The organism is Pseudobacteroides cellulosolvens ATCC 35603 = DSM 2933 (assembly GCF_001262605.1).
In the GTDB taxonomy this organism is placed as follows: domain Bacteria; phylum Bacillota; class Clostridia; order Acetivibrionales; family DSM-2933; genus Pseudobacteroides; species Pseudobacteroides cellulosolvens.
The window spans coordinates 980,414-1,038,084 of record NZ_LGTC01000001.1; the positions used below are offsets into that span (position 1 = coordinate 980,414).

General features: G+C 35.9%; 42 protein-coding genes and 2 pseudogenes (1 of these 44 cut by a window edge). 36 read left to right on the forward strand and 8 right to left on the reverse strand.

All coding sequences use genetic code 11. The features are described 5' to 3' along the window. The 7 genes from Bccel_RS04120 to Bccel_RS28685 form a co-directional block, all read left to right on the forward strand. On the forward strand, window positions 1-420 hold the final stretch of the coding sequence (locus Bccel_RS04120; RefSeq protein ID WP_050753083.1) for a SpvB/TcaC N-terminal domain-containing protein. Its footprint begins 7,080 nt before the window's first position; 420 of the gene's 7,500 nt are visible here — the last part of the coding sequence; its start codon lies off the left edge, out of view; the stop codon is at window positions 418-420. A 27-nt stretch (window positions 421-447) separates the two neighbouring features. Further along, the gene (locus Bccel_RS04125; protein WP_050753084.1) at window positions 448-2,703 is read left to right on the forward strand and encodes a Tc toxin subunit A; all 2,256 of its coding nucleotides are present in this window, start codon (window positions 448-450) and stop codon (window positions 2,701-2,703) included. Then, window positions 2,622-6,479 carry a neuraminidase-like domain-containing protein gene (locus tag Bccel_RS04130; RefSeq protein WP_152965917.1) on the forward strand — a complete coding sequence of 1,286 codons (3,858 nt, stop codon included), beginning with the start codon at window positions 2,622-2,624 and terminating at the stop codon, window positions 6,477-6,479. Before Bccel_RS04125 ends, Bccel_RS04130 begins: the two co-directional genes overlap by 82 nt. Beyond that, on the forward strand, window positions 6,476-7,678 hold the full coding sequence (locus tag Bccel_RS04135; RefSeq protein ID WP_050753086.1) for a hypothetical protein: 1,203 nt from the start codon (window positions 6,476-6,478) through the stop codon (window positions 7,676-7,678). Before Bccel_RS04130 ends, Bccel_RS04135 begins: the two co-directional genes overlap by 4 nt. After that, window positions 7,627-8,025, forward strand: a complete 399-nt coding sequence (locus Bccel_RS04140; RefSeq protein WP_050753087.1) for a hypothetical protein — start codon at window positions 7,627-7,629, stop codon at window positions 8,023-8,025. Before Bccel_RS04135 ends, Bccel_RS04140 begins: the two co-directional genes overlap by 52 nt. After that, a complete protein-coding gene (locus tag Bccel_RS04145) occupies window positions 7,980-9,338 on the forward strand; it encodes a Tc toxin subunit A-related protein (protein WP_050753088.1) in 1,359 nt (452 codons plus the stop codon). Before Bccel_RS04140 ends, Bccel_RS04145 begins: the two co-directional genes overlap by 46 nt. Before the next feature lie 206 nt (window positions 9,339-9,544). Beyond that, entirely contained in the window at window positions 9,545-9,895 is a 351-nt protein-coding gene (locus tag Bccel_RS28685) for a M64 family metallopeptidase (RefSeq protein WP_160317689.1), read from the forward strand. On the opposite strand, the gene Bccel_RS04150 is transcribed toward Bccel_RS28685, so the two are convergent. Continuing rightward, on the reverse strand, window positions 9,827-10,483 hold the full coding sequence (locus Bccel_RS04150) for an alpha-amylase family glycosyl hydrolase (protein WP_036940884.1): 657 nt from the start codon (window positions 10,481-10,483) through the stop codon (window positions 9,827-9,829). The two genes, Bccel_RS28685 and Bccel_RS04150, sit on opposite strands and share 69 nt — an antisense overlap. Before the next feature lie 348 nt (window positions 10,484-10,831). Between Bccel_RS04150 and Bccel_RS04155 the strand changes: the two genes are divergently transcribed. Then, on the forward strand, window positions 10,832-11,554 hold the full coding sequence (locus tag Bccel_RS04155; RefSeq protein WP_050753089.1) for a peptidyl-prolyl cis-trans isomerase: 723 nt from the start codon (window positions 10,832-10,834) through the stop codon (window positions 11,552-11,554). A gap of 29 nt (window positions 11,555-11,583) precedes the next feature. After that, the gene (locus Bccel_RS30075) at window positions 11,584-11,751 is read left to right on the forward strand and encodes a hypothetical protein (RefSeq protein WP_160317690.1); all 168 of its coding nucleotides are present in this window, start codon (window positions 11,584-11,586) and stop codon (window positions 11,749-11,751) included. A 35-nt stretch (window positions 11,752-11,786) separates the two neighbouring features. Here Bccel_RS30075 and Bccel_RS04160 read toward each other — a convergent pair whose 3' ends face one another. After that, complete coding sequence (locus tag Bccel_RS04160; RefSeq protein ID WP_050753090.1) at window positions 11,787-14,192, reverse strand: bifunctional diguanylate cyclase/phosphodiesterase; 2,406 nt, start codon at window positions 14,190-14,192, stop codon at window positions 11,787-11,789. Between the two features lie 557 nt (window positions 14,193-14,749). Here Bccel_RS04160 and Bccel_RS31250 point away from each other — a divergent pair. The 3 genes and pseudogenes from Bccel_RS31250 to Bccel_RS31260 all read left to right on the forward strand — a co-directional run. Next, window positions 14,750-15,993, forward strand: a pseudogene (locus tag Bccel_RS31250) (glycoside hydrolase family 9 protein); the annotation flags it as partial. Window positions 15,994-16,059: 66 nt separating this feature from the next. Continuing rightward, window positions 16,060-17,154, forward strand: a complete 1,095-nt coding sequence (locus Bccel_RS31255; protein WP_152965920.1) for a cellulose binding domain-containing protein — start codon at window positions 16,060-16,062, stop codon at window positions 17,152-17,154. A 92-nt stretch (window positions 17,155-17,246) separates the two neighbouring features. Next, a complete protein-coding gene (locus Bccel_RS31260) occupies window positions 17,247-18,062 on the forward strand; it encodes a stalk domain-containing protein (protein ID WP_050753091.1) in 816 nt (271 codons plus the stop codon). A 149-nt stretch (window positions 18,063-18,211) separates the two neighbouring features. Here Bccel_RS31260 and Bccel_RS04175 read toward each other — a convergent pair whose 3' ends face one another. Further along, the gene (locus tag Bccel_RS04175) at window positions 18,212-19,207 is read right to left on the reverse strand and encodes an aldolase catalytic domain-containing protein (protein WP_036940876.1); all 996 of its coding nucleotides are present in this window, start codon (window positions 19,205-19,207) and stop codon (window positions 18,212-18,214) included. Between the two features lie 540 nt (window positions 19,208-19,747). Here Bccel_RS04175 and Bccel_RS04180 point away from each other — a divergent pair. The 13 genes from Bccel_RS04180 to Bccel_RS04245 all read left to right on the forward strand — a co-directional run bounded on the left by Bccel_RS04180 (window position 19,748) and on the right by Bccel_RS04245 (window position 33,092). Continuing rightward, the gene (locus Bccel_RS04180) at window positions 19,748-20,389 is read left to right on the forward strand and encodes a bifunctional 2-keto-4-hydroxyglutarate aldolase/2-keto-3-deoxy-6-phosphogluconate aldolase (protein WP_081926888.1); all 642 of its coding nucleotides are present in this window, start codon (window positions 19,748-19,750) and stop codon (window positions 20,387-20,389) included. 505 nt (window positions 20,390-20,894) lie between these two features. Then, on the forward strand, window positions 20,895-21,767 hold the full coding sequence (locus tag Bccel_RS04190; RefSeq protein ID WP_082225121.1) for an efflux RND transporter periplasmic adaptor subunit: 873 nt from the start codon (window positions 20,895-20,897) through the stop codon (window positions 21,765-21,767). Between the two features lie 14 nt (window positions 21,768-21,781). After that, complete coding sequence (locus Bccel_RS04195; protein ID WP_050753094.1) at window positions 21,782-23,128, forward strand: FtsX-like permease family protein; 1,347 nt, start codon at window positions 21,782-21,784, stop codon at window positions 23,126-23,128. After that, the gene (locus Bccel_RS29555) at window positions 23,104-23,937 is read left to right on the forward strand and encodes a hypothetical protein (RefSeq protein WP_050753095.1); all 834 of its coding nucleotides are present in this window, start codon (window positions 23,104-23,106) and stop codon (window positions 23,935-23,937) included. The genes Bccel_RS04195 and Bccel_RS29555 overlap by 25 nt, the downstream gene beginning before the upstream one ends. Then, window positions 23,907-24,626, forward strand: coding sequence for an ABC transporter permease (locus tag Bccel_RS28695; RefSeq protein ID WP_082225122.1), 720 nt, complete (start codon window positions 23,907-23,909; stop codon window positions 24,624-24,626). The genes Bccel_RS29555 and Bccel_RS28695 overlap by 31 nt, the downstream gene beginning before the upstream one ends. A gap of 107 nt (window positions 24,627-24,733) precedes the next feature. After that, on the forward strand, window positions 24,734-25,408 hold the full coding sequence (locus Bccel_RS04210) for an ABC transporter ATP-binding protein (RefSeq protein WP_036940869.1): 675 nt from the start codon (window positions 24,734-24,736) through the stop codon (window positions 25,406-25,408). Further along, window positions 25,401-26,309: an ABC transporter ATP-binding protein gene (locus Bccel_RS04215; RefSeq protein ID WP_036940865.1), complete on the forward strand. Its 909-nt coding sequence runs from the start codon at window positions 25,401-25,403 to the stop codon at window positions 26,307-26,309. The genes Bccel_RS04210 and Bccel_RS04215 overlap by 8 nt, the downstream gene beginning before the upstream one ends. Before the next feature lie 118 nt (window positions 26,310-26,427). Next, the gene (locus tag Bccel_RS04220; RefSeq protein WP_050753097.1) at window positions 26,428-27,564 is read left to right on the forward strand and encodes a type 2 periplasmic-binding domain-containing protein; all 1,137 of its coding nucleotides are present in this window, start codon (window positions 26,428-26,430) and stop codon (window positions 27,562-27,564) included. Further along, on the forward strand, window positions 27,531-27,947 hold the full coding sequence (locus tag Bccel_RS04225) for a hypothetical protein (protein ID WP_050753098.1): 417 nt from the start codon (window positions 27,531-27,533) through the stop codon (window positions 27,945-27,947). The genes Bccel_RS04220 and Bccel_RS04225 overlap by 34 nt, the downstream gene beginning before the upstream one ends. Before the next feature lie 179 nt (window positions 27,948-28,126). Beyond that, window positions 28,127-30,385 carry a glycoside hydrolase family 48 protein gene (locus tag Bccel_RS04230; RefSeq protein WP_050753099.1) on the forward strand — a complete coding sequence of 753 codons (2,259 nt, stop codon included), beginning with the start codon at window positions 28,127-28,129 and terminating at the stop codon, window positions 30,383-30,385. 160 nt (window positions 30,386-30,545) lie between these two features. Next, entirely contained in the window at window positions 30,546-31,028 is a 483-nt protein-coding gene (locus tag Bccel_RS04235) for a hypothetical protein (protein WP_036940860.1), read from the forward strand. A 211-nt stretch (window positions 31,029-31,239) separates the two neighbouring features. After that, window positions 31,240-31,962, forward strand: a complete 723-nt coding sequence (locus Bccel_RS04240) for a YetF domain-containing protein (RefSeq protein ID WP_036940857.1) — start codon at window positions 31,240-31,242, stop codon at window positions 31,960-31,962. Between the two features lie 161 nt (window positions 31,963-32,123). Beyond that, window positions 32,124-33,092 (forward strand): multicopper oxidase family protein, encoded by a 969-nt coding sequence (locus Bccel_RS04245; RefSeq protein ID WP_050753100.1) that lies wholly within the window; start codon window positions 32,124-32,126, stop codon window positions 33,090-33,092. 55 nt (window positions 33,093-33,147) lie between these two features. On the opposite strand, the gene Bccel_RS04250 is transcribed toward Bccel_RS04245, so the two are convergent. Further along, entirely contained in the window at window positions 33,148-33,579 is a 432-nt protein-coding gene (locus tag Bccel_RS04250; protein WP_201781944.1) for a four-helix bundle copper-binding protein, read from the reverse strand. 158 nt (window positions 33,580-33,737) lie between these two features. Between Bccel_RS04250 and Bccel_RS04255 the strand changes: the two genes are divergently transcribed. From Bccel_RS04255 to Bccel_RS04280, 7 genes are all read left to right on the forward strand, one after another. After that, window positions 33,738-35,138 (forward strand): Na+/H+ antiporter NhaC family protein, encoded by a 1,401-nt coding sequence (locus Bccel_RS04255; RefSeq protein WP_036940854.1) that lies wholly within the window; start codon window positions 33,738-33,740, stop codon window positions 35,136-35,138. Between the two features lie 121 nt (window positions 35,139-35,259). Next, complete coding sequence (locus Bccel_RS30080) at window positions 35,260-35,400, forward strand: hypothetical protein (RefSeq protein ID WP_154673463.1); 141 nt, start codon at window positions 35,260-35,262, stop codon at window positions 35,398-35,400. 197 nt (window positions 35,401-35,597) lie between these two features. Continuing rightward, window positions 35,598-36,155: a zinc ribbon domain-containing protein gene (locus Bccel_RS04260; protein WP_050753101.1), complete on the forward strand. Its 558-nt coding sequence runs from the start codon at window positions 35,598-35,600 to the stop codon at window positions 36,153-36,155. Window positions 36,156-36,172: 17 nt separating this feature from the next. Further along, window positions 36,173-37,162 (forward strand): hypothetical protein, encoded by a 990-nt coding sequence (locus tag Bccel_RS04265; protein ID WP_050753102.1) that lies wholly within the window; start codon window positions 36,173-36,175, stop codon window positions 37,160-37,162. Between the two features lie 359 nt (window positions 37,163-37,521). After that, a complete protein-coding gene (locus tag Bccel_RS04270) occupies window positions 37,522-39,876 on the forward strand; it encodes a glycoside hydrolase family 94 protein (protein WP_036940850.1) in 2,355 nt (784 codons plus the stop codon). Window positions 39,877-39,884: 8 nt separating this feature from the next. After that, complete coding sequence (locus tag Bccel_RS04275; RefSeq protein ID WP_050753103.1) at window positions 39,885-41,369, forward strand: glycoside hydrolase family 3 protein; 1,485 nt, start codon at window positions 39,885-39,887, stop codon at window positions 41,367-41,369. Further along, window positions 41,354-41,581: a hypothetical protein gene (locus tag Bccel_RS04280; RefSeq protein WP_050753104.1), complete on the forward strand. Its 228-nt coding sequence runs from the start codon at window positions 41,354-41,356 to the stop codon at window positions 41,579-41,581. Before Bccel_RS04275 ends, Bccel_RS04280 begins: the two co-directional genes overlap by 16 nt. Window positions 41,582-41,728: 147 nt before the next feature. Here Bccel_RS04280 and Bccel_RS04285 read toward each other — a convergent pair whose 3' ends face one another. Then, window positions 41,729-42,703, reverse strand: coding sequence for a tyrosine recombinase XerC (locus tag Bccel_RS04285; RefSeq protein ID WP_050753105.1), 975 nt, complete (start codon window positions 42,701-42,703; stop codon window positions 41,729-41,731). Between the two features lie 198 nt (window positions 42,704-42,901). Here Bccel_RS04285 and Bccel_RS30855 point away from each other — a divergent pair, with 198 nt between their 5' ends. The 3 genes from Bccel_RS30855 (at window position 42,902) to Bccel_RS04300 (ending at window position 48,330) form a co-directional block, all read left to right on the forward strand. Beyond that, window positions 42,902-45,109, forward strand: a complete 2,208-nt coding sequence (locus Bccel_RS30855) for an S-layer homology domain-containing protein (protein ID WP_050753106.1) — start codon at window positions 42,902-42,904, stop codon at window positions 45,107-45,109. 34 nt (window positions 45,110-45,143) lie between these two features. Next, window positions 45,144-47,600, forward strand: coding sequence for a glycoside hydrolase family 9 protein (locus tag Bccel_RS04295; RefSeq protein ID WP_050753107.1), 2,457 nt, complete (start codon window positions 45,144-45,146; stop codon window positions 47,598-47,600). A 151-nt stretch (window positions 47,601-47,751) separates the two neighbouring features. Next, window positions 47,752-48,330, forward strand: coding sequence for a hypothetical protein (locus Bccel_RS04300; RefSeq protein WP_036940841.1), 579 nt, complete (start codon window positions 47,752-47,754; stop codon window positions 48,328-48,330). A 146-nt stretch (window positions 48,331-48,476) separates the two neighbouring features. Here the strand turns inward: Bccel_RS04300 and Bccel_RS04305 are convergent. After that, window positions 48,477-50,119: pseudogene (locus tag Bccel_RS04305) on the reverse strand (L-lactate permease). Between the two features lie 612 nt (window positions 50,120-50,731). Continuing rightward, window positions 50,732-54,619: a PKD domain-containing protein gene (locus tag Bccel_RS30860; protein ID WP_050753108.1), complete on the reverse strand. Its 3,888-nt coding sequence runs from the start codon at window positions 54,617-54,619 to the stop codon at window positions 50,732-50,734. A gap of 262 nt (window positions 54,620-54,881) precedes the next feature. Between Bccel_RS30860 and Bccel_RS04315 the strand changes: the two genes are divergently transcribed. Beyond that, window positions 54,882-56,375, forward strand: a complete 1,494-nt coding sequence (locus Bccel_RS04315) for a SpoIID/LytB domain-containing protein (protein ID WP_036940836.1) — start codon at window positions 54,882-54,884, stop codon at window positions 56,373-56,375. 105 nt (window positions 56,376-56,480) lie between these two features. Here the strand turns inward: Bccel_RS04315 and Bccel_RS04320 are convergent, their stop codons facing one another. Continuing rightward, entirely contained in the window at window positions 56,481-57,659 is a 1,179-nt protein-coding gene (locus Bccel_RS04320) for a DUF6612 family protein (protein WP_036940833.1), read from the reverse strand. Window positions 57,660-57,671: the final 12 nt, after the last annotated feature.

A 57,671-nucleotide genomic window follows, 5' to 3' on the forward strand; every position in this document is an offset into this window, starting at 1 on the left:
GAAAGATGGGCAGAACAGCATTCAGTTAGATTGGGAGCTAGATTCACATTCAAAACAGGTGTTAAAGTTGGTGCTTTTGCTGGATTCATGCTGCTAGACGCATTTCTGATGTATCGTGATGAAAAAATATCCAAATACGTAATGTCACCTTATGTTTTAGAAGACGAGCAGGGAATCTTTACATTACAGGTAAAAGACAGAGGAATTTTTCGCTCTGATTATTATTTTAAGAATTATAAAACCGGAAGTCTTGTAGGTCAAAGTGTACAGATCTCAAAGGAAGAATTTCTTGAGCTACAAGAAGAGGCTGAATTACTTTGGGGAAAGTTGGATTGGAAGGGCGATTGGGTACCGGGATTACTCAGACAGGAATTGCCTGAGATAGACTATTGCACTGCACATCCGGATTCATGTGCATAAAACTTTGAAGAAAAGGTGAGTAAATATATGGAAGACCGAACCAATTACGAAAATAAAAATAATTTTGAATTTTTTCATCGGCTAGACGAGTGTTGCAAAAAAAAACAAGACCCTATATCATTTTTAAAACAAGACGAACAAATCAACTCAAGGCGAGATATTGCACAGAAGTTTACTAAATCAGCATTTATTGAGAAAGTAAAGGATATTGTCCCTGCACAATCTGATGAAGACAAAAAGGCTTATGCTTTAAGCCTTCATAGAGAGCTTTTTCGCTTAGAACCCACCTCCATGATTATAAACATGATCAAAGACCCTAAGGTACCTATGCTAAACGATGCAATAGGTGCCAATGTAGCGGCAGTTTTATCAAAACAACCCGATTTCAATATAAAAACTACATCTATATATGAGGTTATCAAAAATAAAGAGGCCTTGAAGGAAATAGCTCCTGAAAACCATGAATCAGTTATAAATCAGCTTAAAACTCTGCAGCGTATCACGGCGGTCAGCCCGGACACTGATGCATTGCAGGTGCTGTACAACGCCAATTTGCATTCAGCCATGCAAATTTCATCAATACCCAAAACTCAATTTGTCTCTGCTATGAGTAAGAGCGGTTTGGATGTTGAAACCATCACTAAGATTCATAGCAATGCACAGAAGCTGCGTGTTCGTAATGAACAGACAATAATGGCCTTAAGGGATGCATATAAGGGAACAGGCGTAGCCATGATCGATAAGAGCTTAAAAAATAACAACACAGATTTCTCCATCATGGAAGAAGTAGAATCAAAGCATGGCCTTTCCTGGGATTTGCTTTTTGGTGATGCAGATTTCTGCCAGTGCGACGAATGCAATTCTGTATATAGTGCGGCAGCATACTTTGTAGAACTTCTGCAATACCTACGAAACAACAATCTTGATCCTGATCCTAATAACCCTATTCCCATTAAATCCAATCCCAAAGACATAAAGAACACACCTTTGGAAAAACTCTTTAAAAGAAGGCCTGATTTGGGCTGCCTGGAACTAACATGCGAAAACACAAACACATTGCTGCCTTATATCGATTTGGTAAATGAGGTCATGGAAAATCATGTGGCTTTTAAGCATCTCAAATCATTTAACGTTGAGGATGAAACCAGTAGTGAACTTTTAGCTGAACCTCAGCATACAGAATACCAGGCATACTGCATTCTGAAAAAACAGGTTTATCCATTCACATTACCTTATCACCAGCCCATTGACGCTCAGAGAATTTACTTAAAGCATTTGGATACCAGCCGCTATGAACTATTAAAAACCTTTAGAAAAAATAATTCATCCAGTGATGCTGAGCTCACCCGTTTAAAGGACGAAGCACTTACAAGAGCCTCTGATGCGGAATTTTTAGGATTAACAATGGAGGAATATGTGATTCTTACCAAAGAGTGCTTTGAAAGCAAAGGCTTAATGGATAAGCTTAAAGACAAGATCCACACCGATGATGAGTATCAGCAATTGATTGGCGTAAAACCTGTCTGCAAGTATTATGGATATGATGATGACAGCACCATGCTTGGTGAAAAAGGACTTACACTTATTAAAAAAGAGTTTTTACGTCGTACAGGTATAGAGTACGTAAATCTGGTGGACCTTTTAAAAACCGAGTATATCAACCCATGCATGCCCAAAGGTAAGTCAAAAACAATTATGGAAAGCCTGCACTTTAGCTATAGGTTTTTACAGAACTACGCAAGGATTCATGGCATTGATAAAATGGCTGAAGACCTGGTTACGGCTGAAAAACTGGCTGAAATTGCACCTTTACTCAAAGAGCGGGTTGATTTACTTAACCAAAAAGAATCTCTAAGCTGTCCCAGTTCAAACCGGAATGAAATTGAGATATGTGATAAAGACATCGTTCACTGGGTAAAATGCAACTTTGAAAAAGTTGGCAGGATAATAGTTGTTGAGAGTGGAAAGGCTTGTATAAACGGCAAGATTTTTTATGTAAACCGTGAATATGCTGTTGTTGAGGATTGCAGGATTTTTATTATATATGATGATGGAAAAAAAGAAATAGGAAGAATCGATAAAGAAACCGGGGAAGTATTTCTGAATGATTCAGATGGCCCAATAGATGAAAGTTCTTTGAAGGATTTTTCGTTTATTAGTGATAAAGGTGAAAAAAGTTCATTTTTTCTAAAAGTGGTAAGGTGTATCTCTCCATTTCACAGCAAAAGGAGAGCTGCAATCTTGATACAGCATTACTGCAGCATTTGGATGGTTCGCCTGTGACATTGGAAGAGTATGACAGAATTCACCGTTTCATCCGCTTATGGCGAAAGCTTGGCTGGACCATTGATGAAACCGATCGGGCTATTGCCGGACTTGGAAACCTCCTAAAAGAGGAAAGTACCCTGCCAGAAAGTATATGCATCAGTTGTGTTGAAGATGATTGTGATAGTGCGGATTGCGATGATTGTGATGGAGAAAATTGCACCACTAAGGCTCTCGATATCAACCCTAATCTCATTCACCAGCTTGCAGCAGTAAAGGAGCTTTTGGATAAGACAGGTCTTGAACTCATAAAGCTTCTGTCTTTTTGGAATAATATAAGTACATTTGGGGAAAAGTCACTTTATCATACGCTATTTTTAACCCACAATGTACTTAAAATGGACAAAATATTTAGGCCTGACGACAAAGGAAATGTTCTTACTACTGATACCAAATTACTTGAACATGTGACCGCAGTAATGGCTGCCCTAAACCTGACTTCCGATGATATACAATCGATAATGAATACTGCCGGTTTGGAAGATAAGCTTACATTAAGTAACTTGTCCATGCTTTATCGTTATCGCCTGTTATCAAAAGTGCTTGGTATAAGGGTCTCCGACTTTGCAATTATTTTACCTTTGTTCGGAAATATCTTTCAGAATGCCCATGTTACCTTGGAATTTATGAGTCGTTGGGATAAAATGGAGGAGGCAGGATTTACTCACCAGCAACTAAATTATATTATCAGGGATGTGGATGATGAAAAGAGACCGTTTTCTCCCACAAAGAAGGACATTTTGAAGCTATCCAAAACATTATATGACGGCTTAAATGCAATTGATGACGAGCATAAGGACTTGAAGGCCGACATCACAATCACTGATCCTGCATTGCAAAAAATAAACATACAGCATAAAGCTACAGGTGAATTGGTACGTACAAAAGCAAGCTTGCTTTATGAAACCGGCACTGTAGAAAAAATTATCGGTATACTGGAAGGCACAAACGTATTTACCACCAACGGACCCCAAAATTTGGACTTTACTTTGCCTGATACCAGTACACTTAAAAATAAGCTAAAATATGACAAAGCTCAAGGAATAGTTCAGATTACTGGTATTTTGACCGAGTCGGAATCCATACAGTATAAAGCCATAAACAGCAGCACTGACTGGCTTAAGTCACTTACACGTATTGAAAAGCAGCAGGACAAATTATTTAAAGAACTTTTGTCAGGAGTATTTGAAAACGAAAAAACAAAAACAGAAGTTGAAAAAACACAGCTGGAAGAGATTTTAAAATTGGGAGACATAATTATTACTTTGGATAAAATCCCAGAAGGGGAGGAAGACATAAATACTGCCCCCAAAAAGCGAGCAGCCTTTCTTGAAATATTTTTACCTTATTTACGCAAGGAGCTATCCTATCGTTTTGTGATAGACAACTTATCCAATTATGTGGGTCTCGATGCAAAAACCATCGATGTTTTGGTTTCGGAAGTTTTAAAACTAGGTTCTCCAGCTGCACCAATTTACAACATTTTTGAAAGCATAAAGGAAAGCACTAAGCCGGTTGAAAATAATTGGAGCGGGTATCTTATACCTTCTGCTGATACGATCTATACATTTGTTGTTAAAAAAAGCGACACTAAGCCTAGTGTAAGTGTAGATGGAGAAACTATTGATTTTACAGCCCAGGATGATCCGACTAATGAATGGTGGAGCATATCTATACCATTGCTTGGTGGAAAACTATATAAACTCACTACAACAGATGTAGAGTTTAAAAATATTTTCTGGAAAACGCCTGCTTCATTAATTTCACCGATACCTTCATCAGCCTTGATACCTGATTTTGCTTCCACGCTATGCGAACCTGCCTTAATTTCCTTGAAAAAGGCTGCAATGCTTGTATCAACCTTTGATTTAAGTGCTGATGAAGTAAAGTTTTTAGTCCTTCACAAAACCGAATTTGACAATCTGGATTTTAATGCACTAACACCTATGCAATTGTTGCGTTTAGGAGCTTATGTCACGCTAAGAAACTCATTGCCTCAAGGTAAAATTAATATCCTGGACTTTTTGAACTGGGTATATAAAGCTTCAGATGAGACTATGCTTATCCAGAAGATTACCGATCTAACCACTTGGAAAATAGAACATATTGAGAAACTGATAGCTCCAAATCATTATAATATCACTAAATTAGAAGATTACCACAACGAAAAAAAACTTCTTAAACTACAGGAGGCCTTAAGCGTTGCCGACAAAATCGGCATAGACATTGACTTGCTTTTCGATTGGGCAGTGCCTGGTTCAAAGTTTAGTACCTGCCGCAAAATAGCGGACAGCATCAAAAACGCCATTCGGGCTAAGTACAACCAAACTGATTGGGAGCAAGTAATTAAGCCTCTTCACGATCAGCTTAGAAATAATCAGAAGAATGCTTTAATCGATTACCTGCTGCAGCAAAAGGAACTTATAGACTGGAACGTAACCGATTCTAACGGACTATTTGAATATTTTCTGATAGATGTTGAAATGGATGCCTGTATGGAAACTTCCCGTATAAAGCAAGCCATATCATCTGTTCAGCTATTTATTCAACGCTGCTTTTTAGGACTGGAGGAGGAGCCAAGCGGCATAAAACCCGATATCCTAGATAGACTGCGTTGGGATTGGATGCAGCGTTACAGAGTTTGGGAAGCCAACCGCAAAGTATTTCTGTATCCTGAAAACTGGATTGAAAGCAATCTCCGGGATGATAAAAGTCCGTTTTTCAAGGAACTTGAAAGTGAACTGCTTCAAAAGGACATAAATAAACAAAATGTTACTGATGCTCTTAAGTCCTATCTTTATAAAGTTGATGAAGTAGCCAATATGGAAGTGGTTGGTTTATATATCCATGGGACAAAGGGTGAGAGTGGGTGGAGTAAAGACTCAAAGCTTCATGTTTTCTCTCGCACACGCAATGCACCCTATGTCTTTTATTACCGTTACCTGGCTCTGGATGAGATGAACTGGTATCCCTGGGAGAAGATGCAGGTTGATATACCGGGCTATGATGTGGAAGATGCTGGTACACATGAAGTAAAGGATAATGGATGTTACCTTACGCCGGTAGTTTGGAACGAACGCTTATTGGTATTCTTTCCACAGATAATGAAGAAAACCAAACCTAATCCTGCATCGAGCACCGGAAGCTTTAATTCCCTTGGAAATGATAGCACTGGAATCAGCAAATCAAAGCCCATAGATTACTATGAAATCAAAATGGCTTGGAGTGAGCATAGAAATGGTAAATGGACCCAGAAGCAATTAAGTAAAAGTGCGGTTTTCTCGTATTCGGCAAACCTGCAATATTTTAAGTTTGTCCCAATAGTATATGAAAACAAGGTATTGATAGACTTTGATGATAACCTCGATAGTGATGGAAGATTCAAAGAAGCCTTCGAGTTTAATGGAACTGCTTTAAATGTTGTTGGAGCAGTACATTTGAACTCAATTCCTATTGACTATTTCAGCGAAGATAATGGGAATCTTTATTCATGGCAAATAGATTCTTCCAGTTTGGAGAGAGAAAACACAGATATTTATTTTTATGAATACAATAAAAGAGAGCAAATTAAAGGCATTGATACAGTTCAAACTGAATTTAATCATCCCGATACCGGAAATCTGTTGGGTAAAATAAATCTTGGTCAATTGGAGCTTTTCTTCAAAGAAAATTTGTCTATGCCGAAAACTATTTCGGTCCATTCGATCATGATGACAATTCCGCTACCCCTATGATTTTTCATGAACTTAAACAGCCTTACTCACTTTATAACTGGGAGCTGTTTTTCCATACACCGGTACTACTGGCGGATACACTGAGCAAAGCCCAGCAATTTGAAGATGCCATGAAGTGGTTTCACTTTGTGTTTAACCCCATTGCAGATGGAAATGAGGACAATAGATTTTGGCAATTTACTCCCTTTAAAAATATAAACAGCAAAAGGATTCTGGACAGCATATTTAACAATCTAAAGCCAAATGCGGCGGATAAGACCATCAACGAATGGCGAAACAAACCTTTTATGCCGCATGTGATAGCACGAAGTAGGCCTGTTGCTTATATGAAATGGGTTGTTATGAAGTATATTGATAACCTTCTTTCATGGGGTGACTATCTTTTCCGTCAAGACACCATTGAAACCATCAACCAGGCAACTCAAATCTATGTTTTGGCTGGACATATATTAGGCCCAAGGCCGATGATGATACCAAAACGAGGTGAAATCAAACCCCAGACTTATCTTGGTTTACTGGATAAATGGGATGCCTTTGGAAACGCCATGGTTGAGTTGGAATTGGAGGCACCATTTAGCAATCAAACGGATTTGCCTTATGGAACAGCGAATAATGAGATTGCTTTTGCCAATATCTTCGGTTTGGCCTCGACTCCATATTTCTGCATTCCAAATAACCCTAAACTTATGGGTTACTGGGATACCCTGGCAGACAGGTTATACAAGATACGTAATTGTCAAAACATTGAAGGAATCTTTAGAAAACTTCCATTATTTGAACTGCCTATTGATCCAGCTTTGCTGGTTAGAGCCGCAGCACAGGGCTTAAGCATAGCCGCTGTATTAAATGAGCTTAATACCCCAATGCCTAATTATCGCTTTTACTATTTACTGCAGAAGGCTCTTGAATTATGTAACGAATTAAAATCATTGGGTGGAGCCATGCTTTCAGCTATTGAGAAAAAAGATAATGAGGCCATCTCCCTTATTCGTGCAAAGCATGAGGGAGTTATGCAGAACCTTTTGATGGAAATCAAGAAGAAACAAGTTGAGGAAGCAGAAAAAAATATTGATAGTCTTATGCAAAACCGAAAGACAATGGAAGATCGTATGAGATATTATCTTAAGCTCAGCGGCCTCGATAACAAATGGTGCCTAAGGTTTCAGATGATTTTAACGGTATACCCAATGATATTGTAAACGTAGAAGGTGAAAGCGGACTAAAATTAATAAGATTTGAAAAAGAAGATCTGGAAAAGTCAAGTGAGGCTGCAGATTGGCAAATAGCTATAGGAGTTACTGAAACAATTGCAAGCGTATTCAATATAATTCCTGCCCTGGGAGGTTACGTGACACCAATCGGAGTAGGAGCAACCGTTACATGGGGAGGATCCAATTTGGGGTCAGCTGCTTCCGCTGTTGCCAGGGAATGCAAACTCATTCCAATAACCTATCCTTTCAATCTTCTCAAGCCGGCAAAAAAGGTGTATTTACCCATGCCTTGCAAGAACGAGTTTTTCAGGCTAATGCTGCCGGTTTCGAAATAAAACAGATAGATAAGCAGATTACCTCACAGCAAATACGAATGGAAATTGCCAACCAGGAAATAACAAACCAACAAAAGATGATTGACAATGCAAATGAAGTTGAAGAATTTATAAAAAACAAGTACACCAACGAAGAGTTATACACATGGATGAGGGGAAGCTTAAAAACCTTATATCATCAGGTTTACAGCCTTGCTTATGAACTTGCAAAAAAAGCTGAGAAAACATATTGCTTTGAAAGAGGAATAAGCAGCAGTAATTTTATTCATTCGGGTTATTTTGATGCAGGAAGAGATGGATTATTGGCTGGGGAGAAACTCTATGTAGGACTAAAGCAGTTAGAATCAGCTTATCAAAATGAACAGGGATATGAATACGAGATAGTAAAGCAGATATCTCTCCATCAACTTAATCCTTTGGCAATAATAAAGTTAAGAGAAATTGGCAAGTGTGAATTTGTAATACCGGAGGTATTATTTGAGATGGATTATCCAGGTCATTACAAACGCCGCATAAAATCGGTGTCTGTTTCAATACCATGTATTGCAGGCCCTTATACAGGCGTAAATGCCACGCTCAGTCTATTGGAAAATAAATTCAGAAATACTGCTATAGGCGGTAAAACATATGAAGAAAATACTGAAGAAACTGATGAGAGGTTCAGCTCTTATAATATACCCATAAATGTAATAGCGGCAAGTACCTCTCTTAATGACAGCGGTATGTTTGAACTTAACTTCAAGGACGAGCGATATTTGCCCTTTGAAGGAGCTGGTGTAATAAGTAAGTGGCGTCTGGAATTACCTACATTCAGACAATTTGACTATCATACCATTACAGATGTGATAATTCAATTAAGATACACAGCATGTGAAGGCGGTGAACGGCTAAAATCCGCTGCAACCAAGTCGTTATTAAAGAGGCTTGAAAGTATACAACATGAACTAAATGAAAAAGGGCTTCACCAAGCTTTTAGTATAAAGCATGACATGCCCAATGAGTGGCACTTACTTAATAAGATTGGTGCTGTTGATTTAAAGATTGACAAATCAAGGCTGCCTTATATGGCTCAAATCATAGATGCTGATATAGAAAATGTAATGTTTATTGCAAAGGTTTTGGATAATCCTGTATCATTTTCAGTCAAGGTTGACGGTAGTACTACAGCTCTCGACAGGATAGATGAATGGAAGCTTTGCAAGGGAAGCAGCTCAGATATAAAACTGGGTAAGGTATTTACATTATCAGTTGATCCTGCTGAACTTGATAAGCTTGAGGAATTGGTGATGGTAGTGAAGTATAGTATTAAATAGTTTCTACCAAAACGCACCTTGCTGCTATAGAAAACACATCGGATATCGGTGTGTTTTCTTATTTTTAACTTTTGGCAAGATTGAGGTTTCTTGAATAAACATTTTTTCTAAAAAATAAGAGATACTAAAAGCTGTATTTATTACAACAATTATTAAATAAGGTTTATGTGATGATCTTGTATCTGCACAATACTCTTGACGATCTGATGCCTAATCTATGGCAAGTGGGAGGAGTAGTAGTCAATTCCAAGGTCTATTCAGCGTTTGCCCAAGGCGATATATTTTGGATAGGGATTTCATCCGGTTGGACAGATATTGCACTACACGAACTTGGTCATGCCGCTTTTAAGCTTGGCGATGAATACGAATCTTGGATGGGCTGTAAAAGTTCAGAAACAAGTCAAAATTATGCTCCAACCGATGAGCCAGATTGGTGGTCAAATGTCACAACAAAGACTGACAAAAGAATACTTAAATGGCGACACTTGTTAACCCCTGGCGTTGAAGTTCCTACCATGATTAATAAAAACTGCAATGAATGTGATCCTAGACCCTGAAGTTATTTGAAGGTTACATAAAATATCTCTCAGTGCATTCCATCCATTGGGTTTATTAATAATCTCAGTTGTAACATCAAAACGAAGTCCGTCAAAGTGTAACTCAGAGAGGTAATACCTGCAGGTATCCTCAACATATCTTATGACTTCATTTCTTTCCCAATTTGGATCAGGTCCCCATGGGGTTTGATAGCCGCTTAAATAGATTCCGCCTTTTCCATAAAAATCATCACCATTGTAGGCCCAAATAAATTTAACAACACCTGTTCTATCTGTAAAATGGTTGAACACCACATCAACTATAACAGTAAGCTCCTTTTTATGGGCAGCATTGACAAACTCTTTCAATTCATCGTAGGATTTTCCTACATCTGAGCCATATGACGATTCAACGGGAAAAAACGAAGCTGGGGCATAACCTAAGTAACTGTCCCCAGCATATTCATGTATCGGTAAAATTTCTATGGCATTAAAGCCAAGGCTTTTAATATAGTCTAATTTGGTAAGCAAGCTTTTAAAGTTGCCGGGATATTTTTGTCCATCATTTTTTCCTATGAAAGTAGGAACATGTAGTTCATATATTACCATCTGGGCGTTCCAAGTCTACAGGATTCCATTCCGGGCCTTTTATAAAAAACTTATACATCTGGTATTGCAGCATTTTACGACATCAATATTTTTACATTACGGATAAATTTTAGTAATAGTTTGCTTTCTGTTTAATGTCAGGAGTGACCAATGTAGCGATTTAAAATCCCACTGACCGTTTGCAACGTGAGGCCTGTTAGCTTCAGATCATTTTTAATTGGAGCCTAAAAAACCTGTAACAATCCAGTAATAAAACATGTCTTTACAAGTCGAATACTGATAGTATAAAATGAATCTATGAATTAAATAAAGAATTTTGCCTTAAATGAAGCAAGGGGGAACATACAAATGACAGGTTGGACAAAAAATGCACTGAAGATAAGACTGCTGTTTTTGGCAATAGGTTTTGTTTTAGGTATTGGATTGCTTTTACTTATAAACAGTTTAACAGCACCAAAGGAAAATATTGTAGCTGTTGTTGACGGAAAAAACATAATGGAGTCGGAAATTAATGATTTGTTAGTTAAAAAATCAGGTATTTATACCCTGGAAAGATATATTGACAATATGGTAATTGAAAATGCCGCAAAAAGTTATGGTATTTCTGTAACAACTGATGAGGTTGATAGAGAGTTAAAAAGAAAAATTTCAATGGAGTATAATTCTGAAAGTGCATACTTAGAAAGCCTTTCTCTTTTAAAAAAGACTATTGAAGAGGCAAAGGAAGATTTAAGGCTTTCCATGCTTTTTGATAAGATTGCTTCAAAAGATGTAAAAGTAAGCAGTGATGAAATTAATAAATACTATAAAGCCAATAAGGATAAATTCACTGTGCCTGAAAAAAGAAGATTCAGCGAGATAGTGCTTAAAACTGAATCAGATGCAACTATGGTAAGGGAGCAATTATTAAACGGTGCAGACTTCAAAAGTCTTGCTATGGAGAAGTCAGTTGGTGCAGGCAAGGAAAAAGGCGGTGACAAGGGATTTATAATAAAGGGTACATTAAATTCCATACAACCTGATGTTGAAAAGGTGGTTTTTCAGTCAAATCAAGGTGATATAAGCCGGTAATAAAAGCATCCGATGGATTTCATATTTTAATGGTAAATGAGGTCGTTCCAAAGTACGAACCTGATTTTGAGACAATAAAAGATGCCGTTACTTTAAAAACAAAGCTTGAAAAATGCAAACCTTTTTCAGAAATATTAAGCGACTTGAGAAAAGCAGGAAAGATTGAAATTAAAGATCAAAGGTTTAATAAAAAGTGATTTTAGGTTTAAAATGTATAACTAAAATGGTGCCTTTAGTAATGATAGGCACCATAATCTTTGTAATTGGAATTTGAGTTTCTAAAGGATTTATAACCCTTATGTTTTAGATAGTCATCCAGATCCGATTCACTTATTGGTTCGCTGAAATGGAAACCTTGAGCAAAATCACAATTGAACTTTCTAACGCTAAACAGCTGGTCTCTCGTCTCGACACCCTCTGCAATTACATCAAGACCAAGCTTGTGGGCTAAAATTATAATAGATTCAAGCATTGTTTCCTTAAAAATTCCCTTGGAAACATCACTAACAAATGTTCTGTCAATTTTTAATGAGTCAATGGGCAGGTTATTTAAATATGAAAGAGAAGAGTAGCCGGTACCGAAATCATCTAGGGAAATTTTAATTCCCATTTTCTTTATTTTCTCAAGATTTATACGTGCCTGATCATATGACTCTATAAAAACACTTTCTGTAATTTCAAACTCCAACATTTCAGGCAATATACTGTACTGGGAGATTATTGACTCTATCAAATCGATAAAATTATGCTGCATAAGCTGAATTGGAGATATATTAACTGAAATAATAAAATCGTCAAAATAATTGTTCCATAGATATTCTAATTTCTTGCAAGCCGACCTTATTACCCATTCGCCGATTTCGTTAATGAATCCGCTATTTTCAGCAACCCTTATAAATTCAACAGGCTCAACGTTTCCACCCAATTCGTCATTATCCCACCTCAATAAAACCTCAAAACCTCTCATCTTGTTTGTAATTGTATGAAATTGAGGCTGATATGACAGTGAAAACTCATTGCGATCGATTGCCTTTCTTAAATATCTCTCAACGTTGAGATTCCTTTCAACAATTTCTTTCATTTTTGAATCGAATATTTGCCATTTGTTTTTTCCATTTTCCTTGGCAAAGTACATAGCCATATCTGCACATTTTAATAGTTCCTCGACAGTCTGGGCATCCTTGGGATATGCAGATATTCCTATACTTGCACCTATAAAAAGTTGATTGTCTTCAAATACAAACGGTTCTTCCAAAGCTTTAAGTATTCTGTTAGAAAAATCCGCCATTTCCCATATATCAACCATACAGGAATTTATTACAACAAATTCATCTCCGCCAATCCTCGCAATAATATAAGAATCATTATTTATAGCAATTAACCTTTTGGATACTTCGCTTAGAAGCATGTCACCATAACTATGCCCGTAAGTGTCGTTTATTGTTTTAAAATTGTCAAGATCAAAGTAAATTATTCCCACACTTTTATTTCCATTGTTTTTATCTAGTAAGACCTCCAAATGATTCAACAAAAAGCTTCTATTTTTAAGGCCGGTTAATGTATCGTTATAGGCAATCCACTTAAGCTTTTCTTCTCGTGATTGAAGTTTTTCTATCATCAAATTGAACTTCTCTTCTAGGTTACTGAATTCAGAAAAACTGTCAATTTTTATTTTTTCGCTGGAGTTTCCACTGGCAATTGCTTGAGTCTGTATGTCAAACTTTTCGAATAACCTTGACATACTGTTCGCTCTTAATAAAGATACTATAAAAAACAGCACAATAGAAACTATGGCACTGATTATAAATATCATGTTTGCCTTGCTTTTAGCTTCAAAAGCAGAATCATATGATTGATAAACAAGAACATACCATCCTGTTACAGGAATTAATGATGTACTTACAATTTTCTTTTCATTATTGCTATATACTATATCAATTGGGTTCTTTGATGATACTAAAGTTTTAATCTTTTGAAAGTTAGGATCGATTTCTCGCTTAAACAGCTGTTTAAGGCTGCTATTTGATACATATGTTCCATTTTCATCGAGTACGACTACATCAATATCCTTTCCATAGGCTTCGATTATATTATATGATGTATTGCTGAAGTTTTTTAGGTTAAGATAAGCGGTAATTAAATATTTATATCCTGAAACAGCTGTGTTTACTGTCAATTGCCCGGTTTTTTTGCTAATATAGGGAAGGGACCAATAAGTTTTCATGGCCTTTACTTCTTTAAAATATTCTTCTTTTGACACATCTTTTCCAATTAAACTTCTATCACGTGGATATGTACTTATCACCTTTCCATCTATGCTTATAAGTTCAACATTATCAAACAGATCATATTGCTTTAAAAGTAGTGAAATCTGTGCATTAAAGTCATAATTTTCATCGTGCTCAGCTTCAGCTATAACATGCTTTAAAATATTTGACGGTGCAATGAGTAACTGATTCAACTGATTTGATATGGTTGAAGCAATTATATGATTTTTCTTGGTTATCTCATTTTCCAGATATCCGTTTATTATGTTATTGATTATAAATCCGGTTAAGCACACAGGCAATAGTATTGTAAATATATTAGTAACAACAATATAAATACGAAGACTTTTCTTGGCAAACTTTGCAAGCATAGTTGGTTTCCTTTGTGATTTTTTATTGGATTTCAAATAATTAATAATTATAATAACAATATATAAAAATTAATAATTAACTTAGAGTAGAAAATTCTATATATTAAATATAATAATACATTAGTAGCAAAAAGTCGATATTAATGAATATTATTCCATTTTATATTATTCTACAGAAATTTAAAAATTCCTTTACAATAAAATAAATAATACCAGTAATTTTAATATTATACAATAGTGTCTTATAGATACCAAACTTTAAAGTTATAGATAAGATCGATATATAATAATACTTTTAATTTAACTGCTGATATTATAGAATGATTATATAAAACTTATGTGTTATATAGAGAATGGAAAGCAATAATCTTTAATGCTTTTCAAATGAATTAGGAGGATATAAGTGTATGAAGCAGATCAAAATGAAAGCAAAAAGACTATTTTCATTACTCCTTGTTTTAGTGATGACATCTGGAGTTATTCCTATTCATCAATCTGCAGCCTTAGTTTCGGCTGCAGGGAGCTACAATTATGGAGAGGCTTTACAAAAGGCAATCATGTTCTATGAATTCCAACTGGCTGGAAAGCAGCCTGATTGGATAAGAAACAACTGGAGGGGAGACGCTGTTTTAAACGACGGCAAAGATGTTGGTGCGGATTTAAGTAAAGGCTGGTTTGATGCAGGTGATCATGTCAAGTTCAACCTGCCAATGTCTTATTCGGTTGCAATGCTGGCTTGGTCAATATACGAATATAAGGATGCATTCAAAAAAAGCGGTCAGCTGGATTATTTGCTAAGGGAAATGAAATGGGCAACAGACTATTTCATTAACTGCCATCCCGAGCCCAATGTTTACTACTTTGAGGTGGGGCATGGAGGAGGCATGTATGATCACAAGTATTGGGGAGCTGCCGAGACTGTTGAGCAGGCTATGAAAGACCTCAAGCTTGAAAGAGTTACATACAAGGCAGATCTAAACAAAACAGCAACAACTTGCGTTGCTTCAACTTCAGCAGCTATGGCTGCAGCATCAATAGTATTTAAAGAAAGTGATCCCCAATATGCAGCTACACTTCTAGAGCATGCAAAGGAACTATTAGATTTTGCAGATCAGACAAAGAGCACTGATCAAACAAAATCAGAATCTGCGTATGCTCCTGTGGCCAATGATTTTTATAAATCATGGAGCGGCTGTTATGATCAGCTTTCATGGGCAGCGACCTGGTTATACTTGGCTACGGGTGATCAGAGTTACATAGAAAAGGCCGAGTCATATGTACCTAACTGGGAAAAAACCCAGGACGGGACAATAGCATATAAATGGGGACATAACTGGGATAACGTTCTTTTCGGAACCCAGATCCTGCTTGCAAGAATAACAAATAAAGCTATTTATAAAGAGTCCACAGAAAGAAACCTTGATTGGTGGACTGTAGGTTATAAGGGAGAAAGAATACAATATACCCCAAAGGTCTGGCATGGCTTGATACATGGGGGTGTCTAAGGTACGCTACAACTACAGCCTTCCTTGCAGAGGTATATTCAGACTGGGCTGAGTGTTCTTCCGAAAAAGCCGGCATATACAGAGAATTTGCTAAAGCACAGGTTGATTATTGTCTTGGAAGCTCCGGAAGAAGCTATGTAATAGGCTATGGCACAGGTTATCCGGAACACCCGCACCACAGAACAGCACAGGGTTCATGGTCCGATGACAAGACTGTTCCCGGATATACACGTCACACAATTGTAGGTGCCCTTATTGGAGGACCTGACAAGACAGATAAGTTTACAGATGACGCGGGCAAATATGAGTTTACAGAGGTTGCTTGCGATTATAACGCAGGATTTGTCGGTGTTCTGGCAAAGATGTACCAGAAGTATGGTGGAGATCCGATACCCAATTTTAATGCCATAGAAGAAGTAAGGGAAGATGAGTATTTTGTTGAAGCTTCTGTAAGTTCAGGATCGAATTTTGCAGCAGTCAAGTCAACTTTGAGAAATCGCAGTGCATGGCCTGCAAAGGTATTGTATGATGCTTCCTTCAGGTATTTTGTGGACCTTACTGAGCTTGTTGAAAAGGGCATAAAACCTGAAGATATTAAAGTAACATTAGGCTATAGTGAGGGTGCGCAGATATCAGGATTATTGCCATGGGATTCATCCAAAAATATTTATTATGCCAACATAACATTTGTACCGGGTTCGGCAGTATATCCAGGAGGTCAGTCGGCACACAGGAGAGAGGTACAGTTTAGGATTGAAGCCCCAATCGGCACTACTGGATGGGATAATACAAACGATTTTTCGTTCAATGGAATTTCATCTTCCGGTACAACACTTTCAAAAGCACCTAATATTCCTGTCTATAACGAAGGTAAGCTTTTGGCAGGTAATGAGCCTAAAGGGAACTCAACAGCTACACCTACTCCAAAAGTTACGATTCCACCAGTATCCGGGTATATTGATGCAGATTTTTCCTATTTAGCTGCAAACTCATCTAAAATAAAGTCCGGATTTAAAGTTGAGATAAAAGGAAGTGATTTATCTGCTATAACCGATGAAAATGGATATTTTAAAATAAATAATATACCATTGGAAGTTTATAATAAAGGAACTTACGAACTTGTCATAAGTAAAAAGAATTATTTAACTAGAACGTATAGACTACCAATAGTTGATTTGCCTCTTGGTTCTGATAATGATCTAGAAAGAATATTTGATGCAATAGCACCAGAGAATCCCATAAAAATTTGGGTAGGTGATATGGAAAAGAATGGGATACAGGACGGAGCTATAAATATGTCTGATATTATAGAAATTGCAAAGGTTTTCAATTCGATATCAGGGGATAGTAAATATGATGGGGATAGTGATTTTACAAAGGATGGTTCAATCAATATGGCTGATGTCATAGTTGTAGCAAAGCACTTTAATGCAACTAATTCAAGCTACCCTCAGTAATTTTTCATTCATGCCTTAGTACAAATTGCAAACTATAGAAAATTACCATAATATAATTATGGTAATTTTCTTTTCGAAGTGAGTGAGCGTTTATGGCACTAAAAGTTGTTTTTGACTACATACCATTAGGCCACCCAAACAGGCCTGGAAAAAAACTTATATCACAGGATGCTAGAATATGGCATGGAACTGCAAACACTTCGCCTACTGCTACTGATGAGATGCATAGAAAATATGCCGGAAGGCCCTATGTCAAGAAATGGAATCCTCAAAAGAATAGATATTCATTCTATGAAATAGATGGAGTGACTCCTTTTGTATATGGTGCAACCCACAATTACATTGATAAGGATTCAGTTACAATTATTATACCCCATGATGAATATGCACCTGGGGCAGGAGACAAGGGACTTGATATTAATAATGGATACAACGGACAGACAAAGTTAGCGAAAGAAGTGTTCAACCACCAGCAAAACTATAGAACCATCCAGACTGAACTTTGTATGAATGATATGAAATCCTGGGATAAGGTATTAGCAAATGCAGTTGAATTTACAAAGCTATATATGCCCCAAATAAAGACGGATTACAGGCATTTTGATCTTACTGGGAAGCCTTGCCCTATGCCCTTGGTTAACACAAGTATTAAAGAAGTTGACCCAAGATGGCTTGATTTCGTGAAAAGGATTAATGATGCCATAGCATCACTTAATTATCCTGTCAACACGCCCAAGATACGTATAAATGGGGAGATTGTAAATGGGAAAATGGATGTACAGCCATTTATTAAGGATGGAAGAACATTAGCCCCGGTTAGATTTATAGCTGAGACACTAGGGAAAAAAGTTGTATGGATACCCGAGGAAAATATGGTAGATATTTTTAGCATTTCTATTGCAAAATAAATAACCACCTGAATATTGACTTAGTTATACTCAGGTGGTTGTTAAGGCATGATTAAAAAAATACTTACGCTTTTGAGCGGGTGTTGACGAGTAAAGTCAACACATAAGCGAAATTTATAGCGGAAGTTATTTTTTGATTATGACAATAATTAATCTCCATTTACTATAGAGTCATAAAAATTGGTATAATCCGAGCGGTTGTTTGATAAAAAGCTTATTGCAGTCCTTGGATGCTGATTAAGTTGGCCTGTCAGCATATATGGTATATCAAATCCCCAGTTGCAGGACTTCCTTAACTCGGGAAAACTATTTTGAATACACTCAAGTATTGGTCTTAAATGAAACTTGGGATTCTTTAAAAAGCCAAGAATCAATTCCATGGGACAATTACCTGCACCACGACCAAGTCCGGCTATCGTGGCATCTACGAAACTCGTACCTCTTATGATAGCTTCAATTGTGTTTGCATATGCTAATTGCTGATTGTTATGTGCGTGTATTCCTACCTTTTTTCCGACTGCCTCAGCATAGCCGAGATATTTGGCTGTCAAGTCCTGTATATCTTCAGAGTACATTGAACCAAAGCTATCCACTACATATATAACATCAACCTCAGTTTGTGAAAGAATCTCTAATGCTTCATCCAAATCGCTTTCCTTAAGCTGGGATGCTGCCATTATGTTGATGGTTGTTTCATAACCCTTATCATGAGCATCCTTGATCATATCAACAGCTGTAGGAATCTGGTGAACATAGGTTGCAACGCGTACCATATCAATAACACTCTGGTTTCTTGGAAGAATATCTACATGATAATCTGTTCTTTCAGCATCAGCCATAACTGATATTTTCAATTCGGTATCATTATCGCCGATAATTTTTCTTATATCCTCTTCATCACAAAATTTCCATACACCTAATCCATCTCTTGCAAATATCTTTTTAGAAGCCTTATAGCCCATTTCCATATAATCGACACCTGCTTCAACACAAGCATTATAAACAGCTTTTACAAATCTGTCTTCAAAATTAAAATTGTTAACCAGGCCTCCATCTCTAATTGTACAGTCCAACACCTTGACGTCAGGACGATAAGTCATCCAAGTTCCTTTTTTTCCTTCCGTTCTAATTCTTTCCTCAATCATTTAAAAACACCCTTTCCATTTTCGTAAGTAATAATGATTTTTACATTTTTCTATCGCAAATCCCAATGATGCGTTCGTTATTTGCTCAGCCAAATGTAAAATTAATAATGATTTTTATATAGGTATAACAATTAGAGCTTTAGGAATGGCATAAACATCCCTTAAAGCATGCATAAAACAATAATGCAAATTAAAAGCTATACCAATAAAAATTTTGGTTTGTATCGTTGGAAACGGAGAATTGTAATTAAAAGAATAAGGTTTTTTCCTTTTGAATCTGCCGTCCCTACCATACTTCCATTCTACAATTTAAATAATAACAAATTTTTTACCAAATTTCAAATAAAAATTTGTATTGAATTTTTTACCAGATTTCTATATATGTTATGAAAAAAATTGCATATTCATAAAAGGTTCCATAAGAAATGGATATTGCAAAACATTTTTTTTAATATATAATCCTTAATATGACAAGATTAGGATTTGTTAAACTTTTAATCCAAATTAACGATATACATTTATAGAAGAAGGAGAATTTTTATGTTTAGAGATAAACTTGAAGCACTGGATATGATAAAAAGGAACAAGATAATTTCCATAATCAGAACCGATAATTTTGAAAAAGCACTGAAGTCAGCCGTCGCAATTATTGAGGGGGGAATAAGAGTATTGGAATTTTCATATACCATGAGCTTTGCAGGAGAACTTATAAAAGAGCTTACAGAAAGGTATAAAAACACTGATGTGCTTATAGGTGCAGGAACAGTTCTCGACCCTGAGACAGCTAAAATAGCCTTTTCACTGGGTTCCCAATTCATAATAAGTCCCTGCCTTAATATTGAAACAGCAAAAATGTGCCTTCGTTATCAAATACCCTACATACCTGGAGCAATGACGGTAAAGGAGACTGTTGAATGCATTGAGGCAGGTGCCGATATAGTAAAGATATTTCCGTCAGAACTGTTTGGGCCTTCAATTATCAGAGCAATTAAAGGTCCGCTTCCACAGGCCTCATTGATGCCTACAGGAGGTGTTAATGTTGATAACATACATACATGGTTTGAAGCCGGATCAATAGCTGTTGGAATTGGGAAGAATCTATATGCAGCAGCAGATTACGATGATTATGAATCGGTGACATCATTAGCAAAAAGTTATGTAAACAAAATTACCTGCATATAATTGAGGTTTTATAATTTGACATAATAATTTTGTTTTCTATTTGTATAATCTTGTTACCAAACTTCAATATTCAATATAAAATTAACATAATATAACTTATTATACTTAGAAAGATAAGTTTATAATAAATTTGTATACATATTTTAATCCTATGTTCAAAATTATGTCACAATTCAATAAGACAAAAAAAATCCCTTGATATAAAGGATTCAAAGGAATAACATTTTAATATAATATCATTTATTCAGCTTATTGAAATACCCCATTGACCAGCTAATTATTTGTTAATATCTAATTATTTGTTAATATTTAATTATTTATGATTGGAGGAATACCTTTTGAAAAATTTATTAAAAGGACATATTAATTCCGTAATTCGAAAGGGGATTTGCCTGGGCAGTATTATAATAGTTATCTTGTCTTTTTCAGGATGCTTTCTTATTCCTAAAGAAGAAGTAGTAATAGCCCGCCTCTCAAGGAGCCTCCAAAGGTCAAATATGATTATATTGAGGCTAAAAAAGGTACAATTGAAAGGAAAATTACATGTACGGGATACTTTGTTTCGATTAAACAAAGTGATTTAAGTTTTAAAGCAAAAGGCGGATATTTGAAAAAAGTTTATGTTAAGTCCGGTGATATTGTTAAAAAGGGTGATCTTTTGGCAGAAATAGATCCCGGTGAGATTGAGAACCAGATAAAATTACAGGAAATAAATCTTAAGAAAGCTCAAATAGTCTATAATGAAAAATTAAAATCAGAAGGAAATGCAGTACAAAACAATAAAAATGGGAAACAAATGGCAGCACTTGATCTTGAAGCAGAACGGTTGAAGCTCAATGGCTTGCGATCGGACTATGAAAAGACAAAATTATATGCACCTATCGATGGAACTGTAGATTATGTGCTTTCTCTTAACGAGGGGCAGTTTATAGATGCATATAAGACACTAATACGTATAGCCGATACAACAAATCTTCAATTACAGTATTCTGAAGACAAAATATTCAGCTTTCAATCAGGAATGAAAGTGGAAGTAACCATAGGCATAAAAACTTATGACGGTGAAGTTGTGCGTACACCTTCGGACTTACCTGCTGATGCAGATGAAGATTCTAAGAAAAGTATAAGGATAAGTGTTAAAAATATGCCACAAGACGTTAAAATTGGAGAAAAAGCATTAATTACACTTAGATTGGATAAAAAGGAAAACGCTATTGTTTTACCTAAGAATTTGATTCATAATCTTGGCTCAAGAAATTTTGTGCAGGTGTTAGCAAATGGTATTAGAGAAGAATGCGATGTTGAACTGGGGTTGGAAACCGATACTGAAGTTGAGATAGTAAAGGGACTTGCTGAGGGTGATAAGATTATAAAATAAATGGGGTGTTTACTGTGTTTCAAGTTGTTATTAGAAAAATGCTCAAAAATAAATGGATGATCTTATGCCTTCTATTAGGTTTAATTTTAACGGTAGCACTAGTCAGCTGTATTCCGGTTTATACCGATGGTGTTCTTCAAAGAATGTTAATAAAAGATATGGAAGCATATCACGAATCATCTGGAGTCTTTCCGGGAAAATACTTTGTTGGAGCTAATTTCACTTATGACGATGCAGCAGATATTCAGAAGAAGTATGAGGCAATTGATAAGAAAGTAACTAAAACATTGATTCCAAGTGTTTACTTGCCTGTTTTAACACAAACACAGCACCTAAGTACCATACCATTACCCATTATAAACTCAGGTGAAAAAAACAAACAACCAACAGCTCAATTAGAGGCATTTTCTGATTTTCAGAACCATACAAAAATTACCCATGGAAAAGCTTTTACAAGCGGTATGGATGGTGATACATATGAGGCTGTTGTATCGGAAGAAGCTTTTAAAACCCTAAATTTGATACTGGATCGTACTTACCTTATTTCAGATACTTTAATTTATAAAGAAAATGACAATCCCAAATTAAAGGTCAAAGTTGTTGGAATTTTTGCACCTAAAGACTTAAATGACCCTTATTGGTTTATAAATATGGACTCACTAAAAAATAGTGTGATTATCAATTTTGATCTTCTTAAAAATAACTTTGTTAAAAACGGTATGAATGTCATTAATAAAGCAGAGTGGTATTATGCATTTGATTATCATATAATGAGATTGGATAAAAACTCATTGCTAACACACACTTTTAATTCTCATATAGAATGGATCAATAAAAACAGTAGATTATTAAAAATTGACTTACCAATTATTTCAATCAGCAAACAATACTCTCAAAGGGAAAGCCAGCTGAAAACCACATTATTAGTGCTGCAAGTGCCTGTTTTACTTATGTTGGCTTTATATACCTTTATGATATCCAAATTAAAAATTGATTATGAAAGCAATGAAATTGCTGTTTTGAAAAGCCGTGGTGCAAGCATGAAACAAGTTTTTCGCGGATACCTTATTGAAAGTTGTATGCTTGCATTTATTGCTTTATTGCTGGGCCCTCCGTTAGGTTTGATACTATGTAAAGTAATAGGGGCTTCAAACGGTTTTCTTGAATTTGTCAATCGTGGATCACTGCCGGCTTATTTAAATATAAAAACATATTTATATGCATTAGGTACCGTTGCTTTTTTCATGATAACCATGTTGGTGCCGTCTTTTCTGGCATCCCGTATCAGTATTGTTATATACAAACATGAAAAATCGAGAATTAACAAGAAAGTCTTTTGGAAAAATTCTTTCTGGATGTAATACTGGTCGCTGTATCTATATACGGTATCTATGGCTATTATAAGCATCAAAAAGTTTTATTTTTAAGTGGTGCTAAGGGAACGGATATTTCAATTGATCCTTTATTATTTATTGTATCTTTTACATTCATTTTAGGATTTGGACTATTCTTTCTAAGGTTATATCCATATTTTGTAAAATTCCTGTTTTGGCTTGGTAAAAACAAATGGTCTCCTGTTTTTTATTCCACATTTATTCAAGTTGGGAGAACTGCAGGGCAGCAGCAATTTTTGATGATTTTTTTAATTCTGACATTGTCAATTGGTATTTTTAGTGCTAATACCGCACGTACAATAAATAAAAACGTTGAGGAAAAAATACTATACGCTACAGGTGCTGATATTGTTGTTAAAGAACATTGGGAAAGCAATAAACTCTATCTCAATAAGCCAAGTATGTTAGCAGGGAATGCATCGAAAATCGGCGGCAACAAGGAACTTATTTATTACGAGCCCTCCTTCGAAACTTATAAAAAGCTTACGGGAGTAAAAGCAGCCACCAAAGTATTCAGGCAGGATGATGCAGGTGCTTCAATAAATAATCAATGGCTTAATGACGTATCCGTTATGGGGATTATACCTTATGAGTTTGGGAAAGTTGCATGGTTTAGGGATGATCTTTTAAAAGCACATTGGTATAATTATCTCAATCTAATATCGGATACTCCCAATGCGGTACTTATGTCGCGATCAGTCAAAGATAAGTACAATATCAAAGAGGGGGATACCATCTACATTAAATGGGAACTCATAACTATTTTGAGGCTGTAGTTTATGCTTTTATTGATTATTGGCCAACATATAATCCAAATATAAAAAACAAAAGCGGGACTACATCATATTTCATAGTTGCCAATTTAGACTATATTCATGCAAGATATTCGGTTGAGCCCTATGAGGTTTGGCTAAAGAAAAAAAATAATGCTACCAGCAATCAAATCTATAACGATTTAGCCGGAAAAAATATTAATATAGAAGAAAGAAAAGATTCAACGGAGCAGATAATCAATATGAAAAATGATCCTATATTTCAAGGAACAAATGGTGCATTAACCCTTGATTTTCTTGTAACACTTATAGTATGCATTATTGGATTTTTGATTTACTGGATTATGTCAATTCAAAAGAGAATATTGCAATTCGGAATATTCAGGGCAATGGGCCTAACCTTAAAAAAGGTATTAGGCATGCTCCTTTGTGAACAAATTCTTATTACAGGTTCTTCAGTATTATTCGGAATTATTTTGGGAAATTTTGTGAGCAAAATTTTTATTCCAATGCTGCAATTAGTGTATAGCTCAGAAGAACAGCTTCCTCCTTTTAAAGTGATCTTTGATCAATCAGATTATATAAGGCTTTATATTTTTGTAGGTATTATGATAAGTATCGGATTTATTGTTTTAGGAGCAATAATTTCAAAAATTAAGATCAACCAAGCTTTAAAACTTGGTGAAGACTAAAAGATTCTGTTGTTTTGGAACATTATACGAGTTCAGCTATATTAAAAGTGTTAACAGGCAAATGTACTAGATTTATCACTTTTAATATATTAGGGAGGTGGGGGACAATGCCAATTATCAGAACAGAGCATTTAGGACGGGATTTTCGTATAGGAGAAGAGGTTATAAGCATCATTAAACAAGTAAATTTATCAATTGAAAAAGGTAAACTTACAATTTTAAGAGGGCGTTCCGGATCAGGTAAAACCACACTTATGAATTTGCTCGGAACACTTGATAAACCCAGTAGGGGAAAGATTTTCTTTGATAATGAGGACATGACGGCAATACCGGAAAAAAAGCTTGATAATTTGCGTCGATTAAACATGGGGTTTGTATTTCAATCAGTAGCACTTATTTCATTAATGTCTGCATATGAAAATGTTGAATTCGGCTTAAGAATTGCAGGATATGAAGCAAGCCAGAGGAAGAATAGGGCAGAAGAATGTTTGAACATTGTAGGGCTTGGAAAAAGAATGCACCATATGCCTGCCCAATTGTCAGGGGGGGAGCAGCAGCGTGTAGCCATTGCAAGAGCAATTGCTCATAAACCAAAGATAATATTTGCCGATGAACCAACCGCTGAATTGGATACCAATACCGGTTTACAGGTTGTAAAATTATTTAAAGAGCTGGTTGAACATGAAGGTATTACAATATTAATGACAACCCATGATCCCAATATTATAGAAGTTGCCGACAATGTTATAACCATTGAGGATGGTGAGGTAGTTTATGAATAATTCAGGAGAAGAAATAATTTCATGTGAAAATCTGGTCAAAATATACAAAACAAATGATATAGAGGTACTGGCACTTCAGGGGTTGGATCTGACAATTATGGAAGGTGAATTAACTGCAATTATAGGAAACAGCGGGAGCGGCAAATCAACCTTTTTAAATATGCTTGGCGGTCTTGACAGGCCTACTGCGGGTAGATTAGTGGTTTGCGGAAAAGATCTTCTAAAATTGACAGAGAGCCAATTGGAAAAGTATAAGTTGGAAACAGTAGGTTTTGTTTGGCAAAATAATGCAAGAAACCTTATTCCATATCTGACGGCTTTGGAAAATATTGAGCTGCCAATGATATTAAGCAAAAGATCTCAAAGAAAAGACCATGCATTGGAAATACTTGAGCTCATGGGTATGTCCCACAGAAAGAACAATAAATTACACCAGCTTTCAGGTGGAGAACAGCAAAGAATAGCTATTGGCATAGCTCTGGCTAATAATCCAAAGCTTTTACTTGCAGATGAACCGACAGGTTCGGTGGATAGTAGGACAGCTGATAAAATCCTGGATATATTTCGTGAAATTAATAAGAACTTAGGTATTACCATAGTTATTGTGACTCATGATAGACAGCTATCCCGTAAGGTAGAACGTGTTATAGCAATAAGAGACGGCAGAACCAGCAGCGAATTTATAAAAATGAAATCTTATACCGAAGAATTTGCCAACTTAAAAGGAGAGATAGGGGGAGACGGTAAAAGGGATGAACAGGTTGAGCTGGCTGTTGTTGATAGGGCAGGCAGGCTGCAGATTCCAAAAGAATATCTGGAAGCTATAGGAGTTTTAGGCAAAGGTAAAGTAAGGGTAGAATTGGAAAATGATAAAATTACCATATACTCCCCAGAAAATTAAGAGAAATTTCAGCACCAATAGCCAGTAAAACTCCAAATCTTAAAATAACTTTTATCCATTTGATGGTGCCATGCTAGTGATATGAAGGTCTAGACATAAAGAAAGTGTGGATTGGATTATGAGAAAAAAATTTTTTCTAATTGCCTCAGTATTTTTATTTATAGCTCTAATAGTGGGCGGTGTTATATATTTTTCGAAATACAAAGGAGTTATGAATATCGGGGATGATATAATAAGTCCAAGCCTTGATGAGAAAACTCTTACTTTTTACTTTCCCAGTAATGGCGGCCTTGAGCCCCCAGGTATGAATGCAGTTTTAGAAGAAATACAAAAGAGAACTAAAAGCGAGTTGAATGTAAAACTTGTATTTAAGTTTCTGGATTCATATACATCAGAGTATGCTTATGGTATTAAAGATATTGCTGCTGCCGATGACTGCGATGCGTTCTTCTATACAAACCAGTTTAATATCAGTTTGGCTGATTTGGAAAGAGAAGGGGTTATTATGGACTTATCTGAGGTTTTCCCACGGTATGCTCCGAAATATTTCAGTAAATTTAGCAAAGAGGAATTAAAAGCTGTAAGTATAAATGATAAGCTTTTAGCCGTACCGAACCGTCTACCTACGGCTCAAAGAAAGCATGCACTGGTACGTGAAGATTTAATGAAAAAATACAACATATCGGATATTAAAAGCTACTCGGATTATGAATCATATTTAAAAACTGTAAAAAGCATTGAAACCGATGTCATTCCAGGGATGTTTTTTGATACAAGTATAGGATTATTTGCAGAAGCAAATGGATATGCCATATTGAACAAGAATTTAGGGTTGGTATATAAATGGAATGACCCTAATATGAAAATTATGCCATGGGAGCAAACCCTGGAATTCAAAAATTCAATTAATACTATTATTAACTGGTTTGGCAAAGGATATGTTCAGCCGGGAGATTTTGTAGATATATCAGCTCCCATTGGAGAAGGCAGGTTTTCATCAATTATAGGTGCTACAGGATCGGATATTACGTATAATAGACTTTTACAATCTAAAGGTATTAACTTAAGATACAAACCTTATTCTTTATATAAAGACAAACCCTCCGAAAGATCATCGCCATTAACAAATGCACTTGTACTGAACTCTCGAACTAAAAATGCCGGCGTATTTTTAAGTTTATTGAATGGCTGGAATCCAGTCAAGAAAACTATGATCTATTTATGTATGGGATTGAAGGTAAAGATTATGTATTAAATACAGATGAAGAACCTGTAGGTATAAATTCAGCTAATGCTTATGAGAATTGGACAGGTCAAAGTGTATTTAGCAATATGGAATATGAACGTACAATTCAAAATTCTTCTGATCATTCAATGAATTATTATATGAATGAAATTGAAAAAACAACGAAATATCCGCCTCATACTGGTTTTTTTCCCAGTTATCAAGCATTATATTCTGAGGTTGGGTTCAGACAGTTTTCATATGCAGATTTTGAAATGAAAATGTTAAAAGGTGAATTGAAAAGTGATGATGTGGATGATTTTGTTAATTTACAAAAACAAAATGCTATTGATAAAATCGTGAATGATTTACAGAGTCAGTTAAATAATTGGAAATCATCAAATACAAAATAGATGCTATTATATGAATTATCTGATATAATTATAATTAACAAATGTTGTTATAGATGCCGAAAAGTAAAGCTAGATTTACTATATATCCGAAAAAGAGATTTTCATGGCGGACTGAAGTATAACTTTACAGCTTGGTATCTATATTTTATACCATTATTTTATAAGGAGGGGAAGTACTAATGTTTAAAAAGACAAGAAAGTATGTATCAATTGCTTTGTGTACATTTATGACAGTAAGTACCCTAGCAGCTCCTATCCTAGGGAGCAATTCATATGCAACTTCTTTTAGTTCAGGTATGACATATGAAGATGCGTTCATTGATTTGCATGAAAAATTAAATGATCCAGCAAATGGATACTTTAGTCAGGAAGGCGTTCCATACCATTCTATTGAAACGATGATGGTTGAAGCACCTGATTATGGGCATGAAACTGCTTCAGAAACTGCCAGCTATTATGTATGGTTTGAAGCCATGTATGGGAAACTTACTGGGGACTGGTCAGGATACAACAAGGCTTGGGACATAACTGAAAAGTATTATATTCCTTCAGATAAGGATCAGCCAAATTTGGGTGATTATGATCAAAGCAAGTGTGCTTCATTTGTTCCTGGTGGTGCCGAGCCTAGCGATTATCCCGGGCAGTTGAACCTCAATGCTCCAACAGGTAAGGATAATCTTCATGCTGCACTAAAATCTGCATACGGAAAAGACTCAATGTACCTCATGCACTGGATTTTGGACGTTGATAACTGGTATAAATACGGCAACCATGGTGATGGAACCAGTAGAGTATCTCAGATAAATACCTACCAGAGAGGTGAACAGGAGTCGTGTTGGGAAACTGTTCCATTCCCATGCTGGGAAACATATAAATGGGGTAATACATCAAAAGGTGGTTTCGGATCATTGTTTGTGGCACAGGATTCATATGCACAGCAATGGCGTTATTCTGTTGCCGGTGATGCTGATGCACGTTCTGTACAAGCTGCGTACTGGGCTGTTAAGTGGGCAAAAGAGCAAGGGAAGTTGAGTTCAATCTCAAAGCAGAATGATAGAGCTGCTAAAATGGGTGATTATTTAAGATATATAATGTATGACAAGTACATGAAGCCTATTGCAAAGGATACTTCTGTTACAAGTACTGCAGGAGATGGTAAAAATTCAATGCATTACCTGATTTCATGGTATTGTGCATGGGGTGCTCCTACAACTTCACAAGGTTGGGCATGGAAAGAAGGAAGTAGTGCAAGCCATCAAGGATATCAGAATCCTATGACTGCATATGCTTTATCTACAATATCTGAATTAAAACCAAAGGCTTCAGGTGCTGTTTCAGACTGGGCAAAGAGTTTGGACAGGCAGTTGGAAATGATCCAATGGCTGCAGTCATCTGAAGGGCCTATAGCGGGTGGATGTAACAACTCATGGAATGACAAATATGATCCATATCCAGACGGTATTTCAACATTCTATGATATGGCTTATGACTGGCAGCCGGTATGGCATGATCCGCCGAGTAACAGATGGTATGGTTTCCAGGTTTGGGGGCTCCAGCGTACAGCTGAGTACTATTATGAAACTGGTGATGAAAGAGCATATCAGATAATGAAGAAATGGGTAGATTGGGTAAAACCGTACATAAAAGTTAACGGACCTGGTGATTTCGAGATTCCATCAGATCTTGAGTGGGATGGCCAGCCGGATACTTGGGACGGAACATACACAGGTAACCCAGACCTCCACTGTGAAGTTACTTCGATGGGATCAGACATAGGTGTTGCCGGCTCAACAGCAAACTTGCTGGCTTACTATGCAGCAGGTACCCAGAAACATCATACCTTCGATGAGGAAGCATATGATTTGGGCAAACAGCTTCTTGATTGTATAATATTAGGTTGTGCGGACGAAAAAGGTTATACTAAGGAAGAGCAGAGAGGAGACTATTCACGTTTCTTCGATCAGGAGGTTTATATTCCATCAGGATGGACCGGAAAGAACGCACAAGGTGCCACTTTAAAGAGCGGTATGAAGTTTATAGACATGCGTCCGGCATACAAGCAGGATCCTAACTGGGATAATCTTCAAACAGCATATGATGCAGGTGTAGGTCCTAAATTCAAATATCATCGATTCTGGCATCAGGTTGAATTAGGTATGGCTATGGGTGCATTCGCAATATTGTTCCCTAATGATGTTCCACCACCACCGATAACTCCAACTCCATTTGTTAAATTAAAAGGTGACTTAAATGGTGATGGAGTAATTAACATGGCTGATGTTATGATTCTAGCTCAATCTTTTGGAAAAGCTATCGGAAATCCAGGCGTTAATGAAAAAGCAGATTTAAATAATGATGGAGTTATAAACATGGCTGACGCGATAATACTTGCTCAGTACTTTGGTAAAACAAAATCAGCAGAGGTCGTAATGTTTTAAATTCTTTAGGAGGAGTAAGAGGCTTCACCACCTCTTACTCCTCCTGCTAAGTTCCATGTTATTTATACAAATATATGCAGCTGAAATAATGTGAAAAATGAAATTATAAAGCTTTGTTAATGAGAAAAATACGAAGTTTAAATCGGAAAATAGAGGTTTTATGAAGAATCGTTGGCTTATCTATATTATAGTCGGAATACTTTTTGGAGTTTTCGATTTTTATTATCAAGAATTTACTGCAAGCGTTATCACTTCAAAGTTGAAGTGGTTTATAGTGGCATGGGGAATTTGGTTAATCCCAGTTACCCCAATAGCTATATATGAAGCAAAAGTTACCCAATCAAGATTGAAATCAGCTTATGCTTGTGCTATTACATGGAGTATTTCAATACTTTCTTATTATCTATTCTTAATTGTTAAGATTGTTTTTATAGGACAATCATCTCTAAAAGAACTACATATATCCAATTACAAAAGTGAGTTTTATTGGAGTAATTTAAAGAGTTTATTTACAGGAGATTTTTTTAGTGGCGTAACCGAATGGATTGGTATTGCTATAGCTGGCGGGTTTATTATTGGATTTTCAGCGAGCTTTATATATCTTCGTTTAAGTACAAATATAAAGGAAAGATCAATACAATAAATAAGTATACATAGTATTCTATACTTACCGCAATAAAAGTGTATTTTGCATAATAGTTGTGGGTTTTATTGAATAATTTTATCTTGTCTAATGGAAAGCCATCTAAGTTCAAATAATATTTAACAAAATGTAGCTGTTTCAATTTTCTGCAATAAAAAGTTCTCATATTGGCTAAAATGAATTATGTAAATAAAAAAAGGAGTAATAAACTATGGCACAAACAATAATTAGTTCAATATTGCGGGCTACGATAGCTTATCTACTGCTTTTAATTATTGCAAGATTTATGGGAAGAAAATCGCTCTCTCAGATGACATTTTTTGATTTTGCAATAATTATAACTTTAGGTTCTGTTACAGCAAACCTTGCAATGGGGCCGGAAAGTACGCCAACTACTGCTGCAACTACCCTTATAACTCTTGGTGGACTTGCTATTATAACAGGTTATTTGCATATTAAAAGCTTATGGGTTAGAAAATTAACAAACAGTGAACCTGTAACTGCTATAGAAAATGGAAGAATAGTTGATAAGAACTTAAAAAAGGTACGTTTTACTGTAAATGAGCTTAGCAGTATGCTGAGAAAAAAGAATGTGTTTAATTACGCTGATGTTGAGTTTGCCATTATTGAGAATGATGGTCAGCTATCTGTTTTACCAAAATCACAAAAAGCTCCTTTGACACCTTCTGACCTGAAAATATCAACAAACTACACTGGGCTAACAAAGGATTTGATTATAGATGGCAAGGTCCTTACAGAAAATCTAAAATCAGTTAAACTTGATGGTAACTGGCTTGATACCCAGCTATCCAATCAAGGTATTTCTAGTGTAGACCAGGTTTTCTATGCAGGCTTAGATTCTTCAGGAAACATCTATGTATCTGTAAAACAGCCAGATACAGAGGAGTATCATGGACAATATGGAATAGAATAATTACCTCATGAGGCATAACACTATAAAATAATTAATATGGTTATGCCTTATGCATTTATATACTTACTCTATAAACTGTAATGCTTGATGACAGTGCACATTAACACATGTGAATACATATATTAACATAAACAATCATTTTAAATTAAGAGGGTGTTTTTGTGAACCCAAATACATTTAATGAACCGATGAACAAATGTTTTATATATGGAAAATCAGGCTATTCATCAAAATGGGAGAATCAAGTGAGTGCTCCGGATATGGAAATCGCCGATTACCGACAGGAAGGCAACATAAGACACTTTTATCTTGTTGCAGAACCGATCAAACACAATATATTGTCTAACCTCACCATTGAAGCTCTTGGGTATAATAAAACAACCCCAGGACCGTTGATAATTATGAAACAAGGGGAATGGATCTACCTTACTGTGGAGAACAGAATGGAACACCCTACATCCCTGCATGTTCATGGTTTGTCGAAACCAAATTCTCAAGACGGTGCACCAGACATAGAACCAACTACTCCTAGGATAGAACCTGGTAAATCTTACACATATAAGTTCCTTTGTTGGCAGGCAGGTACATTCTTCTACCACTCTCCTGAGGCATTTCAGGTAGCTCAAGGCCTGATAGGTGCATTTATCGTGTTGCCCAGAGATGAATATATTTCACCATACTTGATACCACACCATGATTATGTTTTACTGATACAGCAGTGGGAGATTCCTCAGCCGGAACTGGGAAAGGTGTTTCCAGGAACCTATAAACCTAATAAATTTGATCGGAATCCAAACTTCTTTACAATTAACGGCAAGTCTTTTCCTGACACATCACCTATCTACTTCAGGTTAGGTGAAAAGATCCGTATAAGATTTATTACTAAAACAAGTCAGTCTCATTCCATGCATTTACATGGTCATGATTTCAGGGTTGTTTCTATCAATGGGTTCCCAAGACCTGGGTTCTGGGATGATACAATAGACGTTGCATCAGGTCGGAGGGTTGATGTTGAATTAATAGCAAATAATCCAGGAATATGGCCGCTAAACGGAACAAAAACATTCCACCAGTCAAATAACGGGGAGTCACCTGGTGGTATGATTACTAAAATAGTATATGTAAAATAACATTTTTAAAAAGGAGGTGTTAAGCCTCCTTTTGTACTTGTGTAATATTGAAATGTTAAATTCCAGCAAATACTCTGCATTCTCTTGCACAATGCATACATACTCTTGCACAGTTCTGTGACATCTGGTCAGGGAACCTAGCACACTCAGCCCCACAAGCTTCACAGATGCATGCACATAATGCTGCAGCCTGTCTTGCAAATATTGCACCACGAGCAACGAATTTAGCAGTCAGCCCGCAAATATCTGCACAATCACGCAGCAACATAGCCTGCTTAACTCTCATTTGGAAATCTGGCAGCTTCTTTAGATGATTAGTCATGTGCTCACAAGTTGCCTCACAGTCCTGGATGGTCTTTACCAAGTGCTCATTCATATAGTGTCCAGCTACAGGGTATCCTGAATTCATAACATTTTCATAGCCCATTGGACATGCCATCATTTGGTTTTCTTGCATCATTTGGTATTCTGGAAACATTTCGTTCATATCTAAGAACTCCTTTCGGACAATAGAACTTGTTGTCTATTGATAATATTATAATATGCAGATCTTGATATTATGTTAACTGTGTTGTGCAGCAAAACTTATTAGTAGAATATATCATGTGAAAATCGGGAAAATTAGACTTATAAGGAGGTTATAATATGCAATGGTTATCACTAATTCCCGCATTGACAACAATTTTTCTGACATTTAAAACTAAAAAGCTCATTCCTTCATTGCTTGCAGGAGTTGTAATTGGCTCATTTATTAGTACCCGTTCAATATTTAATGGTATTACTTCTATTGGAGAGTTTATTATAGATGTTTTAACAGATAAGGACAGTGCTTACACTTTGGGTTTTCTTATTGCATTTGGTGCCCTTGCCGAATTGATCGAAATGGCTGGTGGAATTTCAGGATTTAGTCAGAAAGTAGAAAAATGGGCTAAAAGTGAAAGAGGAGTATTAGGCTGGGGCTGGCTTTTAAGCATTATTACCTTTTTTGACAGCTCATTTCACACTATCGCTGTAGGTACTGTTCTAAATCCACTATTGGATAAAGTAAAAGCTTCAAGAGAGAAATTTGCTTTTATCCTATCTGTAACAAGCTTGCAACTCATACTCCTGATTCCTATAGCTACAGGTTATTTAGGCTATATGGTTACACTTGTTACCAATAATATTAAAGATACTGGAATAAAAGAAAATGCTTATTTAATAGTCGCCAAAAGTGTCATTTGGAACTTCTTCTCATGGTCAATGCTGTTGATTGCACTCGGAGTTACCATATTCGGATTTGGATTTGGAAAACTTAAGATAGGAACAGCAAAAAATGAATCTGAAGAGCTGACTGAAGGGCATGTAAAAAAGGAACAGAAAGCAAATGAAGCAGTTCAGGAATATCCTGGGAAAGCACGAAACCTAATTATACCTATATTAATTTTACTATCAAGTACAATATTCTTTTTCTGGTGGACAGGGAAAGAAAAGGCTCCTACCTTTTTTGGAGCATTAAGCAGTGCCGATTTTAATGTTTCTATTTTTGCCGGAGCACTTCTTACTATACTCGTAGCAGGTGTTTATTTTCTATTCCAGAAAATCAGCTTGGCAGAAATTGAAGCTCATATTATTAAAGGTGGAGAGAAGGTTCTATCTCTTATCATCATTCTGGTTTTAAGCTGGGCACTCACCAGTGTTACCCAGGAACTTGGATTTAACAACCTAGTTAGTGAAGGATTTATAAGAAGCATTCCGAGGTTTTTAATTCCAGCAGCATTATTTCTGATTTCAGGTATTATCTCATATACCATCGGCTCGTCCTGGGCAACGTGGGCTTTAATGATGCCTTTAGCCGTAGCTTTTTCTATAAACACTGGGGTTAATATCACAACAATGATTGGAACGGTTTGGGCTGGTGGAGCTGTCACAGATGTTGTCTCTCCTTTATCCGCAGATATGGCAAAAACATCCTTTGGGGAGCACATGGTCACTTCACTTCCCTATGTGATTGCAGGTGCCGTTATTTCAGTTATTGGATATATAACTGTAGGTTTGCTTTTTTGAAGGCTATGATTATTTTTACTTTAAATTATTTTAGTCATTCTGATTTCAAAGTAGAATTATAAGATTACCCTGCTCACCTATCTTTATTAACATGCATATTATAAAACTGGAGGTGATTTTTATGTCTCAGATTACACTTATTCAGTCCAGCCAAAATAATTCAATAGCATTTTCGGGTTACCTTGTATTGGCGTTAGGGTATCTTATACTAGCTTTCTCATTTACTCAATCCTCGAGTAAATGTATAGAAAACAGGCCATAATCCCAAGCCGAGGTTAACTTTCAAATTACAAAGTGCTTCTGTCTAAAGCATTCTTCAAATTGCAAAAAAGGCTAACGTTCTTCGAAGAATTACCTTGTCATAATTAAAATTAGGTAATTCGGCGTATTGACGCCAATACTTAAAAAATGCTAAAATTTAATGATGAATACATTTTATTTTCTGGAAGGAATAAAAAAATGTTATGTCCTAATTGCAATTCAGAAGTTAATAATGATTACCATAAGTGTAATTATTGTGGCTGTGATTTAAGCTCCAGTTTAGAAAATGACAATTCCTACAACCAGGATACCACAAACGAATCCTACTATTCCAAATATTTTGTTAATACACAGCAAATAAAAACACAATCGCGAAAATCAAAAAAAATGATAATAGCTATTGTATCTGTTGTTTTGTTTTTTTTAGCTGCAATTCCGTTGACATATTACTTGTATAATTATGTGTACCTTTACAACAAGCAAGTTTCTTCTGTTACGGAAAAAGTTGAGGTTAAAAACTTTAATGCTGCAAAAATATCTTATGATAAAATTAAAAATAGTAAGCCTTATGCCGTTAAAACTAAGGTTTTATCCACTGTTGAAAAAAATCTAAAGGATAGGGTGGAGGTATTAAGTAAAAGCTTTATTGATGACAAAGTAAGCTATGATGAGCTTGAAAAGTGGTTTGAAGGGCTTTCCAAACTAGTTTTTTTAAAACCTTTAATAAGCGAAAAGAAAAGAGTCTTACAAAAATAAAAGATTCAAAGGATAATATGGCTGCTGCAGAAGAAGCACTTAAAGAAAAAGAATATTTAGAGGCTATTTCAAAATATAAGCTTGTAATAAAGGATGACAGCACTAATTATAAAAAGTCCCAGAACAAGATAAATGTCTGTGTAAAGGATATGTATGACTATTATATTGATGAAGCAGAAAAAATGAGCAGTGACGGTAAATATGAGGATGCATACAAAACTGTACATTCAATAGAGAGCTATTATAAGGAAGATACCAGATTAAAGTCAATAGAAGACGGTTATTTAAAAAAGCTTTTGAATGATTCATTTAAGAAAGCTGATGCTTTAAATTCTAAAAAGAAGTTTGATGATGCAATTAGTGAATTGGAGAAAATAAGCAGTTATTTCCCTAATAATGCCGCCATTACTAAAAAGGTCAGTACATATAGAAAAAATAAAATTGATGCAAAAGTTGCAGAACAAGAGAGGCAGGAAAAAAGAAAAAAAGAAATTATTTCAAAGTTAACTAAGGGTCATGACAGTCAATATGGCTTCAATATTTATTCTCCAAAGGGCTACAGCACTAAAAGCGTCAATATAACTGAAAATATAAATATAGAGCCCAGGCTATATGTTGGAGTGGATGACTATGCAGCACTTATGCTGATTGCAGGATTTATTAGAGACTCACACATTGATTTCAACAAAATAAATTTTGATGTAGATGGAGAAATTATCGAATGGCCGATTGGTATAGAAAATAAAAAATCTCAGACAGGTTATGATAAAGTGGCTGAGTGGTGCTTGTTATATTATATCCATAATACTGAAATGTTTGATACAGTGAAGAAAATAGCAAAAGCAAAGAAAGTTACAATGATTTTTGAAGGTAAAAAGCTGCACAAACATATTCTAACCGCCAAAGAAATGGAAAATCTAAAGCTATTTGTGGAATTATACGGCTATTACAACCATTTAGATGATTTAAACCATAATGGAGATTATGATGTTACTGAAGCAATATGATCTTGATTTTTGAATGGTATGACTAATTAGACAAAACAAATCATGGAGTGATTTTTTAACCTTGATGATGTCGTAAGAAATTATGACATCTGCAGTACCATAATTTTGGTGCTGGATATGTAAAAATATAGGTTGAAAAATCACTTTATTATTTTCTGCCACACTCTACTGCCTATATATTCCAAGCTTAGGAAATAAGCCGTTTGTAGTATATTTATAGCTTGACAAAAGCATCTAATTACCTTATTATAAACTAGATGTTGCAATCTCAAAATTCCATTTAATTTAATATAAATAAAAGGCATAATTTATCATACATTTGACAACATTTAATCAAAAAATTTTCAGGAGGTAAAATTATGAAGTACGGTTATTTTGATCGTCAAGCACGTGAGTATGTTATTGTAAGACCTGATACTCCAACACCGTGGATTAATTATATTGGAAGCGGTAAATATGGAGGTATTGTTTCAAACACAGCAGGAGGTTACAGTTTCCATAAGGATCCTCAAAACAGAAGGGTTCTTAGGTATAGATACAACAATATACCAATGGACAGACCTGGAAGATACATATATGTAAGGGATTCTGTTACAGGTGAGTACTGGAATCCGGGATTCCAGCCTACAATGAAGAAGCTCGATTCATACTGCTGCAGACACGGTATGGGTTATACCACAATTGAAGGTGAGTATAAGGGTATAAATGCGGATGTAACATACTTTGTACCCGATGACAGAGACTTTGAAATATGGATTGTAAAAGTTAAAAACAATCTTAATATAACTAAAAAGATGCAAATTTTCACATATGCAGAGTTCTGTTTCTGGGATGCTATTGCAGACCAGCAAAACGTTGACTGGGTTCAGCAAATAAATCAAGGCCGCTATAATGACGGAATAATTACTTGGCACCCACACCACGTAGCAAAAAGTGCCGCTTTTATAGCTACAGGTGAAAAGGTTTCCAGCTTCGATACAAATCTCGAATCATTCATTGGAAAATATAGATCTGAAGCAAATCCTATAGCTGTTGAGCAGGGAGCGTGCTCTAACTCAATTTCACTTCGCCAGAACGGTGTAGGTGCCTTCTGTATTGATGTTGAACTTCAAAAAGGCGAAGAAAAGGAAATAGTTTTTGTACTGGGTTATGCTGAAGACAAAACTGTATTAAAGGATGAACTTAAAGATTACCTCGATCCAAAGGGTGCACATGCAGCACTTGAAAGACTCAATCTGTATTGGAAAAAATACACTGAAAATCTCTTTGTAGAAACTCCTGATGAAGAAATGAATCTTTTCCTTAACACATGGAACCAATACCAGTGTAAAACAACCTTCAACTGGTCAAGGTTTGTATCCTTGTATCAGCTTGGTCTTGCAAGGGGTATGGGTATCAGGGACAGTGCACAGGATACATTGGGCGTTATGCACACAATTCCGGAAGAAGCAAAAGGTCTTATCATTAAGCTTTTGAAATGCCAGTACACAGACGGAAGGGCATATCACTTATTCTTCCCGCTTACAGGTGAAGGCGGATCGGGTGATGCTCCGGTTAAGAAATTCGACTGGTACTCAGATGATCATTTGTGGCTTATATTGGCTGTTAACGCATATATCAAGGAAACTGGGGATTACGCATTCCTTAATGAAAAAGTATTGTATAATGACAAGAAAACAGAAGCAACTGTTATTGAACACTTAAATAAGGCACTTGATTTTACAGCAAACAATTTAGGACCTCATAAAATAGCACTTGCAGGTCGTGCAGACTGGAACGACACTCTTAATCTTGATGTAGGTCTTGGAGTTGCAGAGAGCGTATTCACATCAATGCTTTACTGCAGAGCTGCAATGGAAATGAAGGAAATAGCTGAATTCCTCGGTAAAAAGGAAGATGCAGCAAATTATATAAAATTGTTCGAAACTATGAAAAATGCCATTAACGAAACCTGCTGGGATGGAGAATGGTACAAGAGAGCATTCGATGACTACGGCAATGCCCTTGGAACCAAGGATGCCGCATTCGGTAAGATATTTATAAATTCACAGTCATGGGCTGTTTTAGGCGGAGTAGCAGAAGGTGAATATGCTAGAAAATGCCTTGATTCCGTTGAAACTCACCTCAATACAAAATACGGTATAGTTGCAATGTACCCTGCATATACCGAGTTTGATGAAACTAAGGGAGGTATAACAACATATCCTCCAGGAGCAAAGGAAAACGGCGGTATATTCCTCCACACAAACCCGTGGGTAATGATTGCAGAAATAATGATGGGCAATGGGGATAAGGCATACCAGTACTATAAGCAGATTATGCCTGCTGCACGTAACAATGAAGCAGATCACCTTGAGGTTGAACCCTATGTTTACCCACAGAACATACTCGGTAAAGAGCATCCTCAGTTCGGTATAGGAAGAAACTCATGGCTCAGCGGTACAGCAGCATGGAACCTGGTTGCAGCAAGCCAGTATATACTTGGTGTAAGGGCAGGATATGACTGTCTCATTGTTGATCCATGCATACCTGCGTCATGGGAAACTTACAAAGTTAAGAGAGTATTCAGGGGTGCAACATACTTAATTGAAGTACAAAACCCTGATAAAGTTAATAAAGGTGTCAAGAAAATTGTAGTAGACGGCAAAGCTGTTGATAAGATACCTGTATTTGAAAGCGGTTCAACACATACTGTACAGGTTATAATGGGGTAAATAATATAATGGATAAGAATTGGACTATTGAAACTTTAAACAGGATGAGCCTTGAAGAAAAAGTTGGTCAGCTTTTGATGGTATTTTTCTATGATATTGATAGCATTGAAAGCCACAATAGGATAATCAGCGAAGTCCAAAAATATAATTTAGGAGGAGTTTTTCACTCCTCCCTTACAAAAGAGAGTCTTGTGAGCTTTTCAAGCAGTGTTCAAAAAGCTGCAAAGATTCCTGTTCTGATAGCCGGCGATTATGAATGTGGTCCAGGCTGGGTTGTGGATGGGGCCTTAAGGGTTTCACGTCCAATGACAAGGGGAAATGCAGGAGATACCGAGCTTGAGTATAACATTGGAAAATGTATTGCAAAGCAGGGAAGAGCTATAGGTTCAACAGTGACATTCAGTCCTGTAATTGATTTGAACACCAACAGGCTTAATCCTGATGTCAACATTAGAGCCTATGGCGAAGATGTTGATACTGTTTGCAATTTAGCAGTTCCTTATATAAAAGGAATCCAGGAAAATGGTATGTTGGGTTGCGTAAAGCATTTTCCAGGTAATGGTGCTACTGATATGGACCAGCATATTTGTACTGCAATCATAAACTGCAGCAGAGAAGAGATGTATGAAAACTTCCTTGAAGCTTATAAAAGGACCTTTAAGGAAGCTGATCCTGCTTTTGTTATGGTTGCACACCTTGAAGTGCCATCACTTACAACGGAAATCAACCCTAAGAATGGCAGGGTTGTACCTTCGTCAGTTTCAAAGGAAATAGTTACCGACATTCTTAAAAAAGAGCTGGGCTTTAAAGGAGTTGCCATTTCAGACGCCTTAAACATGGGTGGAATTACTACTCATTATTCAAGGCAGGAAGTTGCTGTTAAGTCCATTTTAGCAGGTATTGATATGCTGTTGGTTTTCAATCCGGATGATTTCTATTTGGAATACGATGCTTTATTAAATGCCGCTAAAGAAGGAATAATTCCAATTGAACGTATAGACGATGCTGTTACCAATATTTTAAATGCTAAAGTTAAGGCTGGTCTTAATGTTGATATGGGACTTCCATTTGAGGATAGTGTAATAAATGAGCTCTTTACACCGGGAAAATACGACAAATTAAGCGTTGACGCTATTTCCAGGGGAATAACTTTATTGAGAAACAGGGATAATGTTTTACCAATTAAAGATATAAAAGGTAAGAAGGTAATTGTATTATCCACCTTCAATCCTGACGAGGAAACTTTGACGGTCCAGGGTCAGGAGCTTATAGTTATGAGGGATAAAACCCCTGAGCTTTTAAGAAAAAGGGGAGCAGAGGTCCAGGAATACAACATTCCTCTTCATATGACTGTAGCAGATATCTATGAAATAATCGGCAAGGCAAAAGAGGCTGATTATGTGTTCTTTAATTTCTTTATAGCTCCAAGCTGGGGAATAGGCACACTTATACCAAATAAAAGCTCACTGAGATTTTTATGTTCGGACTATTAAACATAGATACGCCTGTTATAATAACGGCCTTCGGAGATCCTTATGTTATGTATCACTGCCCAAATGCTGGTGTTTATATGTGCACCTATGATGAAACTCCACCTGCCCAGCAGGCAGCTGTCAAGGCATGGCTTGGTGAAGAAAAGGTTGCAGGTAAATCACCTGTGGCATTAAAAGGGATTTTTGATAGAGGCGACGGTATAACATTATAGATTCAAATTTATTAAAAAATTTTTAAAGTAATGCGACTTAAAACGGCTTTTATTTTTGTTATTTATAGCATGCAAGACTAATTCCCTAAGTTATAATTTTTGAGGCTTAATAAAGCCTTCTTTTTTTGCCTTTTTTTAATTTGTGCACTATTTACTTTCTGGTGAAATTGGAAAGCGGATTTTTTCAACGGCATCTTTTAGTTGCTCCTTGTCAAGATGTGTATAGATTTCTGTTGTGGCTATGCTTTCATGGCCCAACAGCTCTTGAAGAGCTCTAATATCAACATTTCCGTATTTGTACATAAGTGTTGCAGCTGTATGTCTTAGTTTATGGGTAGAGTATCTGCTTGGGTCAAGTCCGGACATTCTAATAAACTTTTTAACTATATGCTGAACAGTGACCTTGCTGATACGCTGTTTTCTTTCGCTTAAAAACAGAGCATTTTTGTCCTTTACACCATCAACCTTACGAACATACATATATGATTCGATGGCATCAATACATGCCTTATTTAAAGGAATCATACGTTCTTTATCACCCTTGCCTATGACGGTAAGGGTGTTGTTTTTTATATTATTCAAGTTTATTCCAACAAGCTCTGAAAGTCGCAGCCCGCAGTTCAAAAATAGTGTGATTATGGCAAAATCACGCTCTGAGTATTCTCCGCTGACAGAATCTAGAAGCTGCTTGCTTTCCTGGACATTCAGGTAGCGGGGAAGACGCTTTACTATTTTGGGCGATTCCAACTCACTGGCAGGATTAACTTCCAATAGCTTGGCTTTGTTTGTCAGGTAATTAAAAAACGACTTAAGGCTTGCGACTTTTCTGGCCCTGGCATGGGCAGAATTATCCCGGCTGTTGCTAACAAAGGACATAAAGGAATACAAATCACTTAATATGACAGTCTTAATAATATCAATATCAATATCTGTAATAATTATTTTATCAAACTCATCCTTATTTTTTTCTATATTTCTATGAACCTTCAAAAATCGGAAAAAAACCCTTAAGTCATAAAAGTACACTTGAATGGTATTGACGGATTTTCCTTTGATTGTCTGCATGTAATTTAAAAAATCGCGAAGGATATTTGGCATTTCATAATCGTTAATATTTTTCATTTGTATACCTCAAAAGTTTAGTTATTATTTATCTTATAATTATTTTATAATTTTTTAAATATAAAAGCAAAGTCAATTTAAAATGGATTGCTCTATTGTTTTTTTTGTGTACTCTGCATATAATTAGAAATGGAATTTACCTAAGAGACATAAAAGGTAACTCAATTCCAGAACTAATTTTTTATAGGAGGGTATAAGATGAAACAAAAAAAGTTAATGGTAGTTTTATTTACCATGGTGTACGTTGTCCAAATTTTCATGAGTAGTATTGCTTTTGCCGCAAGCAATACCGATAGTAAAATTGGACAAGCAAAGCAGGAAACAGTATTTAATGACCTTATTGGACACTGGGCTCAAAAGCCTATCCAATTTCTGTCCGATAAAGGTTACATTAAAGGTTATGCTGCAAATGGCGGTTATGTTATAAAGCCTGATGCCAATATTACAAGAGCTGAATATCTATCAGTACTGGTTAAGACAAAAAATTTATCAGTAATTAGTAAGAAAACAAAGTCCTTCAAAGATGTCAATACCACTGATTGGTATAAGGAAGTTGTTGATATCGCATCAAGTAATGGTATTTTATCCGGTTATCCGGATGGAAGCTTTAAGCCAAATGGTCCCATTACAAGGGCTGAAATCTGTGCTTTATTGGTCCGTATTAATGAGTGGGATGCAAAAGATGCTTTAAATGTGAAAGAAAAGTTCAGCGATATAAAGGAAAACGCATGGTACTATCAAGCCGCAATGATTTGTAAATTTAAGAAAATTATAAGCGGTTATCCGGATGGAAGTTTTAAACCTGAAAATAAAGCTAAAAGAGCAGAAGCATTTGCCATTATAGCAAAATTTTTAGAACAGATTACAGTTGTTAAACCAACTGAGAAAATTCCAGGAGTCGGTGGTGCAACACCAGTTCCAACTGTTAATTCTACAGCGACTCCAACAGCTAAATCCACATCAATTGCTACACCTACAAGTCCTACTCCTACATATTCACCTGTATCAAATTCCGGTGGAGGCAGTTCTTCGGGCTCAAACTCCTCAACATCTACTCCGATTGCTACAGCTACAGCAACTGCAACATCGACTGCAACTACAATAGCAACAGCTACAGCAACGCCAACAGCAACATCTATAGAAGCACAAACACCGGCTGCAACTGCAACATCAATACCGACTGCTACAGCTACAGCAACAGTATCGGTTACAGCTACAGCAACTGTTGCAGCAACGCCAACATCTATAGCAACACCAGCAGCGACTGCTACTGAGGTTTCTACTGCAACTCCAGCTCCTACAGAAACGTCAACAGATGCAGCAACACCGACTGCTACAGCTCCAGCAACTATAGCTCCAGCAACTGCTACTCCAGTTGTTCTGTCAGAACAAACCACTAAATTAGGTGACTGGAATCTTTATACTGTATCTACCGCTTCTGTAGCAAGTGCTACATCCGTTACAAGTTCAGTGTATGAATTTGTCTATGCCGCAGCTGTTACGATATCAGATACAGGTACTTCAGAGGATGATATACAGCTTATACATATAGATCCATATACTTTAAAAAGCGGTGAATACGAATTAGTATTTGGAGTGAGATCGGATATTAATCGCAGCATCCGTATAGTGCTAGAAAAATCCAATGAAAAAGTGGAATCAGTTTTAGATAAGGAAGTTAAATTAAACATTGGATGGAACACTAATAAAATTAAATTTTCTCTAAAGGATGACACTGCTGTTAATTTATCAGTTCGTTTAGGTTATTTTAATAATGATAAAGACCTTAATATTCATAGAGTTGGTTTGGATAATGCTTACTTTACTCGTTTAGGAGATTATGTGGATCCGAATAAACCAGTTGAAGATCCCAATCGATTCAAAAATAAAGTAACAAATGGTGACTTCAGTGATGCTACAAATGGTTGGTGGCCAGGTGCTAATATAAGTCTTACCGCAGAAAACGGTGTAGGAGTACTGACTGTACCTGGAGGTACTGCTAATCCTTGGGATGTTATGGCTGGTAATTATCTTGCTTTCCAGCTTAATAAGGGAAGGAATTATTCTGTAACCTTTGATGTATATTCAGAAGTTAGCCAGAAGGGGATATTGCAATTAGTTAATTCAGAGGAAAAAGATAAAGAAATGTCAATTAAATCCTTTGAAACATCAGACGGTTTTACAAAAATTACTCATGAATTTACTGTTTCAGATGATTGTCTTGCCAAGTTTGCCTTCCAACTCGGTGGTGCTGGTACAAAAGGACAAAACTATAGGATTAGCATAGATAATGTTGAAGTCAAAGAAGTGCCAAAAATGATAGATGTAGCAGTAAATGGCAGCTTAGCAGCGGAAAAGGAGGATGTTGGGCTAACAAATCAACCTTTGATGTTGTTGATGGTGTAGGTGTAATCACCACTAACGGCGGTACTCAGTACCCATGGGATGTGATGGTTGGAAACCCGTCTCTTTTACACTGGAAAAAGGAAGAACTTATAGTGTTACATTTGATGTTTATTCAGAGATAGCTCAAGACTTGAAATTCCAGATTGTTGATAGTGCGGATAAGCAAATTTTAATAAAATCGGTTTCTGTTCAGGCTAATACAACGAAGACATTTACATTTGAAAATGATTTTGAAGTTTCCGATACATGCCAGGCGAAATGGGCTTTCCAGGTAGGTGGCTATGGAACGGCTGGAGAAACTTATAAAATTATGATTGATAATATTAAAATCATGCATCCTGATCTTACTGTTACAGTAGAAAAGGAAGATCCCCTCGCTAACATGGTTAAAAACCCCGGATTTGAGCAGGGAATTAAAAATTGGGGAATCTATACTATGGTTGGCGGTTCAGCCACTTTCAACGCATCAAGCGGTGAAGGCAGATTAAACATTAAAAATACCGGAACAGAGGATTATGCAGTACAATTCTTCCAGGATGGTATGAAACTTTACAAGGGTAACAAATACAAGCTTAAATTCCGTTACAAAGCTGATACTGAACGCAGTGCCGAGGTTCGTATACAGCAAAACGGCGGTACTTACATAGGATATTTGGATGATAAATCATTGACATTTAAAAATGATTGGCAGACTTACGAGAAAGAGTTTACAATGGATTATGACAGTGATACTGCAGCTCGCCTTTGTTTTAACCTTGGCAAGGCAGGGACTGCTTCCGATGTAAATCAAAATATATGTTTTGATGATTTTAGTCTGGTAATGACTCAAGGATCGTTGCCTGAGGAGCAAAAAGCAAATCCAATTCGTTTAAATCAGGTGGGCTATCGTCCTGATGATTCCAAAGTGGCTTTTGTGGTTTCACAAGATCGTACTTTTAAGCTTTACACAGCTGATGACAAGCTTTTTATGACTGGTAATCTACCGGTTTATAAAGCAGATGAAAAAGGTGAAGTTTTAGTAGATGAAAAAAGCGGCGATATAACACGTTCGGCAGATTTTACAAACTTTAACCTTGAAGGAAGTTTCTACATAAAGGTTCGTGCAGACAAGTCACCTGTATTTAAAATAGAACCAAATGTTTATGATGGCTTAACAGCTGGTGTTCTAAAGGTATTTTATTATCAACGCTGCGGCGGAAACGGTATAACCGAAGAATATGCAGGTGAAAAGTTTGCCCACGACCCATGTCATACTGGAAAAGCAAAATATTATGATCCTACAAATGAAATTTACGGAAGTGTAGAAATTGATGTGTCCGGAGGCTGGCATGACGCAGGGGATTATGGAAGGTACGTAACGCCTGCATCAAAAGCAGTAGCAGATTTGCTTTTGACTGCTGAGCATTTTCCAGCTATGGCTGATCTAGACTTTGGCGGGCCGGATAAAATTTTGGCAGAAACTCGCTATGAAATTGAATGGATGCTTAAAATGCAAAATCCAATTACAGGCGGAGTATATCACAAAGTAACAACAAAGAATCATGCGTCTATGACAGCACTTCCTGAGGCTGATAAAGACCAGTTGTATTTATCACCTGTTTCAGCACAAGCTACTGCTGACTTTGCTGCTGTAATGGCTTATGCATACCGCATGTATAATAAAATCGATCCTGCATTTGCACAAGAATGTATGGTTGCTGCAAAAAAAGCATGGGAATGGCTTACAGCAAATCCTGATGCGAATGCATATGTTGATCCTTCATTCTTCGGAACAGGTACATATAATGACGGAAATGCCAAAGATGAACTTTTCTGGGCAGCAGCTGAACTTTTTAAGACCACTAAAGAAGAAAAATATTTGGATTATTTAACTTCATATGTTGCAGGAAAATCCAATTTGGATAACGGTTTCGGTTGGGCTGACATGGGTTCCTATGCCCAGGTTGCATACCTGACAACAGAATCTGTAGACAAAAATGATGAGCTTTACAAGAAGATTAAACAAAACTTCATAGATCATGCAGCCAGCATTATTGAAACATGGAAAAAAGATGGATATAAAGTGGCATTGGATGATTATGTATGGGGAAGCAACAAGGATTTATCCGACCGTGCTATGATATTAATTATTGCAAACATGTTGGAAGAAAAACATGAATACAAAGCAGCTGTTTTAGACCAACTTAATTATCTTTTAGGACGAAATGCAATGGATATCAGCTATGTGACAGGTTATGGAGAAAAGGCAGCCAAACATCCGCATCATCGTCAATCAGTCATAAATGAACAAGCTGTCCCTGGTATGCTTGTAGGAGGACCAAACGGATATATAATGGATGTTAATGGTGATCCTGTTGCAAAAATGGTAGATGAAAAAACACCGCCTGCCAAATGTTATGCTGACGTAGATGGCAGCTACGCAACAAACGAGATCTGTATTTACTGGAATTCACCTTTGGTTTATATCTTAGGCTATTTATATCAGAAATAATAAAAAACAAGTTAGAAAATCCCTTTGCTATATTTTAAGCAGAGGGATTTTCTATCCAAAAAACTTTTGTATTTCATAACATAATTTCTTATTGCAGCGATTAATAAACTAAATTCACATTATTAAAACTAAAAAGATTGGAGAATGATTTATGCCATCAACAATGATTCATCTGCTTGCAGCATATGAAATAAACCCAGAAGCATCGGATTTATTCTGGGTTGGTAATTTTGTACCTGATTATACAAATGATAGAAAATTTAAAGATGAAATTCATTTTAGAAATACATCAAACCGTATGGAAGCACTTAGGCAATTAAGAAAAAAGATTGATAATAACAATCCCTTTGAAACCGGATGGTTGGTGCATTTATTTGTAGATGCTTGTTGGGATGAAATAATGATACCGGCATTTAAGGAGAAATATATAAATAACAGTGCCTGTGAGAATTGGTTTGTTAAATATAGAGAAGAAACAGGTTTAGCAAGTTATTACCTTTATCATCATATTGACTGGGCACCTCGAATATGGGCTCAAATTATAAATGCCGATTTGTCAGTTATTAAGACAGAACTGCCAATAACCCAATATGATATGGATTCGTATAGAGAAAGAGTTTATAAAAGACACTCGGAAAGCAATATTAATTCAATTTCCCTAGAGTATAATGAAGAAAAAATATTTAATTTTTGTAAAAATACTGCCCGAAAATATATGGAGTGGCTGTGAATGTGAGTAAAACAAGGAGAACAAGTTTAAGGTATGTAAAATGTAAATATATATGCAGAATATGAACGTAATGAACAGACATTGTATGAATTGTAATAATATTAAAACAAGTGCCGCATATATGCAGCACTCGTTTCATATCTGAATTATTTTACAATACCGGTTTTAAGTATAATCATAACAAGTGCTGAAGAAATTGTAGTAAGAATGAGTGCAAATACAAATGCAGTCCTTATAACCTTGGTTTCTTCTCCCATTCTGTCAATAGAAGCTGCAGCATTCTGAAGCTTGGCAGGGGATATTACACTTGCAAGGCCTCCGCCAAAAGCAAGGCCTGCTCCGATTATCAGAAGACTGTTTAAATCCATGTTAAGACCTTGAGCTGTTTTTAATGCATAGTTACCGAACATTCCGATTGTAGAAGCCTCACTGCCTGTTATAAATCCGCCTAATAGCCCGACAAATCCTACAACACCACCATAGATGCTTTCAAAGGTTTTAGCCGAAAAATTGGCAAGAACCTGAACCATACTTTCAGTCTCAAACTTTTTTGTGACCATGTTAAAGCCAGCTGTATTCATGATCTCGCCAATAACAAAAATATGGCTGCTGCAAAAACAGGTCTCGGTGCTCTTTTCTTCCATACAACAAAGGCTTCCTTAACCTGTGATGCCTTTGGTCTTAAAATCAGCATTGAAAGGAATATGCTCACAAATATCCATGTGTATGCATTCCATAATGCCCTGGTGAGTATTGGTTTTCCGTTTGCAGCAATTCCTTCGATGGGCACCGGATGAGTTTTATAAAGGAATTCAAATGATTCTTTAGGTATGTTTAATGCAAGTATTAGTATGATGAGCAGCCCCCAGGGTGCTAGAGCCTTCCATAGAGGGAAAGACTTTTCATATTCAAGCTCATCTCTTGTCAATTTGCTTTTATCTATAACTTTCTTGCCTGTTGCAACTAGATATATTATCATTGCTGCAATAACTGCAACTCCACAGAATATACCGGTAAGTACAACAAGTCTGTCAACCTTGTTTGTAAAATAGGATACTATTGTAATAACCAATCCTGATATGGCACATGGCAGCCATCCTTCCTTTATTGCCTTCCATTTGCCAACAATCCAAAGCATTGAAAAACCTATCAAAGTTGATACTACAGGGAGGAACATAAAAAATATACTTCCTACCTGGGATAAGGTAACTTCATGGCCTTTTCCAAGGAATTGATTAACAGTATCCACAAAGACAACCAAAGGTGCTCCCAATAATGCATAGGTGCATAATGAGTCATAGCCTATGGAAGGAAGAGCAATAGATATGAATGCGGAGTAACCTATAGCCATCATGATAGGAGGCAATACTGATCCGGGAGTTGCACCTACAGCAACCATCAAGGTACCGAATCCAATGTTAATAATCATGATCTGCACTGCTTTGTTATCGGCCGCTATGGTTTTTAAAAATATGACCACTCTTTTTAATGCACCCGTTTTTTCCATATAAGCCATCTGAAGCATTGAAGCAGCAACAACTAGTGATACTGTAAATGACCTTATAAATCCTGCAGCTGTCGACCTAGCTATAACCTCAAAGCTTGTTTTAAAAAATAAAACAGCTACAACCGATACAACTAACCAGCCGACAATACCACTAATATCTGCCGGCTTCTTTAGTCCAACCAGCATAACCAATAAGACAACAATAGGTAACAATGTTAATAAAAGCTCAGACACAAAAACACTCCCCTTGTAATTTTTTAGTGAACAGAAAAGAAAATACATTAAGCTTTCAATGTTATTTGGGAAGCATTAACAATAATTTTAATTGGCATTATTAATAATGTTTTTTATAGAATTAGATAAATATATAATATTAATTGGATTTTTACTGAAAAATAGTGAGATTTTTGATTATAAAATATCTTGCTCCCAAATAAGTATTAAAAATTAATACATTGACCATTATGAAGCAAGTTATTTCCGAAACAGACAACCTTTTGCCCGTCTCAAACTACATGACCAGGAATGGCTATGAATTGTGGCTTTTGAATATAATTTGACTTATAAATTTAAAAATATAATAATTTTAATTATACTATAAATAACCAACCCCCTCAATTGATTATAACACTGGTAATTTACACAAACTCGTTCTCCGAAGTTTGAAAATTCCACATGTAATAGTATTTTATTCGAATTCAAAATAATTGGCAATATGAATATTTTGTTATTTTATGATGTTTATAAATAATAAGGGCAATAAGATAATAATATAAAGGGTCTGTGATGATGAGAATATAAAAGAAAATGCCACAATACAGAAGTCAATCCGTACTATGGCATTTAATGACGTTTGTTATCCGCTATTTGGATTAAATTAAAAGATATTAACAATTATAATGGATTTTTATAATAATTAATACGGCTTCCGTAAACATCAAATATAATTTTGCTCCCTCTTGAAAACAACACCATGTCATAATCGCCTGCATAACTTCCATGAGCCATGGTTGTAATCAAATAGTGGTTCTCTACATTAAAAAGCAAAAGATTTGATCCGTTTGAAGCTACAAAATATTTTCCGTCACTTGAAAAGGCACCTGAAGTCGGATATGCACCTGTATTAAACTCACCGAATTTTTTTGTAATATCGGTAGTATCAACATCAAATATTGTATATCCACCGCCGTTACCGCCTCCGCAGCATAATACCAGGTGTTTTCCATCATTTGATATGCTCATGTCGATTCCGTTTCCACCCATATCCTTAATATACTGCTCAGATTTCAATTCTTTTATGTTTTCATCAAAGGAATATCTGCTCAGACTGCTTGAGCTTAGTCCTTTGTCTGCAAAAAACAGATTGTTGTTATTTTTATCATATTCTATTAATCCAGCTCCATAGACATTAACAATAGCGGAACTTAAGATTGTTTTTTGTTCAATATTGATTACACTGATATAACCCTGAGGCCAGGCTTCCGAAATGGCAAAAGCAATATTTTGTTCACCGTATACTATCCCTCTGTAGGAGTAAGGTGTATTAATATATTCTACTGTATTTTTTCCGATATCAATTACTGCAATTTTATTTGCGTTGGTAAGGGAAGCAATAATTCTTTTCTTTTCACAATCAAAACTTATTTTGTTAGGTGCAGCAGATACTTGATATTCGCTTGCAATTTCACCTGTCAAGACATTTACAATTTTTATTATATTTTTTGTGTCGGCAGCAATTATCCACCCGCTTGATAAAGCAACTGGTTTTATTGCAAGATATCCATCAAGATAGCCGTTTTCAACAATTTCAACATCATCAGTAGTATCAAGCATATCTTTGGCTATAACATTTACATATACAATTTCACTTTCACCAACTTCATTATATACAGACAATGATACACAGTATTGACCTGTCACATCAGGCACAAAACTGGGATTTGAAGTGTTTGCACCGTTTATATCGCATTTACTGTTTTCCGGTTTTGAAACCATTTCCCACTTATATTCCAGGTAGGTTCCCGAACCCATGTCACTTGGACTTCCGTCCAGGCTTACCTTAAAGCCTGTAAGAGCAGTCCTGTTTCCTGTGGTATAGGCTGTGGGTTTCCTTATTAATTGAGGAGGAGCAACAGGAGATTGTGTAATGCCGCTTTTATAAAAACATAGTTTTCCTTCCCCTTCATCAAATATGATTTTACCGCCTCTTGAGAAACGGGCGTCATCATAATAGCATGCTACTTTGCCGATTGTAGATATTTCCAAATGATTATCAACATCAAATATTTTCAACACTGAGCCGTTTGAAGCAACAATATATTTGTTATCAAGAGAAAAATCCGCCGAATTGGGATATGCTCCTATATTCCATTCACCAAATTTTTTGGAAATATCGGAACTATCGATGTCAAAAATAGTATAATTGCCATTTCCCGAGCCACAGCAGAATGCAACATGTTTCCCATCGCTGGATATAGCTAAATCCAGTCCATTTGACCCCAAATCACGACTATTCTGTTGTGCCTTTAATTGATTTGTGATTTCATTGAATGAATATCTTCCCAATGCACTTGGACTATAACCGGAAACACCTGTAATCAAGTTGTTTTTTAACTTGTCATAAGCCATAAAACTATAACCTTCGTTATCTGAAATACTACTGAGAGTAATTCCTTTCACTGCATCAACAACATGTATTGCTCCTCTATAGTCCATATAAGTCCTAACGAAAACAATTCCACGTTCGCCCAGAGCCATTTCCCTTATTGGACCATTTATATCAATATATGATATAACACCGGTTTTCATATTTATTTTTGCAATCCTGTTGAAATCACTCAAACTCACCAGAAGAAGCTCTCTTTCGAAATCGAATTCCATCTTATTGGGTTTTCCGTTTACTACAAACTCCTTACCATGTTCGCCTGTTAAAACATTTTTAAATATGACTTTATTCTGGGTTTGATCTTTTACAATAATCCATCCGTCTGAAAGCGGAATATAATCATCGAAATTATAACCTGTTATAGTAGCATTGGAAATAGCACTATCTAAGATATCATCTGTTGTCGCTCCAAAGTCTTTAACTTTTACGTTTACAACCTTCGGGTCGCTGATATATGTACCGTCGCTGACTGTTAGAGAAAAAGCATAATCCCCAGCAACATCTGCAGTAAAGTCCGGTTTTGCAGCAGACGCGTTATTTAAAACAGCGGTGCTTTCAGAGGGTTTGGAGACTATTTTCCAGTCATACTTAATGGTCTTACCTGTAGGCACTGTGCTGAGTGAACCATCCAATGCTACTTTGAAGGACTTAAATGTTACCGAATCCTGTCCCGGATTTGCCACCAATGGAATTGGTAAAGCTTTAACCGTCAGAGTATTGGATTTGAAATTATTAATCAATGCATAAACACTGCAGATTCCTGTAACATCTGTAGTAAACCTGGAACCAGTTATAGGTTGTCCGTTTACATAGTATTGAGGTTGGTAGTAATTTGTTTTTTCATTATTTTCTGCATCAAAAACTCTAACACTCAGATCTATATAATCCCTACCATTTCCGATTAATTCTGTTTTGCTTATATTCAGCTCAAGACGCAAAAACTCGGTAGCATTGATATAAATCGAATCACTTCTGTAATTTTCTACTGAAGCGTAAATACTATAATATCCAACCCGTCTGGATGTAAATTCAGCGTTTTTACTTTCATAAGCTCCGTTAGAAGAATTGATTACAAACTTTAATCCAGCCGGTACTACTTCTTTACCGTTTTTATCTAAAACCGTTGCTGTCAACCGGGCTTTGTCAACTCCGTCCGCAACAATATCCGTCTTATCTGAAGTAATACTTACGTTATACTTGGGTACAACAGATAATTCTAATTTGTTACTCTTAAGGCTGCCTGCCTGAACTGTTATAGTGTATTTTCCACAATCAGTAAAGCTAAAAGTATTTTTTTGTGTTAATACATCATTTATAAAATAATATGTATCAATATTGGGATTGGTTATCCTTTGATTGTATTTGTTGTAAAAAACAGGAGTAATTACTGCAGCATCAATGCCGTCATTGGCAAGAACGTATTGATCCGCTACTATTACGAGGCCGGTAGCTATATCCGAGTCACTTAATCCGGTAGGAGTCGGTAAAGCAGACTGGGAAGGGGATAAGGTTGATGTGGGAATTGGTGTAGAAGTACTTGGCATCGGATAATCCGAGGGAATGCTAAGAAAGTATTTTGCAACTATAATTACATCCGAAATATTGATTGCATTGTCCCTGTTTATATCATAGTCTACATTATATGCGGTTTGATTGCTTGAAGTGTTAAATGCTGAAGCCATACATATAACATCCTTAATATTAACGGCTCTATCTTGTGCCCCAATATCTCCTGGCCACATGATAAGAGGTGATGAATTTTCCGATAAAACAACATCCGATGGAAGGGTTATATCTTTAATAGTTCTCTCCAAATAAGATTTTTTACTGATTTTAATATCGCAGATTTTTTGGGATACAGGAACTTCGGATAGTTTAAAATATCCCTGTGAATCTGTGAAAGTTGAAAATGATGTGCCTTCAATTTCAACTTTAAAACCGGACTTAATCTCAGATTCACTAGCTCTGTTATAAGCAAAATCAACTGAAATAAAACCGGATATGCTTTTGAATTCCTGTTGTTCCTGAGCGTTTACAGTAATTATTCCAAACGAACTCAGTATAACCGAAATCATTAATAAAAATGATAGTGTTCTTTTAAAAATGCAATAGTTCATGTGTTTTACCTCCCCATAAAATAAACTGACTTTTTATAAAAAAGTATATCAAATACCTGCAAGTTATACAACAATAGGTGCCAAAATAATGTAAAAATACATTATATCTCTTTCTGATGTTTTTAATAGTTCTTACTTTGAAATGATGTAATGAGTAATCATAGGTGTTTTAAAAGTAACAACATTTTTATGTATACCATAATATATATTACAGATGAGGTATAAACTGTAATTTTACTTGTAATATATTAGGAGTGATATTGTGAATCAGCAAAATACATCAAAAGGTTATTTAGAGTTTACTGTTAACATAGGTGATACTTTAGCTCCTATTGATGGAGCAACTGTCGAAATCTTTTCTAAAAATGGGACCAAGATCGAAACACTTAGTACAGATATGAATGGTAAAACCGAAACAATTTCCTTGCCGGCTCCCAAAAAAGAACTTGCTTCTGATCCGAATGCAACTGTACGTCCTTACGCTTTATATGATGCTATAATAACTAAACCGGGATACATGCCCCAAAAAGTTGAGGTACAAATATTAGGGGATTCCAAAGCAGTTCCAGAAACGGGACTTAAAGAAAACTCACATAGGTTCAATCAGGGAATGGAAGTAGTCAGAGTAGGAGACCATGCACTTTTTTCAGGCCAAAACACCTCCAATAACACTGAAAATCCATATAATATTGCTGCTCCTTTAGATATACGTTCATTTTACAAACCATTAGCCGATCAATCCCCTTATTTTCTTACAACTATACAAGGAATAGTAATTCCAGAGTTTGTCCGGGTGAATATGGTAACCGGACCGGAGGATACCGTAGGTACATCAATTGATGTAAGATTTCCGGAGTATATAAAAACAGTTTTGGCAGGTGAAATATATGGGAACTGGGAACCTGAGGCAATCAAAGCAAATGTAGTCGCAGCAGTCTCATATACACTCAATAGAATTTATACAAAGTGGTACCTGTTGGAAGGACAGGGGGACTTTGATGTATATAACAATACAAAAGATCACTGTTACAAATGCAAAACAGGTGTAACGCTGCAAGAGTCTATAAATAATATAGTTGATGAATTTTTTACTGAATACATCGGATATCCGCAAGATCAATTCAGATATATGCCATTTTTATCTCAATATTGCAGTGGTAGGGAAACCAGGTGTGCTGCCAGCAATAAGATGGAACAATGGGGAAGCCAGGAATTAGCTCTATCAGGTATGAAATATACAGATATTCTAAAAAAATACTATGGTTCTAATACTGAAGTTCAAAATGCAAGCTTTTTTACAGTTGATGACAGAATGCATTTTTCAGATAGAGAGCTTCGCCCTGGTGAAAGCAGTCAAAAAATCAAGACAATTAAGCATCAATTGAATATAATTAGGACAAAATACCCAGGCATACCCCAACTGGAAGAAACAGAAATATTTGATGATAATCTTTTAAACGCAGTACACATATTTCAAAGAGAAGTTGAACATATTCCCGTAACAGATGTTATTGATAAGAAAACATTATATAGGATTACCAGAAAATTTATAAGTATTAGTAAATTGGTATATACTGATAGAAATAATGCTTATAAAAGCAATAAATACTATAAAGTCATACTATATAACGGCACAAGTTTTTGTATGTCCAATATTGCGTACAATCCAAACGTAAGTATTTCCGGTTTTACCTATCCTAATAATATTTTTGTAAATATACTGGTATGCAACATTTATTCTATTGTGCAAATTTAACTGACTCCCGAATAAAATAAATATAGTAGGTGCTTGGGATATCTCCCAGGCACCCACTAAATGCATTGTTTTATTTGTTTTTAAGATATTATTTAATGATGATTACTAATACCAAGGTTCTTCCTCAACAGCACTTTCCTTAACATCTTCAGGTACATTAATTTCAAAATCCTTATTGTAATCGGAGTATTCTGCTGTAATATCAATACTTGCAGGAACTTTAGTTTTGCCTAATTCGGTAATGGCTTCCATTTTCATATGTATTTGAGTCACTAAAAATGTGTTTTTATCTAAGTATATGCTCATATTAAATTTTGATACCATGTCTGAATCTTCATTGGAGCCTAAGGAATTACTTTCCATAAAGCTTTTAAAGAGATCATTAGAATAGATATCTCCTTCCAATAGAAGTTCATTTTCGTTATATCCATCCTTAATAACAAGTCCAGCACATAAAGACTCCGAGATGCTAATAAAATTGTCATTAATTCCAGCATCTAATTCCTTTAAGTATTCTTCTTTTGATACACTCTTCTTCTCCCAGCTAGAATCAAATGACATGAAACCACCGTTAGAATATATAATGTTGTTGTCATAATAGTTTTCAATATTAACAGTCATACCTACCATATTTGTTTTGGTCAAGGAATGAAGTTTTCTATTTTGCTGATCTATTTCGCTGGCAAGATTTATATTGCCATTAATGCTAAAACTACTATTTCCCATTTCAATTTTTACATTTCCAGCTACTTTGAACCGATTTAGTTTAATTAAAGCATCCTTTGCCTTTGTAAGAATGGTTTTTGTTTCATCAAAACCATTTTGGCTCCTAATTAATACAGTACTGAGTGATCCGTCCCAAAGGACTTTCTTTCCAAGGCTCTTTGCAACAAAGGCCACTGGTATGTAAGTTCTGTTATTTTTTGAATATATCATTGGAGCTACATCAATTGAGAAAGCAGTGTCATTTACATAAGCAGTTTTAACTCCGATTTTTAAATTAATTTTTGTTGTATCAGTTGAAATTGTTATGCTTCTTTCTTTTCCATTCCAGACAATACTTTCTCCGTCATTAGCAATCCCTAGATTATTAAGGATCTCTACGAGAGGAAGCATTGTCCTTCCATCAATATTGAGAGGCACGTCTTTGTATTGGCCAATTTTACCATCAATAACAATTTTAACTTTAGAATTCTCTGTAATAACAGTTTTTGCAGATGATACAGAAAAAATTGATACTGCTAAAATCAAACTAAGAATTGTAGTAAATAAAACCTTTTTCATTTTAATCTCCCC

Coding starts and splice junctions, on each gene's coding strand:
- Bccel_RS30080 (WP_154673463.1), top strand. CDS start 35,260: ATGTCTCAGATTACACTTATTCAGTCCAGCCAAAATAATTCAATAGCA.
- Bccel_RS28685 (WP_160317689.1), top strand. CDS start 9,545: ATGCCTAATCTATGGCAAGTGGGAGGAGTAGTAGTCAATTCCAAGGTC.
- Bccel_RS04125 (WP_050753084.1), top strand. CDS start 448: ATGGAAGACCGAACCAATTACGAAAATAAAAATAATTTTGAATTTTTT.
- Bccel_RS04180 (WP_081926888.1), top strand. CDS start 19,748: ATGTTTAGAGATAAACTTGAAGCACTGGATATGATAAAAAGGAACAAG.
- Bccel_RS04150 (WP_036940884.1), bottom strand. CDS start 10,483: ATGGTAATATATGAACTACATGTTCCTACTTTCATAGGAAAAAATGAT.
- Bccel_RS04275 (WP_050753103.1), top strand. CDS start 39,885: ATGGATAAGAATTGGACTATTGAAACTTTAAACAGGATGAGCCTTGAA.
- Bccel_RS04295 (WP_050753107.1), top strand. CDS start 45,144: ATGGGATGTGATGGTTGGAAACCCGTCTCTTTTACACTGGAAAAAGGA.
- Bccel_RS31255 (WP_152965920.1), top strand. CDS start 16,060: ATGTACCAGAAGTATGGTGGAGATCCGATACCCAATTTTAATGCCATA.
- Bccel_RS04210 (WP_036940869.1), top strand. CDS start 24,734: ATGCCAATTATCAGAACAGAGCATTTAGGACGGGATTTTCGTATAGGA.
- Bccel_RS04280 (WP_050753104.1), top strand. CDS start 41,354: ATGTTCGGACTATTAAACATAGATACGCCTGTTATAATAACGGCCTTC.
- Bccel_RS04270 (WP_036940850.1), top strand. CDS start 37,522: ATGAAGTACGGTTATTTTGATCGTCAAGCACGTGAGTATGTTATTGTA.
- Bccel_RS04235 (WP_036940860.1), top strand. CDS start 30,546: ATGAAGAATCGTTGGCTTATCTATATTATAGTCGGAATACTTTTTGGA.
- Bccel_RS04320 (WP_036940833.1), bottom strand. CDS start 57,659: ATGAAAAAGGTTTTATTTACTACAATTCTTAGTTTGATTTTAGCAGTA.
- Bccel_RS04135 (WP_050753086.1), top strand. CDS start 6,476: ATGATTTTTCATGAACTTAAACAGCCTTACTCACTTTATAACTGGGAG.
- Bccel_RS04255 (WP_036940854.1), top strand. CDS start 33,738: ATGCAATGGTTATCACTAATTCCCGCATTGACAACAATTTTTCTGACA.
- Bccel_RS04220 (WP_050753097.1), top strand. CDS start 26,428: ATGAGAAAAAAATTTTTTCTAATTGCCTCAGTATTTTTATTTATAGCT.
- Bccel_RS04240 (WP_036940857.1), top strand. CDS start 31,240: ATGGCACAAACAATAATTAGTTCAATATTGCGGGCTACGATAGCTTAT.
- Bccel_RS31260 (WP_050753091.1), top strand. CDS start 17,247: ATGGCACTAAAAGTTGTTTTTGACTACATACCATTAGGCCACCCAAAC.
- Bccel_RS28695 (WP_082225122.1), top strand. CDS start 23,907: ATGGGAACTCATAACTATTTTGAGGCTGTAGTTTATGCTTTTATTGAT.
- Bccel_RS04285 (WP_050753105.1), bottom strand. CDS start 42,703: ATGAAAAATATTAACGATTATGAAATGCCAAATATCCTTCGCGATTTT.
- Bccel_RS04160 (WP_050753090.1), bottom strand. CDS start 14,192: ATGCTTGCAAAGTTTGCCAAGAAAAGTCTTCGTATTTATATTGTTGTT.
- Bccel_RS04230 (WP_050753099.1), top strand. CDS start 28,127: ATGTTTAAAAAGACAAGAAAGTATGTATCAATTGCTTTGTGTACATTT.
- Bccel_RS04215 (WP_036940865.1), top strand. CDS start 25,401: ATGAATAATTCAGGAGAAGAAATAATTTCATGTGAAAATCTGGTCAAA.
- Bccel_RS04250 (WP_201781944.1), bottom strand. CDS start 33,579: ATGAACGAAATGTTTCCAGAATACCAAATGATGCAAGAAAACCAAATG.
- Bccel_RS04300 (WP_036940841.1), top strand. CDS start 47,752: ATGCCATCAACAATGATTCATCTGCTTGCAGCATATGAAATAAACCCA.
- Bccel_RS30075 (WP_160317690.1), top strand. CDS start 11,584: ATGGTAAATGAGGTCGTTCCAAAGTACGAACCTGATTTTGAGACAATA.
- Bccel_RS04260 (WP_050753101.1), top strand. CDS start 35,598: ATGTTATGTCCTAATTGCAATTCAGAAGTTAATAATGATTACCATAAG.
- Bccel_RS04225 (WP_050753098.1), top strand. CDS start 27,531: ATGTATGGGATTGAAGGTAAAGATTATGTATTAAATACAGATGAAGAA.
- Bccel_RS04265 (WP_050753102.1), top strand. CDS start 36,173: ATGGCTGCTGCAGAAGAAGCACTTAAAGAAAAAGAATATTTAGAGGCT.
- Bccel_RS04155 (WP_050753089.1), top strand. CDS start 10,832: ATGACAGGTTGGACAAAAAATGCACTGAAGATAAGACTGCTGTTTTTG.
- Bccel_RS04175 (WP_036940876.1), bottom strand. CDS start 19,207: ATGATTGAGGAAAGAATTAGAACGGAAGGAAAAAAAGGAACTTGGATG.
- Bccel_RS30860 (WP_050753108.1), bottom strand. CDS start 54,619: ATGAACTATTGCATTTTTAAAAGAACACTATCATTTTTATTAATGATT.
- Bccel_RS04140 (WP_050753087.1), top strand. CDS start 7,627: ATGGTGCCTAAGGTTTCAGATGATTTTAACGGTATACCCAATGATATT.
- Bccel_RS30855 (WP_050753106.1), top strand. CDS start 42,902: ATGAAACAAAAAAAGTTAATGGTAGTTTTATTTACCATGGTGTACGTT.